At 37.4% G+C, this 57671-nt stretch carries 56 protein-coding genes, 1 pseudogene and 1 riboswitch (2 of these 58 only partly in view); of the genes and pseudogenes, 6 read left to right on the plus strand and 51 right to left on the minus strand.

Features of this window, described 5'->3' with window-relative positions:
• Positions 1–117, minus strand: a riboswitch (cobalamin riboswitch) (it extends 82 nt beyond the left edge of the window).
• A gap of 54 nt (positions 118–171) precedes the next feature.
• The 11 genes from MHH64_RS14335 to MHH64_RS14385 form a co-directional block, all read right to left on the minus strand.
• On the minus strand, positions 172–1938 hold the full coding sequence (locus MHH64_RS14335; RefSeq protein WP_340001946.1) for an ATP-binding protein: 1767 nt from the start codon (positions 1936–1938) through the stop codon (positions 172–174).
• Positions 1938–2654 (minus strand): response regulator transcription factor, encoded by a 717-nt coding sequence (locus tag MHH64_RS14340; protein ID WP_095308920.1) that lies wholly within the window; start codon positions 2652–2654, stop codon positions 1938–1940. Before MHH64_RS14340 ends, MHH64_RS14335 begins: the two co-directional genes overlap by 1 nt.
• 218 nt (positions 2655–2872) lie before the next feature.
• Positions 2873–4063 (minus strand): c-type cytochrome biogenesis protein CcsB, encoded by a 1191-nt coding sequence (ccsB, locus tag MHH64_RS14345; protein WP_095308919.1) that lies wholly within the window; start codon positions 4061–4063, stop codon positions 2873–2875.
• 225 nt (positions 4064–4288) lie between these two features.
• Entirely contained in the window at positions 4289–5926 is a 1638-nt protein-coding gene (locus MHH64_RS14350; RefSeq protein WP_303449155.1) for a cytochrome c biogenesis protein ResB, read from the minus strand.
• A gap of 36 nt (positions 5927–5962) precedes the next feature.
• Positions 5963–6532: a thiol-disulfide oxidoreductase ResA gene (gene resA, locus MHH64_RS14355; protein WP_095308917.1), complete on the minus strand. Its 570-nt coding sequence runs from the start codon at positions 6530–6532 to the stop codon at positions 5963–5965.
• Positions 6533–6584: 52 nt separating this feature from the next.
• Complete coding sequence (locus tag MHH64_RS14360) at positions 6585–7328, minus strand: pseudouridine synthase (RefSeq protein ID WP_118889601.1); 744 nt, start codon at positions 7326–7328, stop codon at positions 6585–6587.
• A 70-nt stretch (positions 7329–7398) separates the two neighbouring features.
• Positions 7399–7929: a spore maturation protein gene (locus MHH64_RS14365; RefSeq protein ID WP_095308914.1), complete on the minus strand. Its 531-nt coding sequence runs from the start codon at positions 7927–7929 to the stop codon at positions 7399–7401.
• A 2-nt stretch (positions 7930–7931) separates the two neighbouring features.
• The gene (locus tag MHH64_RS14370) at positions 7932–8516 is read right to left on the minus strand and encodes a nucleoside recognition domain-containing protein (protein ID WP_095308913.1); all 585 of its coding nucleotides are present in this window, start codon (positions 8514–8516) and stop codon (positions 7932–7934) included.
• A 1-nt stretch (position 8517) separates the two neighbouring features.
• Positions 8518–9618 carry a D-alanyl-D-alanine carboxypeptidase family protein gene (locus tag MHH64_RS14375; RefSeq protein ID WP_340001947.1) on the minus strand — a complete coding sequence of 367 codons (1101 nt, stop codon included), beginning with the start codon at positions 9616–9618 and terminating at the stop codon, positions 8518–8520.
• 245 nt (positions 9619–9863) lie between these two features.
• A complete protein-coding gene (scpB, locus tag MHH64_RS14380; protein WP_095308908.1) occupies positions 9864–10463 on the minus strand; it encodes an SMC-Scp complex subunit ScpB in 600 nt (199 codons plus the stop codon).
• Between the two features lie 85 nt (positions 10464–10548).
• Positions 10549–11298, minus strand: a complete 750-nt coding sequence (locus MHH64_RS14385; RefSeq protein WP_095308907.1) for a segregation/condensation protein A — start codon at positions 11296–11298, stop codon at positions 10549–10551.
• Between the two features lie 285 nt (positions 11299–11583).
• Here MHH64_RS14385 and MHH64_RS14390 point away from each other — a divergent pair, with 285 nt between their 5' ends.
• Positions 11584–11676 (plus strand): YjcZ family sporulation protein, encoded by a 93-nt coding sequence (locus MHH64_RS14390; RefSeq protein ID WP_095308906.1) that lies wholly within the window; start codon positions 11584–11586, stop codon positions 11674–11676.
• A 552-nt stretch (positions 11677–12228) separates the two neighbouring features.
• Here the strand turns inward: MHH64_RS14390 and MHH64_RS14395 are convergent.
• The 20 genes from MHH64_RS14395 to MHH64_RS14490 form a co-directional block, all read right to left on the minus strand.
• Positions 12229–12612: a GNAT family N-acetyltransferase gene (locus MHH64_RS14395; protein ID WP_095308905.1), complete on the minus strand. Its 384-nt coding sequence runs from the start codon at positions 12610–12612 to the stop codon at positions 12229–12231.
• A gap of 191 nt (positions 12613–12803) precedes the next feature.
• Positions 12804–13253 (minus strand): site-2 protease family protein, encoded by a 450-nt coding sequence (locus MHH64_RS14400; protein WP_303449695.1) that lies wholly within the window; start codon positions 13251–13253, stop codon positions 12804–12806.
• A gap of 25 nt (positions 13254–13278) precedes the next feature.
• Positions 13279–13716 (minus strand): peptidylprolyl isomerase, encoded by a 438-nt coding sequence (locus tag MHH64_RS14405; protein WP_095308902.1) that lies wholly within the window; start codon positions 13714–13716, stop codon positions 13279–13281.
• 83 nt (positions 13717–13799) lie between these two features.
• Positions 13800–15107: a diaminopimelate decarboxylase gene (gene lysA / locus MHH64_RS14410; RefSeq protein ID WP_340001948.1), complete on the minus strand. Its 1308-nt coding sequence runs from the start codon at positions 15105–15107 to the stop codon at positions 13800–13802.
• Between the two features lie 97 nt (positions 15108–15204).
• Entirely contained in the window at positions 15205–16668 is a 1464-nt protein-coding gene (locus tag MHH64_RS14415) for a spore germination protein (protein ID WP_340003278.1), read from the minus strand.
• 31 nt (positions 16669–16699) lie between these two features.
• Entirely contained in the window at positions 16700–17128 is a 429-nt protein-coding gene (locus tag MHH64_RS14420; protein WP_340001949.1) for a stage V sporulation protein AB, read from the minus strand.
• Positions 17106–17723, minus strand: a complete 618-nt coding sequence (locus MHH64_RS14425; RefSeq protein WP_340001950.1) for a stage V sporulation protein AA — start codon at positions 17721–17723, stop codon at positions 17106–17108. The genes MHH64_RS14420 and MHH64_RS14425 overlap by 23 nt, the downstream gene beginning before the upstream one ends.
• 616 nt (positions 17724–18339) lie before the next feature.
• A complete protein-coding gene (sigF, locus tag MHH64_RS14430; protein ID WP_095308897.1) occupies positions 18340–19098 on the minus strand; it encodes an RNA polymerase sporulation sigma factor SigF in 759 nt (252 codons plus the stop codon).
• Positions 19099–19108: 10 nt separating this feature from the next.
• Positions 19109–19549, minus strand: a complete 441-nt coding sequence (gene spoIIAB, locus MHH64_RS14435; RefSeq protein WP_095308896.1) for an anti-sigma F factor — start codon at positions 19547–19549, stop codon at positions 19109–19111.
• A complete protein-coding gene (spoIIAA, locus tag MHH64_RS14440) occupies positions 19546–19899 on the minus strand; it encodes an anti-sigma F factor antagonist (protein ID WP_340001951.1) in 354 nt (117 codons plus the stop codon). Before spoIIAA ends, spoIIAB begins: the two co-directional genes overlap by 4 nt.
• Positions 19900–20004: 105 nt before the next feature.
• Complete coding sequence (locus MHH64_RS14445; protein ID WP_095308909.1) at positions 20005–21189, minus strand: D-alanyl-D-alanine carboxypeptidase family protein; 1185 nt, start codon at positions 21187–21189, stop codon at positions 20005–20007.
• Between the two features lie 226 nt (positions 21190–21415).
• Positions 21416–22720 (minus strand): pyrimidine-nucleoside phosphorylase, encoded by a 1305-nt coding sequence (locus MHH64_RS14450; protein WP_095308894.1) that lies wholly within the window; start codon positions 22718–22720, stop codon positions 21416–21418.
• A 38-nt stretch (positions 22721–22758) separates the two neighbouring features.
• Positions 22759–23580, minus strand: coding sequence for a purine-nucleoside phosphorylase (locus MHH64_RS14455; RefSeq protein WP_095308892.1), 822 nt, complete (start codon positions 23578–23580; stop codon positions 22759–22761).
• Positions 23581–23595: 15 nt separating this feature from the next.
• The gene (gene deoB, locus MHH64_RS14460) at positions 23596–24774 is read right to left on the minus strand and encodes a phosphopentomutase (protein ID WP_095308891.1); all 1179 of its coding nucleotides are present in this window, start codon (positions 24772–24774) and stop codon (positions 23596–23598) included.
• Positions 24775–24868: 94 nt separating this feature from the next.
• Positions 24869–25759 (minus strand): site-specific tyrosine recombinase XerD, encoded by an 891-nt coding sequence (xerD, locus tag MHH64_RS14465; protein WP_095308890.1) that lies wholly within the window; start codon positions 25757–25759, stop codon positions 24869–24871.
• Between the two features lie 5 nt (positions 25760–25764).
• Entirely contained in the window at positions 25765–25962 is a 198-nt protein-coding gene (locus MHH64_RS14470) for a DUF4227 family protein (protein ID WP_095308889.1), read from the minus strand.
• A 671-nt stretch (positions 25963–26633) separates the two neighbouring features.
• Positions 26634–27089 (minus strand): Fur family transcriptional regulator, encoded by a 456-nt coding sequence (locus MHH64_RS14475; protein WP_095308886.1) that lies wholly within the window; start codon positions 27087–27089, stop codon positions 26634–26636.
• Between the two features lie 104 nt (positions 27090–27193).
• Entirely contained in the window at positions 27194–27832 is a 639-nt protein-coding gene (spoIIM, locus tag MHH64_RS14480) for a stage II sporulation protein M (RefSeq protein ID WP_340001952.1), read from the minus strand.
• A gap of 87 nt (positions 27833–27919) precedes the next feature.
• Positions 27920–29086, minus strand: a complete 1167-nt coding sequence (locus MHH64_RS14485) for an endonuclease Q family protein (protein WP_251658868.1) — start codon at positions 29084–29086, stop codon at positions 27920–27922.
• A 2-nt stretch (positions 29087–29088) separates the two neighbouring features.
• A complete protein-coding gene (locus MHH64_RS14490; protein ID WP_095308884.1) occupies positions 29089–29634 on the minus strand; it encodes an NUDIX hydrolase in 546 nt (181 codons plus the stop codon).
• A gap of 138 nt (positions 29635–29772) precedes the next feature.
• Here MHH64_RS14490 and MHH64_RS14495 point away from each other — a divergent pair, with 138 nt between their 5' ends.
• Positions 29773–30693: an aldo/keto reductase gene (locus MHH64_RS14495; protein ID WP_340001953.1), complete on the plus strand. Its 921-nt coding sequence runs from the start codon at positions 29773–29775 to the stop codon at positions 30691–30693.
• A 77-nt stretch (positions 30694–30770) separates the two neighbouring features.
• Here the strand turns inward: MHH64_RS14495 and MHH64_RS14500 are convergent, their stop codons facing one another.
• Positions 30771–31094: an iron-sulfur cluster biosynthesis family protein gene (locus tag MHH64_RS14500; RefSeq protein ID WP_095308881.1), complete on the minus strand. Its 324-nt coding sequence runs from the start codon at positions 31092–31094 to the stop codon at positions 30771–30773.
• Positions 31095–31132: 38 nt separating this feature from the next.
• Positions 31133–31930, minus strand: coding sequence for an SDR family oxidoreductase (locus MHH64_RS14505; protein WP_340001954.1), 798 nt, complete (start codon positions 31928–31930; stop codon positions 31133–31135).
• 192 nt (positions 31931–32122) lie between these two features.
• Here MHH64_RS14505 and MHH64_RS14510 point away from each other — a divergent pair, with 192 nt between their 5' ends.
• From MHH64_RS14510 to MHH64_RS14520, 3 genes are all read left to right on the plus strand, one after another.
• Positions 32123–32848 carry a glycerophosphodiester phosphodiesterase gene (locus MHH64_RS14510; RefSeq protein WP_340001956.1) on the plus strand — a complete coding sequence of 242 codons (726 nt, stop codon included), beginning with the start codon at positions 32123–32125 and terminating at the stop codon, positions 32846–32848.
• Positions 32849–33032: 184 nt separating this feature from the next.
• Complete coding sequence (gene rnz / locus MHH64_RS14515; RefSeq protein ID WP_340001957.1) at positions 33033–33959, plus strand: ribonuclease Z; 927 nt, start codon at positions 33033–33035, stop codon at positions 33957–33959.
• Between the two features lie 14 nt (positions 33960–33973).
• Complete coding sequence (locus tag MHH64_RS14520) at positions 33974–35344, plus strand: aldehyde dehydrogenase (protein WP_251658866.1); 1371 nt, start codon at positions 33974–33976, stop codon at positions 35342–35344.
• Between the two features lie 34 nt (positions 35345–35378).
• Here the strand turns inward: MHH64_RS14520 and MHH64_RS14525 are convergent, their stop codons facing one another.
• Together MHH64_RS14525 and MHH64_RS14530 are read right to left on the minus strand one after the other, a co-directional pair.
• Positions 35379–36632 (minus strand): DNA polymerase IV, encoded by a 1254-nt coding sequence (locus MHH64_RS14525; protein ID WP_095308875.1) that lies wholly within the window; start codon positions 36630–36632, stop codon positions 35379–35381.
• Between the two features lie 93 nt (positions 36633–36725).
• The gene (locus MHH64_RS14530) at positions 36726–37853 is read right to left on the minus strand and encodes a M20/M25/M40 family metallo-hydrolase (RefSeq protein ID WP_340001958.1); all 1128 of its coding nucleotides are present in this window, start codon (positions 37851–37853) and stop codon (positions 36726–36728) included.
• A gap of 173 nt (positions 37854–38026) precedes the next feature.
• On the opposite strand from MHH64_RS14530, the gene prli42 reads away from it, so the two are divergent.
• On the plus strand, positions 38027–38164 hold the full coding sequence (gene prli42 / locus MHH64_RS14535) for a stressosome-associated protein Prli42 (RefSeq protein ID WP_095308872.1): 138 nt from the start codon (positions 38027–38029) through the stop codon (positions 38162–38164).
• Between the two features lie 138 nt (positions 38165–38302).
• Here prli42 and MHH64_RS14540 read toward each other — a convergent pair whose 3' ends face one another.
• From MHH64_RS14540 to parC, 16 genes and pseudogenes are all read right to left on the minus strand, one after another.
• Positions 38303–39019 (minus strand): hypothetical protein, encoded by a 717-nt coding sequence (locus MHH64_RS14540; RefSeq protein WP_340001959.1) that lies wholly within the window; start codon positions 39017–39019, stop codon positions 38303–38305.
• Between the two features lie 169 nt (positions 39020–39188).
• Positions 39189–40307 carry a putative lipid II flippase FtsW gene (gene ftsW / locus MHH64_RS14545; RefSeq protein ID WP_095308870.1) on the minus strand — a complete coding sequence of 373 codons (1119 nt, stop codon included), beginning with the start codon at positions 40305–40307 and terminating at the stop codon, positions 39189–39191.
• A 26-nt stretch (positions 40308–40333) separates the two neighbouring features.
• A pseudogene (gene rodA / locus MHH64_RS14550) lies at positions 40334–41473 on the minus strand (rod shape-determining protein RodA); the annotation flags it as partial.
• 53 nt (positions 41474–41526) lie between these two features.
• Positions 41527–42168: a helix-turn-helix domain-containing protein gene (locus tag MHH64_RS14555; protein WP_340001960.1), complete on the minus strand. Its 642-nt coding sequence runs from the start codon at positions 42166–42168 to the stop codon at positions 41527–41529.
• Positions 42169–42352: 184 nt separating this feature from the next.
• Positions 42353–43276 (minus strand): cysteine synthase A, encoded by a 924-nt coding sequence (gene cysK / locus MHH64_RS14560; RefSeq protein WP_340001961.1) that lies wholly within the window; start codon positions 43274–43276, stop codon positions 42353–42355.
• A 26-nt stretch (positions 43277–43302) separates the two neighbouring features.
• A complete protein-coding gene (locus MHH64_RS14565) occupies positions 43303–43716 on the minus strand; it encodes a PH domain-containing protein (RefSeq protein WP_118890422.1) in 414 nt (137 codons plus the stop codon).
• 355 nt (positions 43717–44071) lie between these two features.
• The gene (locus tag MHH64_RS14570; protein ID WP_118890421.1) at positions 44072–44935 is read right to left on the minus strand and encodes a 5'-3' exonuclease H3TH domain-containing protein; all 864 of its coding nucleotides are present in this window, start codon (positions 44933–44935) and stop codon (positions 44072–44074) included.
• Between the two features lie 15 nt (positions 44936–44950).
• On the minus strand, positions 44951–48580 hold the full coding sequence (locus MHH64_RS14575; protein WP_340001962.1) for a dynamin family protein: 3630 nt from the start codon (positions 48578–48580) through the stop codon (positions 44951–44953).
• A 244-nt stretch (positions 48581–48824) separates the two neighbouring features.
• Positions 48825–50354, minus strand: coding sequence for an acyl-CoA carboxylase subunit beta (locus MHH64_RS14580; protein ID WP_095308861.1), 1530 nt, complete (start codon positions 50352–50354; stop codon positions 48825–48827).
• Positions 50355–50369: 15 nt separating this feature from the next.
• Entirely contained in the window at positions 50370–51152 is a 783-nt protein-coding gene (locus tag MHH64_RS14585; protein ID WP_095308860.1) for an enoyl-CoA hydratase, read from the minus strand.
• Positions 51153–51376: 224 nt separating this feature from the next.
• Positions 51377–51589, minus strand: coding sequence for an acetyl-CoA carboxylase biotin carboxyl carrier protein subunit (locus MHH64_RS14590; protein WP_095308858.1), 213 nt, complete (start codon positions 51587–51589; stop codon positions 51377–51379).
• A 23-nt stretch (positions 51590–51612) separates the two neighbouring features.
• Positions 51613–52953, minus strand: coding sequence for an acetyl-CoA carboxylase biotin carboxylase subunit (locus MHH64_RS14595; RefSeq protein ID WP_340001963.1), 1341 nt, complete (start codon positions 52951–52953; stop codon positions 51613–51615).
• A 10-nt stretch (positions 52954–52963) separates the two neighbouring features.
• Complete coding sequence (locus MHH64_RS14600; RefSeq protein WP_303449741.1) at positions 52964–54598, minus strand: AMP-binding protein; 1635 nt, start codon at positions 54596–54598, stop codon at positions 52964–52966.
• Positions 54599–54622: 24 nt separating this feature from the next.
• Positions 54623–55765, minus strand: a complete 1143-nt coding sequence (locus tag MHH64_RS14605; RefSeq protein WP_340001964.1) for an acyl-CoA dehydrogenase family protein — start codon at positions 55763–55765, stop codon at positions 54623–54625.
• 42 nt (positions 55766–55807) lie between these two features.
• The gene (locus MHH64_RS14610) at positions 55808–56434 is read right to left on the minus strand and encodes a TetR/AcrR family transcriptional regulator (RefSeq protein WP_095308851.1); all 627 of its coding nucleotides are present in this window, start codon (positions 56432–56434) and stop codon (positions 55808–55810) included.
• Positions 56435–57028: 594 nt separating this feature from the next.
• Positions 57029–57671, minus strand: the end of a protein-coding gene (parC, locus tag MHH64_RS14615) for a DNA topoisomerase IV subunit A (RefSeq protein WP_095308844.1). Its footprint extends 1808 nt past the window's final position; the window shows 643 of its 2451 coding nt (coding positions 1809–2451); its start codon lies off the right edge, out of view; the stop codon is at positions 57029–57031.

Raw genomic sequence — 57671 nt, forward strand, 5'->3', positions numbered from 1 at the left:
TTGCTTATTTCGTATCAATTACAGTTGCGAGGACAGTGCCAGATTTCCACTGGTTTCCCTAATCTAAGAAATAATACCCTGATGTTCTCTTAGAATACCAAAATTCAATGTATATAATTTTTCATTCCAGTTCAAAATTATCATAGCATATGACGTTAGAATAGAAAAGTTCTAGTGATTTTGTTTATTCTGCGGGAGTCTGAAGCTGAAAGCTGTGCCCTGATTCAACTTACTTTTAACAAGAATCACACCATGATGTGCATCAATAAGATGCTTTACAATCGATAGACCAAGACCGGTGCCTTTCTTCTCCTTATTACGAACTCTTGATTTGTCCGCTTTATAAAAACGTTCAAAAACAAATGGTAAATCTTCTTCTGGAATACCGCTACCACTATCTTCAATTTCTACATAAAGCTCATTTTCACGATTAGCTATTGTAACATGGACTTTACCGCCTTCTGAAGTATGGCGTAACGCATTATCAATTAGATTCGTAAAAACCTGTTCAATACGATCAGGATCAAATATGGCTTCCGGGAAATCGATATCCAATGATAAAGACAGCTCAATTCCGTTATCTATTGCTAAACTTTTAAATTTATTAACAACACGTTTTGCATAGGACTCAATTGCTGTTTTTTCTAAATTTAACTGTATTTGTCCAGCCTCCATTCTAGCTAGATCAAGAAGTTCATTTACTAGTCGCCCCATTCTTAAAGATTCCTCGTGAATAATTTGCGCAAGTTCATTTTTAGCTTCTTTTGTATCCGCAATATCATCTACAATTGCCTCACTATAACCTTGGAGCATAGAGATTGGTGTACGTAATTCATGTGAAACATTGGCAATAAAATCTTTACGCAGCTTATCTAAGCGTCTCTCTTCTGTCATGTCACGGATAACCGCTACAGCGCCCCTAATATAGGATTGGTCGTACAAAGGTGTCATTAACATAACATAAATTCTACCTTGCAGGCTGATTTCCCGAAGCACTGCCTGTTCGCTTTCAAAAACTTCTTGAAGCGCCTCATTAAGTTCACTTGGAAGTTTCCGGTTTTGCTCATCTTCAATGTCATTTTCAAAATACCAGTTTTCAATATATTTTTTGGCTGGCGGATTCATGACAAGAATGTCGCCATTTCGATTTAATGTTACCACACCATCTGCCATCGAACTAACAATACTTGAAAGCTGTTCTTTTTCCTGTCTTAGAGCATTAATATGAAATTTAAGCTGTCTTCCCATGCGATTGAACTCTGTTGCAAGTTCACCGATTTCATCATGTGTCAAAACAGGAACCTTCGTATTAAATTCTCCTCTAGTAAGGTTGTATGCCGCTTCTCGCATTTTTATTAGTGGAGAAGTAATCCTTGTTGATAAAAATACTGCAAAAAAAGTAGTCAACATAATCGCAATTCCTGCACTAAGGAGAATTAACTTTGAGGTTTGTGCTTTTGTTTGATAAATCACATCCAACGATTGATAAACAAAGACCGCTCCACCTGATTCAATTGGTGAACCAACAATCATAATTTCATTATTCTCATCGGGCTGAATAATTTGTTTCTGTATTTCCCGACGGTTATGAAGTACTTGTGAAAATTCTTCGCTTTCTTCAATCCAATGATCATCGGTTTCCAATAAATCACCATCATTACTTGTGGATGTCCAAAGTTCATCTTGATTATACGCAATCACAATTCGACTAGACGGATCTTTTAATAGTTCTGTCATTTCCTCGATAAATTCTCTATCTTCTCCCCTTTCAACGAGTGAGGAGATTTTTGTAGCTGTTTGCAACATATCATCTTCCGCTTCAAGTATATGGAAATTTTCAAAGAACTCCATCAGGAAGAATGACAAGATAAATAAAACAAATGCAACAAGTAATAGAATCGTTAATGATAGCTTACCAACTACACTACGCCAAAACATTATACATCATCAACTTCAAATTTATAACCAACACCCCAGACAGTTACAATCATTTTAGCGGCTGGTTTGGATACACTGCTTAGTTTTTCACGAAGTCTTTTCACATGCGTATCGACTGTTCTTAAATCACCGAAGAATTCATACTGCCATACTTCCTTCAATAAATGTTCTCGATTAAATACTTTATCTGGTGATTTTGCTAAGAAACATAGCAGTTCATATTCTTTTGGCGTTAGACTAACTTCTTCACCATCTGCTGAAACACGATGGGCATCATGATCAATTGTAATATGCGGAAATACTAATATATTTTTTGAAGCTGTATCAGCTTCATGAAAAGAGGCGGCAGTCACTCTTCGTAATAATGCCTTTACTCGTAAAACAGCTTCTCTAGGGCTAAATGGTTTTACAATATAATCGTCTGCCCCAACTTCAAATCCTTGCACACGATTTGCTTCTTCTCCTTTAGCGGTTAAGATAATAACAGGTGTGTCTTTTTCTTTTCTCAGCTCTTGACATGTTTCGATACCATCCATTTCAGGCATCATGATATCCAATAAGATGACATTATAATCATTATTTAATGCCTTATCTAAGGCTTCTTTTCCATTTTCTGCTTCTTCAACAATATAATCTTCACGTTCTAAATACATACGGATGAGTCTACGAATTCTTTCCTCATCATCAACAACTAATATCTTAATATTATCATCCATTTTAACTTCCCCCTATGCTTTACACTGTATCTAGTATAAACCAATCCTAAGTAAATGTATAAAAAAACGAGGTATCCTAATGATACCCCGTTTGTTAACAGACACGTCCAGCTTTACCGCCCAACTACTAGAGAGACTTCTTTCCTCCGTACGTCACTACGACGCACAGGACGTCGCATTTTCAGCCTGCAGGGCGCCCCGCGCTTTTGTTTTCACATCTAAGCATACGAATGTAGGCCTGCTAATACGAGATTAACAACAATTAGGTTAAACATAATAATTGCAAAACCACCTACTGCTAACCAAGCGGATTTCTCACCATGCCAGCCCCTTGATAAACGAAGGTGAAGAAAAGCTGCATAGAAGAACCATGTTACAAGTGCCCATACCTCTTTTGGATCCCATCCCCAGAATCTTCCCCAAGCAATTTGTGCCCAAATCGCTGCAAAGATAAGACCGCCAAGTGTGAATACTGGGAAACCAATGGCAACGGAACGATACATGATTTCATCTAATAAATCCGGTTTTACATTTTTTAGAAGCGGCTGAAGTTTTGCTCCAACTCGTTTACGAATAATTAATCGTACGAGTCCATATAAAATTGTACCAGTAATAAATGACCAAATGACCGAATTGAATTTTCTTCCGGCGTCTGCGCCTTGCATCCATGTTGGAGTTTCAAACCACGGTTCCATAACACCTTCTGTTAATAATGCTCCCTCATTTGGACCAGCAATAGCTGGCAAATGATAATCTGTTGTCGTCACATTACCAGCTTCTGTATATTCAAATTCAGCATGATAATCCATTATGTTAAAAGAAGTGGTGATCACGATAAAACCAATAAATAAGAACATAACGTACATCACGATTTCAAGCCATAAGCTACCTTTATTCAAACTAGACTGATCGACTTGCCTAATTAGATACATGATTCCTGCTGCAAAACTAATGAATAAAATTCCTTGTCCTAAAGCTACAGTCGTTACATGAATATATAACCAATGACTTTGTAACGATGGTACCAATGGTGAAATATCAGTTGGAAACATGCTCGCATATGCAATAATGATCATTGCAATTGGGAGTGCAAACAACCCAAGAAAGCTTAACTTGTAATAAAAATAAAGAATAATAAAAGCTAAAACCATGGACATACCTAGAAATGTCATAAATTCGAACATATTACTAACCGGGGCATGTCCACTTGCAATCCATCTTGTTATCAGATAGACAAGCTGCGCAGTAAAACCGATAATCGTTATGGTAATACCAATGGTTCCGGATTTTCTCTTCTTTCTTCTTTCCGACTTATCCTGTCTAATTGTTGCCCCAAAGAAAAGTGTAGCAACCAAATATAAAATAAATGCTGTATAAAGCATTGTGCTACTTAGATTAAGTAAATCCATTAAAATTCCTCCTCATCCTAAAACAGTAGAGACTTGGTGCAAATACCCGCTTCGGAAGACATACATGGTGCCCCCGGTGTGGACTGGTGAGCTCAAATGCTCGCGCAATTTGGTGTCTCACCTAATGCCTTTCCTCCTACAGGATTCAACGTATATCTCCTTCGCTAAGTTTGTGCATTGTTCGTCTTAAAAAGTTACCCATCTTCGGTATATCCCAATAGCATGCTATTCGTCTAATTCCTGCTGGTCTCGGGCCATCGTAATTGGTGTATTTTCAATTGATTTCTCAATATCTTTTTTAATACCAAACCAGTTTTTATTTGTATGAGCTGCAAGTAAGATGCCATTTTCTTTTGGATGAATCCAAATTCTACGATGTTGCCAGTACATCCCTTGGATAACTCCGATCATGAATATTGCGGCCCCTAATATAAAGAACGGCAACGTGAAATCAACACGTAGTGTCAAACCACTAACATCATGTAATTCAAAATCTTCAATACCTACCTTGTATTCGTTTTCTCCAGTAGCGTCAATATTTTTCCCGATTCCGATAAAGCTGATTTCAGGTGTGTCACTTTCCGGAGGGTATACGGATAAGACGAAAGCTGGATTTCTAGGAAAATTTGTTTCCGAAGTTGGAATTCCATTATCTAATATGTAATCTGGATAATACTGATCAACTTGAACGCGGAACCCGCTATCCAATTCATATATAGAGTCAGGATTTGTTAAGTCTATCGTAAAAGAACCTAATGAAGATTCTTCTGGATCATCTGTTTCATGAACTTTAAAGGTCATATTTGTAAATTCATTTACCTGGTATCCAGATTGATACAGTGTATATCGATCAAATTTAGCTGGTTTATTCATTTGAATTGATTCTTCCAATATTGGCTCAAGTTCAGGTTCAGCACCTGGTACCGAAGCGTTAGTTTCTTGATAAATTACAATATCTGTCTGGAAATTACTTGGTACTACACCTTCCTGCTGAATAGCTTGTGCAAATCGTTCATCATTTTCGTCATGAACTTCCATGATAAATTCTTTGTTTTCGATATAGTATTCTCCATTCGTTCCAGGAAGAACGATCTGCTGTCCTTCTCGAACCCAAACATATTCTTCTGTATGCATTAACGGAGTAGTCCGTAGTATAGCTGCAATTAAAATTATGATTAACCCAATATGATTAACATATGGACCCCATCTCGAAAACCTGCCTTTTTCGGCAAGGATATGCCCATTCTCGTCTGTAATTTTATAACGCTGTTTTTTTAAGTTCTCTTTAACTGTCTCAATATCATCTGGAATGACTTGTTCTGACTCACTGTATAAGCGCTGTCTATTTAAAAATGTTTCATGGCGCTTTGCCTTCTGCCTTTTTAACGCTTTATACAACGGTACAAAGCGATCCAGACTACAAATAACAAGCGAAATACCAATGAGTGCAATTAATACCATATACCACCATGAACTGTATAAATTATGAAAGCCCAACTGATAGTAAATTAATCCTAAAATGCCATATCGATCTTCATAGAAAATAGCAGGATCTCGAGACACTGCATCTGCTGGTATGTAAATTTCCTGTGGAAAGATGGTTCCGACCATTGACGCCACTAGTGCGATGACAATTAGCCAAACCCCCACTTTAACGGAAGAAAAGAAACTCCATATTTTATCAATAATGGATTTGTTGTAGGTTTGTGAGCGACGGGCAGTTCCATCGTAGCGCATATTCAGTAATTTATTTCCTTCATTTCCATCTATGTGCTGGTTGCCTTCAATAGGCTTGCCACAGGCTTCACATAAAACCGTTCCTTCGGGGTTAACATGCCCACACTCACATTTAACTTTATTCATTTAAATCCCTCACAATAGCTTTCATGCTCAATTTGTTTACGGCTGTATTTCCTGTAAATACCCTTCAAGACTTTCTAAGCTAAGTGCTCCATTAACGACTTCTTGGATTTCTCCATCAGGGTTGATAAAGAAAGTGCTTGGTAATGGTACGACTTTATATAGATCCCTCACTTCACTTGTTTTATCATGAAGGATTGGGAATGTTAAGCCATAATCATCTATAAATCGATCAACTACAAGCTCTGTTCCATCCAAACTTACCGCTACGATTTCAATTCCTTTATCTTTATATTCAGGATAAAGCTCTTGCATATAGGGCATTTCCTCTTTACACGGCTTACACCATGTTGCCCAGAAATTAAGCATGACACCTTTCCCTTCCAGATCACTAAGTTGAATTGCCTCTGCATCATGATTCTGACTAATTTGCTGCAACTTAAAGTCTGGTGCTTTATCTCCAACCTTATATCCCCCGTTATCTTCTTTTAAGTGGGATACGAGTGCAAAAACTACCGCCGCTACTAAAACGGCAAGAATCGCTGTTCTAAAAATGAACCGGTTTCTTTTTTTCTTTTGTTTATTACTCTTCATTTGATCCAAACTCAAAATTATCACTCCCACACCGTATTATATCATCGAAATATAGTATGAAATTTGACTATTCTTTAACAATTTTGGAAGCTTGGTTCCTGATTTGTTTTATTTCTTTCGGTGTCAGAGGGCGATAATCTCCTGGTTTCAATCCATCCAACGTAAGCATACCATATTTTTCTCTTTTTAATTTCATGACAGGGTAGCCTAACTGCTCCATCATTCTTCTAATATGACGATTTTTCCCTTCATGCAAGGTTAATTCAAGCACCATTGTGTTTTTTTTCTTATCCGTAGATAAAATCGTATAGTTCACTGCTTTTAAAATATCTTTATCTGCTTTAATCCCTTTTCTTAGCTTACCGAGCTCTTTTTTATCAGGAACCCCTTTAATTTTAGCGACGTAGACCTTGTCTATTTCATGCTTCGGATGCATTAAAAGATTAGCAAATTCCCCATCATTTGTTAATAGCAGGATGCCTGACGTATCGTAGTCCAATCTGCCAATTGGAAAAACTCTTTCTGTCACTTCCTCCATTAAATCAATTACAACTTTCCTATTTTTGTCATCCTTCAAGCTGGAAATAACTCCTCTTGGTTTGTATAGCATGTAGTATACATGTGATTCTTTTTCCAGTGGGACACCGTTCACCTCAACTTCATCATCACTTGTTACTTTTGTGCCAAGCTCTGTTACAGTCTGTCCATTTACACGGACTTTCCCATCTATAATAAGCTGTTCTGCTTTTCTTCTAGAGGTTATGCCGCTTTGTGCAATTACTTTTTGTAGTCGTTCACTTTGATTTGCCATTCTATCACCATACTTCTACTTTATTTTCTACACAATAATAGCGTTAATATGGCATTAACGCTAGTTTTAGTTACCCGAATACTATTTTAACAATAATGATGGTTGAAAGTATAGCAATTAGGTCCGCCAGCAGCCCAACTTTTAAAGCATAGCGCATTTTCCTTATTCCAACTGCTCCAAAATAGACTGTTAATATATAGAGCGTAGTATCTGTACTTCCTTGCATTGTTGAGGCTAACCGGCCAATAAACGAATCAGGTCCATGTGTAGCGATCAATTCGGTTGTCATGCCCAATGCAGCTGTGCCAGAAATTGGCCTCACTAATGCAAGTGGCATGATATCAGCTGGTATACCAACCATCTGCAGCAATGGGGTAATGCTGTTAATAAAAGCTTCCAATGCTCCCGAACTACGAAGTATCGCAATAGATACAATCATACCTACTAAAAAAGGAAGCAAAGAAAATGCCATTTTGACACCTTCCTTACCTCCTTCTACAAATAATTCGTATGCGGGAACTCTTTTGATTACTGCAACGGACAATACGACGAGTAAAAAGGTTGGGATAAGCCAGGTGCTTACAAGCGTGATGATCTCCATAACTATTTCCTCCATGTACTTTTATAATGATAAAAACGATCAATTAAAATAGCACTGGTAACCGCAACTCCACTCGCAATAATCGTAGTACCAACAATTTCAGTCGGGGATACAGAATTATATTGCATACGGATTGCAATTACAGTTGTTGGAACTAATGTCAAACCAGATGTGTTTAATGCGAGAAAAGTAATCATTGAACGTGATGCAGTTTCTGATCCACTTAATTTTTTCATTTCCTCCATCGCTTTAATTCCAAGTGGTGTTGCAGCATTGCCTAAACCAAAGAGATTAGCTGTAATATTCGATACGATATAGCCGATTGCCGGGTGATCTTTTGGTATCTCAGGAAACAGCTTTACGATAACCGGCCGAAATACCTTTGCAATTCCTTTTAGAATCCCAGCATTTTCTGCAATTTTCATAATACCTAGCCAAAAAACAAGAATGCTTATTAGACTAATGGCTAATGTTACTGCCTCGCTTGCGCTCTCAAAAATTGCTTTGTTAACTTCATCCATTGTTCCATTAAACATTGCGAAAACAATACCTACAATTGCCATACACGCCCAAATTATATTGATCATTTTACTTCAATCCAATTATTTGTATTAAAATTGACGTAAAAGTCTGTTTGAAGTCATGATCGTTAGGCTCCAATCGATTTTGGAAAATATGTGTTTCCATCAATTGTTCATCATCCAAGTAAAAAACAGTTTTCCCAATAATCTCCTCATCTGTCGTCAAATAATTTGAAAGCAGAAACGTACTCGAAGTCAATACTTCTATCTCTTCAACAGATAACGGATAGGATACTTCGTCCTCTACAAAACCGTTTACCGTTAAATTTGTTTCATTCAACCTGTATTTTATTGGTCCTTCGTCTGAAAGTGGTTCCATCTGATAATTTTCATATCCCCACTCAAACATCGAGATATGGTCATTCCAATCATCTGGTGCATCGAGTGTCACTGCAATTAACTTCATACCGTCTTTTTCAGCAGTGGTTACTAAGGTTCTACCTGTTTGCTTCGTGTATCCAGTTTTCCCTCCTGTACAATATTTATAAAACTGTGTAAGCAGACGATTTTTATTTTTCCAGCTATATGATCTATTTTCAGAGATATAATTTTCCGAACCGCTTATTTCTTGAAATGTATTGTTTTCCATCGCATAGCGCGTAAGTATTGCCATATCGTATGCCGTTGAATAATGGGTTTCTGAATCAAGACCATGAGGGTTATCGAAATGTGTATTTGTCATCCCTAGCCATTTAGCTTTTTCATTCATCATATAGACAAACCCTTCCTCACTTCCCCCTACATGTTCAGCTATCGCTATTGCCGCGTCATTACCAGACCTAAGCATCAAACCATAAACAAGGTCTTCTAATTTCATTTCTTCACCTTGCTCCAAATAAATGGATGATCCTTCTGTATAAATTGCGCTTCTCGAGGCGGTAGCCATCTCATCCATTTTCCCGGATTCAATTGCTATAATTGCGGTCATTATTTTTGTAATACTTGCTATAGACGCTTCTTCATGTGCCTTCTTTTCATAAAGCACCCTGCCTGTGGATTGTTCGATTAAGATGGCGTTGTTGGCAGAAACAACAGGGGTTGCTTGTCCTGTAATTGGAAAACCAAGTTGCACAACTAAGAGAATAAGGATGAGTATGAGAAATCGCATCGTTTAATGCCTCCTTAGAAATCTTTAGCATTCGTTAAAGGATCATTCTTTGTTTTTTAATAACATGTATACTTTGGATTGCAAGCTTTTAGGTGAAAGTATTCGCTGCACTTTTACATCAAAAAGTTTTATTTCTATTTATCAAAAAAGATGTCCTTACATTTTATGCACGGGACACGCTGTTATGCTAGATGATTTAAGAACAATAAAAAAACCTTACATGCCAGTATGTAAGGCTCAAATTTTTATTCATTAAAATTATTCTCAATTTCATCACTGAATCGCTCAAAAAATAAATCAGCTTCGTTACTGTCTGTATTATCCTCTTCGGAAGGTTCAGGCAGCGGTGGAAGTTCGCCAAGAGAAGTTAAACCAAAATAGGTTAAAAAATCTTTGCTTGTTCCAAAAAGTATTGGCCGTCCAACACTATCTTTACGACCTACTTCCTCAATTAACGATCTCGCCGTCAGTGTTTGAACTGGCCGATCACTTTTAACACCCCTGATTTCGTCAATTTCTGTTCTTGTTATTGGCTGTTGATAGGCGATAATTGCCAATGTTTCTAAAGCAGCTTGTGACATTCTGCTGGTCTGTGGTAGTTCAAGTAATTTTTTGAAATAATTACTATGCTCTGGCTTTGTTGTTAAATGAAGTACTTCATGCGACTTCATAATCATTAAGCCACGGTCTTTACGTTCATAATCATATGTCAGTTCTTCAAGAATGTGTTCAACTGCTGATTCTGACACTTCTAGTACCTTACACACTTGCTTTATCGTAATGCCTTCATCTCCACTAGCAAAAAGTAATCCTTCGACAACGGCTTTTAATTCTTCTATTTCCACAATCTATTCCTCCAAATATTAGAAAAATCGGCATGGGCTTATCCTTAAGCGATGCCTTCTATGTAATGAAGCAGAAAAGAAAGCTTTATGCTTTATTTTCTGCAAATATATACAATGTATCGAAATGCTTCGTTTGTTTGCAATAGATTTCCTTACCTTTCATAAGCTCTAAAATTGCAATAAACGTGACGACTACATGAGTTCTTGATGGATAGGGAAATAACTGATCGAATTCAATCCCCTTACCTTGTGTTGACTTTACTTTGGTCAACACATCTTGCATCCGCTGCTCAATCGGTATGTCCATCCGTTGTACAGTAGTATCTAGTGGTTTATTCCACTTTTTACGTTCAAACATTTTCCCCAGAGCACCGAGCATATCATAAATGGAGACATCTCCCTGTACTACCGGTTGTTTTTCGAATGTTAATTCATCGAAAACAGTTGGTGGTCTTGTAAATATTTGATTTGCTTCTACCTCCTTTTCCTTCAACCGTTCAGCAGCTTCTTTATATTTCCGATATTCGATCAGTCGTTGCATCAGTTCTTCTCTCGGATCCTCTGCGTATTCTTCCATCTCATTATCTTCAATAATTTCTTGTTTAGGCAGTAGCATCTGACTTTTAATCGCTACTAACGTGGAGGCCATAACTAGGTATTCACTTGCAATATTTAATTCAAGCTGTTGCATGGTATGTATATACTCCATGTATTGTTTCGTTATCTGTGCCATCGGAATGTCGTATATATCAATTTCATACTGATTGATTAAATGCAGCAATAAATCAAGCGGACCTTCAAATGCGTCTAATTTTACCTCGTATGCTTGATTCACAGTAGTTCCTTCCTTTCATTTGTACAATTTGAGTCTTTTTACTAATAATTCCCAGGTGAAGCGTTGCAATATTTCTGTATCAATTAAAATATAGAAAGTTTAAGTTTACCATGATCTACCCTGAAGGCAAGCGCAGCAAGTGTTTTGACTTTCTTTTGTTACAAATTTATTTATAGTTTGGCATATGCGCCCATACAACACACTTTTTTTTAACATAAGCTATTAGCGTAAGATAAATGTTACCACAAAACATTTCTGGAAAGAAGAAAAAGGAGGAAGTTCGTTATGAGTCAAGGTTATGGTGGTTATGGTGGAGGCTTTGCGTTAATTGTAGTTTTGTTCATTCTCTTGATTATTGTCGGTTGTGCTTGGTTCTAATTAGATAGCCGAAAAATTATATAGCATATAAAGCACTGGAATTATGAAGGCTACTAATGCACTACGGTTATCATAAATTAGAACAAAACCGAAACTCTGCTAAGTGTTCATGTAAGATAAAAATTTGTAGCTTCAAAGAAAAACCAGCCCTTATGAAAAGGGGGCTGGTTTTTCTTATTGGTTAGGAAATATAAAATCGACTGATTTCTTATACGAGAGCAGCCACGTTCAGCTATAGCACCCAGCGAGACTTTCCTCATGACGCGATAAAGAAGACTTGCATACTGTCAAAGACATATGAGGCTTAGTCGCACTTATGCCCTTGTGGTCAAATCAGTTCACCGACTCCAGGTAAAGGATGGCCGACTAAATCAGGCTCAAGCCTAACGTCAGCATCCCCCTTACTGAGGCATGTTTTCTTTTAGATGAACTTGACTTTTCTCCCATAAGGTGAAAGTTATCGTTCATCTTATACTTTGGAGTAAATCTCCTACGTAGGAATGTTCGAGGCGCAGTCCATACGTCCCTAACTGGGCACTTCCGCTTTTGTGCTTAGCTATCAGAAGCATCTGCGCTGTCTTCTGCTAGTGTACATTTATTATAAAAATCCTGTATTTCATCCGTCGTACTAACAGCATATTTGTTCTGATAGATACGAATGACTTCATTGACCATCTTTTGACCGATTCCAGCATTTCGGTGAGAAGGATTGACTGAAACATGCTGCACGATTGCGTCTATACCATTTTCAATCCTAATTCCAATCGCACCTAATACATCATCTTCCTCTTTCCATAAATGAAGATGCCAGTCATCATTGGATTCATACTCTTTAATGGTCTGTTGCAATTTCTTAACGTCTTTCTTTTCTTCAGGCATAAAAGACAATAGACCCATTGCAATCTTTTCATGATTTTTTTTATAACGAATTAACATATTTACCCCTCATTAATAAAACCTTTTGATCTTTAAGAAATGATCTGTGAACATGGAAAACTGTTTTATAAACATACTTATATTATATTTATGGCACTATTAAATGTGTTTGTCAAATATACATACTGGAAAAAGGTTTCCAGTTTCAAGCATTGACAATTTTCACATAAATCATACGATTGTATAATAGATTATTTTCTGCTGATCAATCTAAAGATTGTAAATCCATCTGTTTGCTTCCCTTTGAATTTAAAAGGAATTAGATTCACAACAGCCATCCATACATTAAACCAAAAGAATAACTGTAAAAGACCATTTGTATTTACTTCCAGTATAATATAGATAAACGTCGCAGCCACTCCATTAAACATAGGGCCAAAAAATGTAATCCAAATAATTTCTGAATTATTATAAGGTCTTTCCCTCTCGGTTTTGGTTACTCCACCTATGAAGTAAACAGAACGCCATGTCAGCTCAAGGTTATTCATTGCGCTTGTCCATTGTCTTTTACCTATTCCTAAATTTATTTTAATACGATCTGCTTTTACCAACTTTGCACCGCATGCATGACCAAGCTCATGAATGAAAGTACAAATTGGTGCAATGATCAAAACAAGGCACACAAATAAATAAAGACTCATGGAAGTTGCCTAGATAATAATGTATTTATTCGCTGATTACTCGAACTTCTTTCATCACATCGCCATTTTGCATGGATTTGGCATGCTCGATTCCAGATGTTACTTGTCCGAACACAGTATGTACGCCATTCAAATGCGGTTGTGGCTCATGAACAATAAAAAATTGACTGCTTCCTGTATCTTTGCCTGCATGTGCCATTGATAGAGAACCTTCTACATGTGTATGTGGATTTCCTTCTGTTTCACATTTAATAGTATACCCTGCTGACCCAGTGCCATTCCCAATAGGGCATCCGCCTTGACTTACAAATCCTGGAATGACACGGTGAAACGTTAAACCATCATAGAAATTTTCATTTGCAAGTTTCTCAAAGTTAGCAACCGTATTTGGTGCTTCGTTTGGGTAAAGTTCAAATTCAATTTTATTTCCATTTTCTAATAGAAAATATCCTTTTTTAGACATATAACAACATCTCCTCATTGATTTAGTAAAATCCAAAACTATTTTATCATTAATTATTTAGATTGGAAAGAATCGCCGCTTCTTTATTCATAGGACAAGTCATTTTTGACTACATCCTCATACGTTTCCCGTTTTACGACTAATTTATCGATTCCATCTTCAATAAACACAACTGCAGCATTCGGGAATCGGTTGTAATGACTTGCCATTGAATAACTATATGCTCCAGTAGAAAATACAGCTAGTATATCACCTGGTTCTACATCTGGAACTGGTAGATCCCAAATTAACATATCACCTGATTCACAGGCTTTACCCGCGATTGATACTTCCCTCGTTATTTTTTCCAACGGTTTATTAGCAATAACAGCTTCATATTTCGCTTGATATAGTGCAGGTCTGATATTATCTGTCATACCGCCATCTACGGAAACGTATTCCCTTACTCCAGGAATATCTTTCATCGCGCCAATGGTATAAAGCGTTATTCCAGCATTACCAACAATGGATCTACCTGGTTCAATCCAAATTTCGGGCATCGGGATATCTAACTCTTCCGAATTCTTTTGGACAGCTTGTACCGTTGCTTCTACATACTCGTGATGCCCTAACGGTTGGTCAGCCTTGGTATAACGAATTCCAAAACCGCCTCCTAGATTAAGCACTTCTGGTACATAATCATATTCTGCTTTCCATTTAGCAAGTTCATTAAACAAGATATCTACAGCTACCCGAAAACCTTCTGTTTCAAAAATTTGTGAACCGATGTGACAATGGAGCCCTTTCAGTCGAATGGTTTTATGATTATAGAGTTGTTTTATAGCCTGAACTGCTTGACCGTTTTGAAGGTTAAATCCAAATTTCGAGTCTTCATTACCAGTCATAATATACTCATGTGTTTTCAGCTCTACCCCTGGTGTGACACGCATAAGAACGTCCATTGTCTTATTATGGGCACGTAGCTGCTTGTCCAAGAGCTTAATATCATGGAAGTTATCAATAACAATACAACCGATGTCATGTTCAATTGCCATTGCGATTTCTTCAGCACTTTTATTGTTTCCGTGCATATGGATTCGTTCTGTTGGGAATCCAGCTTGTAAGGCTGTATATAATTCTCCCTCCGAGATAACATCTAGACATAAACCTTCTTGCTTCGCTACTTGCAGCATTGCAATGGAAGAAAAGGCCTTACTAGCATATGCAACTTTTGCCTGTACGTTCAGTTCCTTAAATGTATTGACAAAGCTTCTTGCATTTTCGCGAATCATGGAAACATCGTAAACATAAAGTGGTGTACCATATTTTTCAGCAAGTGTTATCGTATCTACTCCACCAATCTCAAGATGTCCGTTTTCGTTCGTTTGAAACGGATGATGATTAATTATCATAATATGTATTCCTCCACTTTTAATGTATGAAATAATAGGAATACTTTATCATATTGAAACATAAAAGCGCAAGTAACAAAAAGAACTAAATACATTGTTAGTTCTTTTTGTTAGACCGCCTATAATTATTCTTTGGATGCACAATACTTGGTCGAGTATACATATCTGGAACGGGCTTCCTTAAAAGAATATGGGACATTGCTTTTGCATTAAATGGCAATAATGGCCATAGATATGGTGTTCGAAGTGATTTGATATTTGCTAAAAACAGAACATTTACTACGATCCCAATCACAAATCCTGGCAGTGCGAACAAACCAACAAGCAGGACGAGGAATAGATTCATTATTTTATTGGCAACGCTTAGCTCATAGCTCGGAGTAACATAAGCACCGATTGCACTAACAGACACGTAAAGAATCACTTCTGGACTAAATAAACCAACGTCAATAGCAATTTGGCCAATTAATACTGCAGCAATTAATCCCATAGCAGTTGATAATGGTGTCGGTGTATGAATTGCTGCCATTCGGAGAAATTCTATCCCAACATACGCAAGAATAATTTGTATCATAACTGGTATGTTTCCTTCTTCATTTGGACCAATAAATGATAATTCCTTTGGCAGAAGGCTAGGATCGAGCGTAAATAACAGCCAAACTGGCAATAGGTACATGGATGCAAATACTGCTAAAAATCGGATGAATCGTATAAAGGTACCTATTGCCGGTGCTTGCCTATACTCTTCCGCATGCTGTAAATGATGGAAAAAAGTAGTAGGCAGGATAATGGCACTTGGAGACGTATCAACGAAGATTATAATATGTCCTTCCAGCAAATGACTCGCAGCTACATCAGGTCTTTCCGTATAGCGGACAAGTGGAAATACATTCCAGTTTTGTCCAATAATAAATTCTTCGATTGTTTTTTCAGCCATCGTTATTCCATCAATATCAATTGCATCCATCTTCTCTTTCACTAATGCAATCAAGTCATCATCAGCAATGTCTTGTAAGTAAGTAATACACACATCTGTTTTAGAGCGCTCTCCAACTTTTAACATTTTATTGCGAATTCGTTCATCACGTAATCTTCTTCGTGTTAGCGCAGTATTTTCAATTATGTTTTCAGTAAATCCGTCTCTTGATCCTCGAATTACCTTCTCTGTATCAGGTTCCTCTGGACTTCTTCCTGGATAATTCCTAACATCAACCACAAATGCAAATTGTTCTCCATCGATAAAAACAGTAATTAAACCTGAAAGAACCTGATCTGCAGCTTCATCCATTGTTTTTACCTTTTCAACCTGCTGGTGGAGTAATCGATTTTCAATAATCTCCGGTAGCTTTTTGTAATTCGTTTCATTATCATTTATATAAATTAGCATTTCCATGATTTCCTGGGTAACAGACGTATCACATAATCCAGTCACATAATAAATATGGACTTTCCTCTTCAAAATAATTAATTCCCTATACCCTACATCAAAGGAAAGACCCATTCCTAGTCTATCTTCCATATAGGCTTTATTTTCTTCAATTTTTGGTGATATTTTTTTCATAGAAGTTTTATTTCCCAAATTTTTTCACCTCTTATTTAACAAAATAGGTCCACTGGAATAAGGATCCGAATATCTTTCCGAATACAATAGCCATCAACAGAATTAATAAATAATGGTCCAATCGTACCCTGCGGGATAAAATTGGAAAAACATTCAATACTTCCGTTAGAGCTGCCGCAAGCATTCCATTAAAAATTCCATGAAACAGTCCCCAAATCAGTAGTACTACAATCGGCTGATGCAAATTTACTGCCGCAAATGAAAAGTAAGTTCCCATCAAAAGTCCCAATATGACGCTTGCACTATATACCTTTATTAGTTTTTCTGTTTTACTTAATTGAACAAGCCTTGGGATAATACCAAGCACCGTTATAAACGCGACAAAACCAGCCCCCACAGCAAGACCCCCACTAAAACCAATGAGTATTTGCAGGAAATTAACGAAAAGGTTCTGTATCATTTAACTTGTTTTCATGATGATTTAAGTAATTATTAAGGTCTTGTTGATAATTATATATCTCTACTTCAAGCGGGCTAGGCTCTTCATTAAACCTCCGATTAAACCAATGATTAAAAAATAACAATGTTCCAATTCCTAAACCAAAAGAGTACGGAATCTGGATCCATAATGGGAATTCATTTTCTTCGCCAGTTAGCAGGAAATGAAGATGCTGTTGTACCTCCTGCATACTAACATCATAGTGGAAGTTCATAATTGTCATCGCTGTACCAATGAATAGCAAAATCCATACAAATGATGCAACCAATATGTTTAAGGGTTTTTTTTGCGTGTTTATTCGTACAATGGTTTGTTCCGGCCCAGAGATTTGGATTTCTAACCCTTCATATTCGTTTATTAAATGATCTATGATTAGGAAGCTGTCGATAATAACAATGTTCTTATCCTTTTTGGTAAGTCTGTATACAGGCGTGTTTTCCAGCTTATACTTCCGGATATTTGCAGCAGATATATGTGCAATATCCTTCAGCAGAAGCTGTTTAAGCGTATTTAATTCCACTGTTTTTTTCATTCGAAGATAGATAATCTCTGCCAATGGAATAACTTCCTTTCCATTTAAGCTATTACTGTTTCGTTTAGTATTTGTCAGTTGTGATAAATTTATCATACAAATGTGGTAAAACCTTTTTCAAAATGACTTTTCGCTTTCATATCATGATTTTTATTAAATTTTCTTTTGAAAGAAACTGGCGAACTAACTTCTCGGCTGTTTTCTTCAAGTATGTGCAATAATCGCCGTCCGGGCACCTAAGGGAACGGCTTTAACCCCTCCAGCCTACGAGCCATCAGACACGTGCTGTTCCAGCAGGACAAGCTTTTACATCGCACGAAGAAAATTGTTTTGTATTTTTGAGGAGTCACCGCCATACGCTCACCCGAACTGGTTTGAGCAAAAAATTTGTTTCGGTAAATTATGTTAGAAATAGCTAATGAGCCAATTCTAGCGGAGGAAACACACGTAGACTTCTTCGGGATACGCGGCCAGAGTGAGACACTGTAGAACGGAGTACGAAGAGCGTCGGGTCACCCGCGAAGAGCGTAGTGTGTTTCCAGAGCGGTTAGTCGCACAATCTCTCAATGCACATTAATTAGAAGTCATATTAAATCGAACAAAAAAACACCACAGATGTGATGTTTTAAAGAAAGATCTATTAGGAAGAATCCATATTTTTCTTCATATCCTCCAGAATCTTTTTTTCCAGCCTTGAGACTTGAACTTGGGAAATTCCGAGCCTTTCTGCTACTTCTGTTTGTGTCTGGTCTTTGTAATAGCGTAAGTAGACAATCAACCGTTCACGTTCAGTTAGATTCTGGATTGCTTCCTGTAATGTAAGTTTATCGAACCATTTTGTATCCTGGTCGGCAATTTGATCCAAAAGCGTTATCGGATCGCCATCATTTTCAAAAACGGTTTCATGAATGGAATGAGGTGATTTCGCAGCTTCCTGCGCATGGACAACCTCTTCCGATGAGATCTCTAATGCATCAGCAATTTCTTTCACTGTCGGTGACCTTCCCAATTGTTTTGTTAGCTCGTCTTTTTTTCGACGAATTTTATTTCCTGTCTCCTTCAGTGAGCGACTTACCTTCACGCTTCCATCATCTCTAATAAACCGTTGAATTTCACCGATAATCATTGGAACTGCATACGTTGAAAACCGTACATCATAAGACAAATCAAATTTATCAATCGCCTTAATCAGCCCAATGCTGCCAATCTGGAACAAATCATCTGGATCATAGCCCCTATTAATAAATCGTTGAACAACCGACCACACAAGGCGAATATTTCTTTCTACAAGAAGGTCTCTTGCCTCTTTATCGCCTTGTTGACTTTTTAATATATATTCTTTCACTTTCTCATCTGACAGCTGTTCCTTTTGGCGGGTGTTTTTAACATTTACATTCATGGCAGCCCCCTCAGTTATAGACTGTTTTGGTCTTTGATAGCTGCTTTGTCATATATACTGCAGTTCCCTCGTTAGGGTTCGAAATGACCTCAACAGAATCCATAAAGTTTTCCATGATTGTAAATCCCATTCCTGATCTTTCCATTTCTGGTTTTGATGTATACAGCGGCTCTAATGCCTCTGTTACATTTGGAATTCCAATTCCATTATCCTTAATTGTTAATTCAATTTCCTCATCATTCAATGTACATGTAATATAAACTTTATGATGTGCTTCCCCATTATAGCCGTGGATAATCGCATTCGTTACCGCTTCTGAAACGACAGTCTTAATTTCTGTCAGTTCATCCATTGTCGGATCCAGCTGTGCTATAAAAGCCGCGACAGTCACTCTAGCAAAAGCTTCATTCTCACTCACACTTGAGAATTCCAAATTCATTTCGTTTTTCATGAAGCCACCCCCAGTGTTGCTAATGCAAATTCTTCATTCTCCTCAAGTCTGACAATTTTAAACAGGCCTGACATTTCAAATAAGCGCTTTACAGGTGGTGAAATGGAACATACTACCATTTCACCACCTAATTGAATAACCTCTTTATATCGGCCGAGTACAACACCAAGTCCGGAACTATCCATAAACGTTACTTCTTCAAGGTTGAGTATGATATGCTTAACTGGATTTACATACAACATATCTTTCCACTTATCACGTAACAATTCTGCTTCATGATGATCCAATTCACCTGATAGTCTTACTACTAAGACGTCACCCTTCACATCAAATATTGAATGAAGCCCCATATTTATTCCTCCTTATAAGAACTGTATTGAATCTATTTCTTTATTGGGAGGTCTAATTCCTGCTACTTGACAAAAGAAGTGTCTATTCACTTAAATTAGATGAAATTAGCGTGATTTCACCATTTCTTGCACCGTGCGCTTTAATAGTGAAAAATAGGTTGTTTTCTCAATATCTTCTTCAACTGTTAAAGGTATTTCATATAGTACCTGCTCCCCATCCTTCACATATAATTTACCAACTTCATCTCCTCTTTTAACTGGTAAATTCCAGGTGTCTTGAAGCTTCACCTCTGTCTGGATATCCTTTTCCTCTTCGCCTTTCTTATGAAGGGTACTAATCGATTGTTTTGTTACAATATCAACATTCTTTTGCTTTGATTTCAAGAGATGGATATCGGTAATCTTTTCGTCCCTATCAAAAAGCTTATTTGTCTCAAACTGATTGAATGCATAATCAAGTAAACCGGATACCATCGTATTTCTTTCCTTAGGAGATTCTGCACCCATTACAACAGCAATAACGCGCATATCGTCTCGCTTAGCTGTAGCAGTTAAACAATATTTCGCCTCGCTTGTATACCCTGTTTTTAATCCATCTACATCAGGATAGAACCGAACAAGCTTATTTGTATTTACTAACCAGAACTCATTGTCCTGTCCTTTTCTTAAATAATCTTCATAGACCGACGTATAATCTGTTATGGCTTCATACTTTAATAGTTCATTTGCAATCATCGCCATATCATAGGATGTGCTGTAGTGATTATCTGCAGGTAAGCCCGTGGAATTTTGGAAATGCGTGTTCTCAAGCTTTAATTCCTTTGCGCGTTCATTCATTTTTTTCACAAATGCTTCTTCACTTCCAGCAAGGCGCTCTGCTAAAGCAACACTAGCGTCATTACCAGATGCGATGGCTACCCCTTTTAATAGATCATTAACAGACATTTCCTCTCCTGCTTCCAAGAAGATTTGCGACCCTCCCATGGAAGCAGCTCGTTCACTTACACGTATCATTTCATCTTTTTGTAAGTTCCCTTTATCCAACGCTTCCATAATGAGCAGTAACGTCATTATTTTAGTCATACTTGCTGGCGGTAACTTTTCATGAGCATTTTTATCGAAAAGTATTTCGCCGGTATCCTGTTCCAGTAAAATAGCTGATTTTGCATCTGGAGCAAGAGCTAGTCCATTATTCTCTTCCTCCGAGTTATTTTCTTCTGCAAAAGCAGAAACAGGCACTGCAAAAGCTATTACCATCATAATTGTAATGAGTCTTAAAAACTTATTCATCATCTTTTACCTCCAGCAATCAATATAAAAGCGTGTTCAAAAAAGAGAAGGCAAATTGGCTAGTAACCATACTTTTTTATCTTCCAATTTGATAACGCCAAAATGTCGTTTTTGTCCAGACTTTTTGAACATCCTCTATAATGAAAGGATTGCCGAATATTGGCATTTTCATACACCGAAAATAATAAAAAAGAAAAAGCACACAACCGTGCGCTTTTTCCTTTTGTTAATCCGTTATTGTCTGATAAATTAATGTTGGAGCTTCAATATGCTCAGTCGTTATCGTTATACTTTCATACAACTTTTCAATGACTTGATCTACATTTTCCTGATTAGAATGAATCGTAAGTAAGGATTCTCCTTCTGTAACAGAATCACCAATCTTCTTATGGAGCACAATTCCGACACTTAAATCAATTTCAGACTCTTTTGTTGCTCTGCCAGCACCAAGCATCATTGCAGCAGTACCTAGTTCATCAGCAATAATTGCTGCTACCTTACCAGCAGATTTAGCTGGTAGATCGATTTTAAATTTCGCCTGTGGCAGTAACTCCGGATTATCAGCTACTTCTGCATTTCCGCCTTGTGACTCTAAAAATTGTTTGAATTTATCGAACGCTTTTCCATTTGTTAAAGCTTCCTGTAATAGCTGTCGTGCTTCATCAATATTTTTCGCCTTTTTAGCAAGTACAACCATTTGGCTTCCTAATGTAAGACATAATTCGGTTAGATCCTCAGGACCTTTTCCTTGAAGTGTATCAATTGCTTCTTTTACTTCAAGCGCATTCCCTATTGCATACCCTAGCGGCTGGCTCATATCAGATATAACAGCCATTGTATTTCTTGATACCTTATTCCCGATAGAAACCATTGCATGTGCGAGCTCTTTAGCATCCTCAAGATCTTTCATAAAAGCTCCAGCACCGGTTTTAACGTCTAGGACAATGCCATCAGCACCAGAAGCGATTTTTTTACTCATAATTGAACTGGCAATTAGTGGAATTGAATTTACGGTTGCTGTGACATCTCTTAAACTATATAATTTTTTGTCAGCCGGGGTTAAATTTCCAGACTGACCAATTACCGCAACTTTATTTTTATTCACTAAGTCGATGAACGCCTCATTTGTTATTTCTACATGAAATCCTGGAACAGCCTCTAATTTATCAATCGTTCCCCCTGTATGCCCAAGGCCTCTTCCACTCATTTTAGCTAAAGGTACACCAAGTGATGCAACTAAAGGTGCAAGTATTAAAGTTGTTGTATCACCAACTCCACCAGTAGAATGCTTATCTACTTTGATCCCTTCAATCGCCGATAAATCAATTTGATCGCCCGATTCAACCATAGCCATCGTTAAGCTTGCACGTTCCACTTCTGTCATGTCCTGAAAATAAATTGCCATTAATAAAGCACTAATTTGATAATCTGGAATTTCACCGTTTGTATAGCCATCAATAAAAAATGTTATCTCTTCCTTGGTTAATTCCCCACCGTTTCGCTTTTTCTCAATGATGTCATACATTCTCATTTATAATCACCTTTTTTATTATTTTAGTTCGTACATATTTACGCTGGCAATGTACTTACAATTTTCTTAACAAATTGCAGGAAATTTGTTTTTACTTTTTCAGTTGTTTCTATTACTTCATCGTGTGTTAACGGCTGATCTAATATACCTGCAGCCATATTTGAAATACAAGAAATACCAAGCACTCGAATGCCAGCGTGTCTGCTTACCACAACTTCTGGTACGGTAGACATTCCTACAGCATCTCCACCAAGCGTTCTCAGCATTCTAACCTCTGCAGGCGTTTCATATGCTGGTCCAGTGTTGCCGACATACACTCCTTTTTGAACGAAAATACCAAGTGAAGCTGCACAGCTTTCTGCATGCTTTATGAATTCTCGATCATAACTTTGGGACATATCAGGAAAACGAACACCTAAGTCTTCATCGTTTTTTCCGATTAAAGGATTATCACCCATATTATTAATGTGATCTGTAATGAGCATGAGGTCTCCGGGGTTGAATTCCTCATTTATTCCCCCAGCGGCATTCGTTACGATAATGGACTCGATTCCTAAATCCTTCATGACGCGTACTGGAAATGTTACTTGGTTCATGGAATAGCCTTCATAGTAATGAAAACGTCCTTGCATCGCGATAACCTGCTTACCTTCTAACGTTCCAATTACAAGTTGCCCCTTATGTCCAGATACTGTTGATTCTGGAAAGTGTGGAATGTCCTTATAAGCAATGGTTATCGGATTTTCAATTTCTTCACCAAGAACTCCTAGACCAGAACCAAGAATTAAGCCAATTTCTGGTGTCTCTTTTAGTTTACTTTTCACATAATTGCTCGCTTCTTTAATTGCTATATGATTCATTTTGCTGATTCCCCTCTATTTAATTTCATTTAAAAAGCTTTTTCCGTGATTAGGCATCGGTATGTTAAAATTATCTGCGATTGTAGCACCGATATCTGCGAAAGTTTCTTTAATTGGCAATGCTCTTCCTTCTGAAATCGCTTTATGATGTACGAGCAACGGTACATATTCTCTCGTGTGGTCTGTACCATGATGTGTCGGGTCATTCCCGTGATCTGCAGTAATAATTAACAAGTCATCCTTCTGCAATTTTTCTAAAACCTCAGGCAATCTTGCATCAAATTCTTCCAATGCTTTTCCATAACCCTCTGGATCTCTTCGGTGTCCATATTTTGCATCAAAATCAACTAAATTCAAAAAGCTAATACCGGTAAAATCCTGATCCATTGACGCTACTAGCTTTGTCATGCCATCATCATTATCCTTTGTTCGAACTGCTTCGGTTACTCCTTCTCCATCATAAATGTCGGAAATCTTCCCTAGAGCAATCACGTCCAGTTTATTATCTTTCAGTTCATTCATTACAGTCCTGCCAAATGGCTTCAATGCATAATCATGGCGGTTTGATGTTCGTTCAAATGCACCAGGTTTACCAATAAACGGTCGTGCAATAATACGGCCAACCATATATTTTTCGTCCAATGTTAGCGCGCGAGCAATTTCACAAATACGATACTGCTCTTCAATCGGTACAATTTCTTCATGTGCAGCGATTTGCAGTACTGAATCTGCAGACGTATAAACAATCAGCGCACCAGTTTTCATATGCTCTTCACCAAGCTCATCCAATATTTCAGTACCTGATGCGGGCTTATTCCCAATAATTTTTCTTCCGGATTTTTCTTCCAATTCATTTAATAACTCATCTGGAAATCCGTCCGGGAACGTTCGAAATGGGTTGCTTATATGAAGGCCCATAATTTCCCAATGGCCAGTCATGGTATCTTTACCATTTGAAGCTTCCTGCATTTTTGTATAGTGTGCTTTCGGATGAATAGCCTTGCCAATTCCTTTTATTTCCTTAATATTACTTAATCCTAATTCACCCATATGAGGCATATTCAATCCACTCATATGTTCTGCAATATGCCCTAGCGTATCAGCACCAACATCATTAAATTGTGCTGCATCTGGTGCCTCGCCAATTCCTACTGAATCTAAAACAACTAAAAATACACGTTTAAATTGATTCATCTCTATCAAACCTCCTGTAACTATATTCCCGCATCACTATGAATATATGTTTCATTTTTATGATGTAGGATGTCAGACCACTGTTAAATCAAGTTCAAGCTCTTGGATGGTATGCCTTATACATGTCTTTTAATCGCGCTTTCGTGACATGCGTATAAATTTGGGTTGTCGAAATATCAGCATGTCCTAGCATTTCCTGAACCGCACGTAGGTCGGCGCCATTTTCTAATAAATGAGTTGCAAAGGAATGTCTTAGCGTATGTGGTGTTAACGTTTTATTTATGCCTACATCTCTTGCTAACCCCTTTAGGATCTTCCAAAATCCTTGTCGCGATAAGGCTCTGCCATGCTGATTAACAAACAATGCTGATTCAGATTTGTTATTAACAAGCTTCCCTCTTGCAAGATCTAAATATTGCTCTAAAGCATTTCTTGCTGCATCTCCTAATGGAACAATTCTTTCCTTTGAGCCCTTTCCAAAACATTGAACGAATCCCATTGTTAAATGTAAATCACCAACCTTCAATGAAATTAGTTCTGATACACGAAGTCCTGTTGCATAAAGCAACTCGAGCATTGCTTTATTACGTATGGAAAGTGAAGAGTTCGTTTGAATATCGAGTAATTTTTCCACATCTGCCTGAGACAGAATATCAGGAAGCTTTCTTTCTTTTTTCGGTGTTTCAATATGTAAACTAGGATCATGCGTCACAATCTGTTCGCGAATTAGAAATTGATGAAAGCTGCGAATAGATGAAACATGTCTTGTAATGGTTGCTGTCGACTTCCCACTATCTTTAAGCACATATAAGAAGCTTATGATATCATTTCTAGTTACCTGATCCCATGATTGTTTCTTTGCTTCCTTTTCGATATGTTCGATATAATGTTTAAGATCACGTCCGTAGGAGCCAAGTGTGTTTTCTGATAAACCGCGCTCGATTTGCAGAAAGTGAATAAAATCCTCCAATGCGTATTTCAACATACATACTACTCCCCTGCTTTAAAAAATAATTGAAATCGTTCCAATAGCTTCGTTTGTGAATGAAACACCTTAACAGCTGGGCCTTCGGGAGGATCATAACGATGAATTTCTTCATACTCCCGATGCATAATTTGTAAGCCTACATAAAATATGACGGTACACATTGTAAAAATCACAAACACTTTTATCGTATCTCGTATCATTCTATTCACCTAGCACTACTCCCTAAAATAGTTGTTTATTTAAAGATATGCTAGGTTAGAATCACAATATACTATTCAAATGTAACCTTTTTCAAGCAATTTGTAAATTATAACAAAAATAAAGTCCAACCCAACTTCAAACCAAAATATGAGAAAGTATTTAATAAATCAGGAGTTGAAAGAAACTCCAAACTAACTTCCCGGCTGTTTTCTTCAAGTATGTGCAATAATCGCCGTCCGGGATCGCTTCGGGCGGATGCTTTCCGTGGGCACGGCTTCAGCCTCTCCGGAAGAAACCCACTTCCGGTGAGTCTTCAGACACGTGCTATTCCCACTGGAGTCACCGCCCTGCGCTCACCCGGACTGGTAGCGCATCGATATCGTTTTTATTAATTCCACAAGTAATAATTGGTGAGCATATACTAGCGGAGGAAATATACGTAGACTCCTGTGGGAAGAAGAGCATCGGTGAGACTACGCAGTGCGACAGCACAAGGAGGCTCACCAGCTCCCCTTTGGATGCGCGAATTATATTTCCGGAGCGGGGAGACGCACAATCCATTTAAATACACTAATCCACAGTTTATATTTATGTAGGTATAAACTGAACTCATGCTAAGTTCATACTGCAAAAAATAAAAACCTTTCTCCATTTGGAAAAAGGTCTCTACTTATGTTGCTTTAACTGCTGCTTCTTGACATTGCTTACATATTCCATGAAAGGTTAACCGATGATCTTTTACTTGGAATCCCCAATCATTTAATACAATTTTTTCAACATCTTCTAGTAAATCATTTTCAATTTCTTCAACGGATCCACATTCAATACATACAAGATGGTGATGGGAGTGCTTCGCGCCCTCTTTTCGTAAATCGTAGCGTGACACACCATCTCCAAAATTAATTTTATCAACAATTTTCAATTCAGAGAGTAGCTCCAATGTCCGGTACACTGTTGCCAGACCAATTTCCGGAGATTTTTCCTTTACTAGCAGATATACATCTTCTGCACTAAGATGGTCCTCTTCTCGCTCCAATAAGACACGAACCGTTGCCTCTCTTTGTGGAGTCAGCTTGTAGCTCTGTGCATGCAGCTGCTTTTTTATTTGTTCTATTCGATGTTCCACGGCAGTTCGCCTCCTCATTTCCCATCTTTATTATATGCACCTTTGATTTCTATGTCAAAGTATATTCTCACCTTTTAATAATAATAATTATAATATAACATTGATTATAGGTAAAGCGATTTAATTAATTCTTGCATTGCTTGATTGGATACATAGGCCTCAACTAGAGCTGCGGCAAACGAAACGACCAGCAATATTACGAAGATAATACTATACTTTGCTAGTGGCTGCAGTAATAATTGATGATTTTTGCGAGAAAATAATTTATTTATCAAAGTTAATGAGAATATCATTGAAATGGAACCAGCTGTAATATAAATTGGTATTACCAATATGTTCTGGGGCGCGATTGATAATGAAGCTAATAAAAGTCCTTGTAATCCAAGTTGGTTCACAATAAAGCCGACTGAAAAGCCAATAACCAATCCTTTTACGAAAATTAGCACCCATACAAGTGGTAATCCTATTACTGATAATCCTAATATACACAGTAGTAAAAGATACTTGGCATGGTATGTGAAACTTTGCCAGAGGATATCAACTTTATCGATAGATACACCTTCCGTTATTTGTCCAAAAAAACGTTCCAGATAAAAAAACAGATCCTGTTTCTGTATGAAACCCATACTGTTGACAATTACTGCTCCAAAAATAATTCCTGTTAAAAATAAAATAATCATAAATAGATAGATAGTAGCATGATTTTTAATATGTTCCCATACAAGAAAACTGTTTTTATACATCGGAATCCTCCTGCTAAGATAGTCTTTAGTTAAAAACTATGAGGATTCCGAGATAAAAATACCAATTATCCTAGATTTCCAAATGAATTAGGAAGGACCTATGCTTCCATACTTCCCTCCACCACCTGCTTTTATAGGCAATTTTCCCTCACGCATTTGTATAATAGAATTCGCTAGCTTCTCTGGTACAACTTCTATTAAATTCTGATATGGTGTATGATGAATAACTTCCATTTCCGTTCCAAATGCATTTAAAAGCTTCTGAAATGTTTTTGGTCCGAGTGTTGGCAAATATTCAAGTGGAACTTGATACAAATAGTCAGGTCGTTCCACCTCCTGTTTATCCGTATTTTTTAATTCTTCAATACGGTCAGAAACACCTTTAATAATCTTTGTAGAACCACATTTTGGACATTTTGTAATATCTGTTGTTACCTGTTCAAAACAGTTGCTGCACACTGTCGTATGGTATTTTCCTAACAGTGGATTCATCCCAAAGTTACGTTTAATTTGCCTGCCGTCAACACGATGTAAAGCCCAGTTAAATTCTTTAAAAGTCGGATTCTGCATGACGACTTCCTGGTATTCTCTAGCAATTTTCGGAAGTGAATGCGCATCTGAATTCGTCACAAATGTGTATCGGTGAAGCTCGGATAATTGGTCTGCCATTTGAGTATCTGAGCTTAGTCCTAATTCAATTCCATCAATTAAATCAGGATCTAATACTTCTCCTAAGGAGCAGCGTACGCCTTTTCCGTATAAACTTTTAAACGGCGTAAACACATGGGCAGGAATAAACAATCCACCTAATTCCTTTACTTTATATTGGAGCTGCTTTGCTGATCCGTAATACCTCTGTGAACTTAACGTTATATTTTTCATTCGAGTTGACAACCACTTAGAAAAGGCCTCCATACTGGAAAGTGTCGGTAAATACACAAGTACATGAATCGGGCCGAGACAATTTTCATCGTAAATTTCAATTTCCGAACCGAGTATAAGCGTTACTCGTTCAAAGCGAATACCACCTTCTGGTAATTCGCTCGCCTCCCCATTATCAATCAGTGATTTTATCTCCTCCTGGACAGCAGGAGCGTGACAATCAATCACCCCTATCATATCTATTCCTTTATTTCTACTTGACTCCATTAAAATATTCGTTAATGTTAGGCTTTTTGCGCCTGTTATTTTTACTGGCTTTCCGTATTTATCACGGCCAATATGAATATGCATATCAGCAAAGTAGACGTTCAATCCTAAAGCCTCCCTAAGGCATGCAAATAGAGTATCGCATAATTTGTTTTGGCATCATGGATGCGTTCTTCAACGACATATTCTTTCGCTTCGTCTAGTGTTAATTCTAGCACTTCAACGAACTCGTCATCATCCCCTTTTGGTGGATTCTCCATTTTGACTAACTGATCTGTAACATAAATATGAACTAATTCGTCAGCAAACCCTGGTGATGTATAGAAGGAAGTTACAAATGAAAGATCATTTGTCGTATACCCAGTCTCTTCTTCTAGTTCACGTACTGCTGCAGCCAGTGGATTTTCATTTAGATCAAGTTTACCGGCAGGAATCTCAATTAGCGATTTTTCCAATGGCTTACGATATTGTTCAACAAAAATTATTTTATTATCCTTCGTGATTGGAATAACCGCTACAGCACCTGGATGCTTGACGAGTTCTCTTTTTGCTGTTTTACCATTCGGTAACGTTACATCATCCACTTGCAAACTGATTATTTTTCCGTTAAATATTTCTTCGCTTTTAATTGTTTTCTCTTCAAACTTCTTCATTATTTACCACCCTTATTAACATTCTTCCCCTATTGTAGCATACGAAATCTCAGGTAGCCGGTATAAAAAGTTTGTCTTCTATCACAGCTCTCCTTACAATTAAAATAAATACTGCAATGTAGAAACGGAGTGGAGATAATGAAGAAAAACAGATTAGGAAAATCCGATATTATGATTTCAGAGCTAACTTTAGGCTGTATGTCACTTGGCACCGATGTAAATAAAGCGAAGGAAATTATCGATGTTGCGCTTGATTATGGGATTAATCATTTAGATACTGCGGATTTATATGATTTCGGTAAAAATGAAGAACTTATTGGTGAAGCAGTTAAAAATAAAAGAGATCAAATTGTACTGACGACAAAAGTCGGCAATCATTTTGATAAAGAAAAGAAAACTTGGTTTTGGGATCCGTCGAAAAAATATATCGAACAAGCAGTTAAGGATAGTTTAAAACGGCTGCAGACAGATTATATCGACTTTTATATGTTGCATGGTGGAACAATTGATGACCCGATCCATGAAACAATTGACGCTTTCGAAGAATTAAAAAAGGCAGGCCATATTCGTGCCTATGGAATTTCTTCAATACGTCCAAATGTTATCCATGAATATATTGAGCATTCGTCTATTGATGGTGTAATGACACAATATAGTTTGCTCGATCGCAGGCCAGAAGAAACGACATTAGATCTCCTTCATTCAAACGAGGTTAGCGTACTGGCGCGTGGACCACTAGCCAAAGGAATGCTAAGCAACGATGCCGGGAAGGTTATTGAAAGAAAAGGAAATGAAGGGTTTCTTGATTATTCCTATACAGAGTTACTGGAGGTACAGCAAGGTATTTCACACTTAATGCAGCATAAATTATCTCAGAATACACTTGCATTAAAGTATGTTCAAAAACACCCTGCAATAGCAACAGCTGTCTTCGGGGCTAGCCGGGTGGAACAGATAAAAGAAAATGTCGAACACCAAGACACAGAGCAATTAACAACAGCGGAATATAACAAGTTAAAACAACTGACAAAAGCCAATGTGTATACGAGTCATCGATAAATCTTAAAACCACTTATAAAAAGAGCGAAAAACAATCATCCGTGATTGCTTTTCGCTCTTTCATTATTCAATATAATTCAATTGTGTATTGCTTGTTGAATAGAAATAAACGGATTTAGAATACCTTCCGGACTTGAAAGTCGGAAAACACCATTTCGAATATCTAGTTTCATGTCTTCCGAGAAGAAAACAGCTTGTCTGCTATCAATGAATGTTGGAATTATTGTATTACTCGCAAGCTCTTGATAATAATCCTGTTTTTCGGAAACCAATTGAATTGTAGGAAGTCCATTCACACCACATCCACATCCCTCTGTATCGTACCATAAAACTAGGCTACTATCATTTGTTCTTATATCCATTAGTTTCTGTTCAGCTTCAAGTGTAATTGTTAACTTCATGGTTAAGTTCCCCTTTTCATATTATAATCATCCCGTTTTTACTTTTTATTAAAAGAGCTACGCAAGAGTTTCTCCATAAGGCCAGGAAATAATCGATAAAAAACACTTCCTGCTTCCATCCAGAAAGGCATATTAATTTCCCGCTTCTTTGTAAATAAATAACGAACAATGGTATTAGCAACTTGCTGAGGATCAAGCATATAACGATCCACACTCTGCCTGTAGCTTCCGCTCGGATCAGCCACTTTAAAAAAATTAGTGCGGACAGGACCGAGGTTAACAGCTGTTACATAAATCCCTTTGCTATCCATTTCTTGACGCAATGTATTGGTAAAACCAATTACAGCGTGTTTGGATGCGCCATAGGCAGCTGATTTTGGTGTGGAAATTTTCCCTGCTTGCGAAGCGACATTTATAATATGCCCTAGCTTATATTGATTGAAGTGAGGAATTAACAACTGCGTGATTCGCATTAACGAAAAAACATTTAACTGGAACATCTCATGCAAATCTAGCCATTTCATATCTTCCACAGCATCAAAGACACCAATCCCTGCATTATTAATCAAGCCATGTATTTGTTCATGCTCAGCTAAAATGGTTTGGATAGTGAAGTCTATGTCATCATTATCTTGTAAATCAACTTTATAGATATAACTTTCTGTTTGCAATTCCAATTTTAGGTCCATTTGAATTGCTAATAGTTTATCTTCAGAACGTGCTAGCATAATTGGTATACCACCATTTTCTGCTATCTTCTTGCACAACTGTTCACCAATACCGCTTGATGCTCCTGTAACAATAATCTTTTTAGAGTTAAGTGCCGTATGAATCATATCAAATCGTTCCAATCTTTTAATTGAAATTCAATACCATATAGTTAAATAGAGTCATAACTTTTTATTATTACTAATTCTACCGTCCTTCATTACATACTTCAATTTTAACGATTTTTAGTAAGGCAGTCTTTGCTTGTCTAAATTGACTTTTAGCGTAAAATCTAACACAATTATAAAGAGGTGAAATGTATGACAATGATCATCGCGCATCGCGGCGCTAGCAAACTTGCTCCAGAAAATACGATGCCAGCATTCGAGCTAGCGCTTCGTATGAAGGCTGAGGCAATTGAAACGGACGTACAGTTAACAAAAGATAATATCCCGGTTCTAATTCATGATGAGCATGTAAAACGAACAACAAACAGTTATGGTTACATAAAAGATTATCACCTTGCAGAATTAAAACAATTAGATGCGGGCTCGTGGTTTTCGAAAAAGTTTGCAGGCGCAACAATTCTAACACTGGAAGAATTTCTGCAATGGATGAGTGATACGCCTCTGCACTTACATCTTGAACTGAAAAATAATAAAATAGACTATATGTATTTGGAACCAATCGTGTTTGAACTGCTTAATCAATACAATGTTGTAGATCGGACAACTATTTCAACTTTCAACCCAAAAAGTGTACAACGTTTTAGCCAATTAAGCTCAACGATTGAAATTGGATTGCTGACATCGCGTAAAATCAATAATTTAGCACGTTATGCAAAAGAGTTAGGTGCAAAAGCAATTCATGTTAAATATCGATTATTAAATAAAGCATTAATTCAAAAATGCCAGCAGGAGGACATGCGAGTTCGTGCCTATACTGTTAATCATTTTTCACCAATGATGCGATGCTTCCGGCTAGGCTGTGATGGGATATTTACAGATGTACCAAATAAAGCACTACTATATCGAAATAAATTTTAAAGGGTTGTTCAATAAGTCCGGTAAAAATGACACAAATCGAGATCAGTAGACCTTCGCACAGAACGTGCCAGTGTCGGCGTCGCAAAAGGACATTTCGATCTTTGACGACCTCGGTTCTTTTTATCCTTCTTTTTGAACACGCACTTAAAATAGCACGAAACGGAATGTTAGATGGAGGTTTATTATGGAAGTAATATTTCTTGGTACAGGCGCAGGGGTTCCTTCTAAAGAGCGCAATGTATCAGCAATAGCATTATCGCTATTACAGGAGTTAAACAGCATTTGGCTGTTTGACTGCGGAGAAGCTACACAGCATCAGATTTTACGGACTAGCATTAAACCTAGAAAAATAAATAAAATTTTCATTACCCACTTACATGGAGACCACATTTATGGTCTGCCTGGTCTTTTAAGCAGTCGCTCCTTTCAAGCTGGAGAAGGATTATTAACCGTATACGGCCCTAAAGGAATCTCAGAATATATTCATACATGCTTAGACATCAGTGGTACACATCTCAACTATCCACTAAAATCAGTAGAAATTAATGAAGGCATTATTTTAGAAGATGAAAAGTTCACTGTCCATGCTAAACTGCTGGATCACGGTATTCCAAGTTATGGATTCCGCATAACAGAAAAAGATAAAACCGGAGAGCTACTCGTTAACAAACTAATGGATACCGGGATTGAACCAGGGCCAATTTATAGTCAAATTAAAAACAATAAAATGGTACAATTAGAAGACGGCCAAACTTTATATCAAAAAGACTTTATCGGTCCTAAAAAAGAAGGACGGGTTATTTGTATACTTGGCGACACACGAAGTCAAAAGGACTATGGTGAGTTCGTTGAAGGCGCCGATTTACTAATCCACGAAGCTACTTTTACGAGTGATAAAGCAGAGTTAGCACAAAGCTACTTTCACTCCACGAATACAGAGGCTGCAACACTTGCTGCTAGAAGTGGTGTAAAACAGCTACTATTAACACATATTTCTTCGCGTTATCAAACAGAAGATGATCAACAAATAATTGAGGAAGCTCGGGAAATTTTTTCCGAGACCTATCTAGCAAAAGATTTTTCCCGGTTTCTTATAGCAACCAAAAACTAGAGGAGCGTTTTTTTATGGAATACATCGAAACAATTGTAAATAATCAACGAGCTTTTTTTCAAAACGGAAATACCGTAGATTATACTTTTCGCAAAGATAGATTAGAAAAGCTAAGAGAAATGCTAAAAAAGCATGAAAGCAAAATCTATATGGCATTGAAAAAGGATTTAAATAAATCAAAACATGAAACATTAACAACGGAACTTGGGTTTCTTTACTCTGAAATTGATGTAGCTATTAAAAATCTCAGGTACTGGATGGCTGCCGAGAAAGTGCCTTCCCCAATTACACATAAGGGCTCCAAAAGTTATATTATGAAAGAGCCTTATGGAGTAGTGTTAGTGATTTCACCTTGGAATTACCCGTTACAGCTAGCTTTAGCCCCTGTTATCGGAGCAATCGCTGCCGGAAACTGTGTTATTATAAAACCGTCAGAGCATGCAAAAGCAACTTCCATGCTTCTGGCAGATATGATAGAGGGCGCATTCGATAGTTCGTACGTAACCGTTATTGAAGGTGGACAGGAAGTAAGTACTGCATTATTGAAACAACGTTTTGATTCAATTTTCTTTACTGGTAGTTCAGAAGTTGGAAAAATCGTCATGCGTGCGGCAAGTGAGCATTTAACACCAGTTACACTTGAGCTTGGTGGTAAGAGCCCAGCTATTGTTGATGAGGATGCAAATATTAACCTTGCAGCGAAAAGGATTATTTGGGGGAAATTTACGAACGCTGGGCAAACCTGCGTTGCCCCAGATTATGTATATGTCCATGAGTCCGTTAAGTTTAAGCTGCTTAAGGCAATGAAAAAGTATATCAAATCATTTTACGGGAAAGATCCACTTCGGAACAGTGATTATACGAAAATCATCAATGAAAAGCATTTTAATCGTCTTGAAGCATTCCTGACAGATGGCACGGTATTACATGGCGGTAATTCAGACCGGGAATCACTCATGATTGAACCGACGATATTGGACAAAATCACCTGGGAAGACTCTGTTATGAAATCAGAAATTTTCGGACCGATTCTGCCTGTGCTCACATTCACAAATATTGAAGATACACTTTATAAAATTAAAAAAATGGAAAAACCACTTGCACTATACTATTTTGGTGATAATGAAAAAATGCAGCAGCAAGTTATGGAGTATGTTTCCTTCGGTGGTGGATCCATAAATGATACATTATATCACTTAGCAAATCCTCACCTTCCATTTGGGGGAGTTGGTAATAGCGGAATAGGGGCTTATCATGGGAAACACAGCTTTGATACCTTCTCCCACAAGAAAGGTATCTTAAAACAAACAACAAAATTCGATTTACCTTTCCGTTACCCTGGAAGCAAACTAGCAGAAACAGTAGTGAAAAATATGATAAAATAGCATGCAAAATCCCGCACCTTTAAGGTTGCGGGATTTACTTTTTATAGTCATCGAGAAAGTCTTTTTGAAAACTTGTTCTCGGCTGTGCATTATCTTTTTTTTCGTTACCTTCCAATTGCTTGAAAGGATTTTTCCCATATTTTTCTGCCAAATCATCAATAACAGCGTAAAGTTTCTCTTTTTTTGCTTCATTCTCATAAGTAAATAGGTCAAGCTGCTGGCCAAGCTGCTGTTTTTCCTCTACATCTTGAACCGTAATCCCTAATAGACGTATTGGCTCCCCATTCCAATGCTGTTCGAATAATTCATTCGCTATAAAAAGAATATCCGCCTTCTGATCAATGTACGTTTGCAGCTTCCTGCTTCTTGTAATGGTTTTACGATCATGATAGCGAATTGTAATTTGCACACTTCTTCCGGCTGCGTTTTTACGTTTCATTCTCCTTTCCACATTATCTGCCAGCAGACGCATTAAGCTGTTAATCTCATTCCAGTCTATCGTGTCATCTGGTAAGGTTTGTGAACTTCCAATACTTTTAAATTCATAAATTGCATCAGGATCAACAGGTCTTAAATCGATACCATTCGCTCTGTTTTTCAATCGCTCTCCATTAATCCCAAGCAACTGCTTCAGCTCATAGACATCCTTTTTAGCTAAATCTCCAATTGTTTCAACATGAATCGTATTTAATTTATTCGCTGTTTTTTCTCCAATACCGTACATTTCTCCAACTGGTAAAGGCCATAATGTTTGGTCTAGCTCTCGCTTTCGCAAGACCGTTATTCCCAGTGGTTTTTTCATATCCGATGCCATTTTAGCTAAAAATTTATTGGGCCCGATTCCAATACTGCAAGGTATATCCAATTCATTTAAAATGCTTTGCTGGAGATTTTGTGCAATTTCCAGCGGCGTTCCTAGTGCATCTGTATCTGTAACATCCATATACCCTTCATCAATCGAAACAGGCTGAACATAAGGAGTAATTTCAGCAAGCATTTTAAAAATTTCTTTAGAAGCAAGCCGATAACGATCAAAATTAGGCTTCATAATAATAAGCTCTGGACAAAGCTTTCTTGCTTGCCAAATCGTCATCGTTGTTTTTACACCTTTTGCTCTTGCTTCGTAGCTGCTTGTCACGATAATTCCTTTGCGCTCCTCAGGGTTTCCAGCGATAGCTAGTGGCTTTCCTTTTAAATTCGGGTTATAAGCCATTTCAACTGATGCATAAAAGCAATTCATATCAATATGAAAAATGACTCTTCCTTTTTTCTGTTCAGAAATTGCCATTATTTTTTCCATCCTTTGTTAGCATTGTTACTCTAGTATATCATAAATAGAAAGACCTCCTATGTGTTGACGACACATAGGAGGTTGACTATTCTAGCTATTGGCTGCCTCTTTTATTATTGCGGTAACGAGTTCGGCTACTTTGACTAGATCAGCCACAGCAATGCGCTCGTTTGTTGTGTGTATCCCTTCATAACCTACTGCTAAGTTTACGGTTGGGATACCAAAACCCGCGATTACATTCGCGTCACTTCCCCCACCGCTTTTTAGCAGTTTACTTTCTCGACCAATTGATTCAGCAGCTTGACGAGCTACTTCTACTACTTGGTCACCAGCCCGTTGATTGAAACCCGGATACATTACTTTCACATTAACCTCAGCAGATCCGCCATATTCTGCTGCAGTGTTTTCAAAAGCCTCTTTCATTTTAGCTACTTGGGCTTCCATTTTTTCAGGTACGAGTGATCTTGCTTCTGCGAGGATTTCAACATGGTCCACAACGATATTCGTTTGTTTCCCACCTTCAAATCGACCGATATTAGCCGTCGTTTCCTCATCAATTCTTCCGAGCGGCATCTTCGAAATAGCTTTTGCAGCAAGTGTAATCGCTGATATACCTTTTTCAGGCTCTAATCCTGCATGTGCTGTTTTCCCTTTAATAACAGCAAACACCTTTGCTTGTGTCGGTGCAGCTACAACGATATCACCAACTTCACCATCACTGTCAAGCGCATAACCATATTTAGCTTTAATGCGAGAGCGGTCTAACTCTTTCGCTCCGACTAAACCAGATTCTTCTCCAACCGTTATGACAAATTGGATATCCCCATGCTGAATATTATTTTCTTTTATAACACGTATTGACTCCAACATAGCTGCAAGGCCTGCTTTATCATCCGCTCCTAAAATAGTCGTGCCATCTGAAGTAATGTAGCCGTCCTTAATTGATGGTTGTATTCCTCTTCCAGGTACAACGGTATCCATGTGGGATGTGAAGTAGATGGTATCAGCGCCCTCCACATTTCCTTTTATTGTGCAAATTAGATTCCCTGCACCATGGCCGGTCATGTCTTTGCTTCCATCTTCGTACACTTCTACACCTAGGTTTGTAAATTTATCTTTTAATACTTCAGCAATTTCCGTTTCAAATTTCGTCTCGGAATCAATTTTTACAAGCTCGATAAATTCTTCTACTAATCTTTCTTGATTTACAGTTATCATATAAAATCCTCCTATCCTAATATATAGGCTACTATAAGTCGAGCATTTTTTACAGCGAGATATTCCAATCCATTTCTAATGAAAAACAGGTAGGCTCTTTTTATGACTTGTCCATAATAGGTTTTCAAGTTAAAATATTCAATAGGAATGTGTTTTTAGAAGGAGGTTCTCTAATGGCTGCAAATTCAAATTATAAATCGGCTCCAAGAAAAAAATCAAAACGTGAACGAAGAAATAAAATTATTGTTTATATCATGATTATTTTAATGCTCGTGTCGACCTTGACTGCTGGATTGGCATTTATCATCTAATTTGATAAAGGCATTTTTTAGGAAAGTGTTTTGCTTCCTTGGAAAGCAAGTTTTCTTCCTCTGCTATACTGATGCAGATATCAAAAGTGTCATACCTTCCTATCTGCCAAACAGGCTGGATTTTTCCAGCCTGTTTTTTTATGATGAAGCTTTAAATGGGTAGATTTGAAGTTCCTTTGCTTGTTCAAAGTGCTCCGAAATAATTTCATCTAAAAGCTGCTCCGCATCTTTATTCGCTATATCAATGTCTAGCTTTTCAGCTGATTGAATAATCTTTGCCTCATATATCTCATTTTTAATTTCATGTACTTCTTTTCCTTTTGTCATAATTCCTAATTTTGCCGCTTTCTTTGTTAGCGCAGCTTTCCTAATTTCAGTTTTTAATGCGTTAGAATCCTTTCCTTGCACAGAAACTCCTAGCTCAATTGCTTTTTGCTTCATTAGAATTTCATGCACTTCCCGAGCCAATGCATCCGGCTCTTTCCCCTTCATCTCAACATCAAGTTCTTTAGCTTTTTCCATTACTTTAGCATGATAAATTTCCTCTTTTAATTCTTCCGTTGATTTCCCCTCTGATTCAATATCTAACTTCTTAGCAGCTTGAAGAACCATTGCCTCATATATTTCCTTGGCAAGTGTTTCATCGTCCTTCCCCGCCATATCAATCCCTAATTCTTTAGCGTGCAGCTTTAACAATGCTTTACTTTTGAAAAAACGCTTATCCGTTTCCTGTTTTTCATTGTGATTGCCAAACGATTTCCAAACCACATCCTCATGGAAGGAAGCTGAAATACTTGGCATCTGCCAAATCATACCAGTCATAAATACGGCTGTTAACAAGATTTTTTTCATCATTCTTTATAAACACCCTTTCATTATTTTTGCCATTCTATAGGTTGCCCAGTTGAGGTTGAAAAATAAATGAGATTTTATAAAGTTGTGAGACGCATGAGTAACAAAATAAAAAAGCTTTATCGGTTAAGAGAATTACCCAAAACCAATAAAGCAAAATCGTATCCCTATATTAGCCAGCACCTTTAGTTAAAGTAGATATGTTAACCAAAATACCGGCAGAAATTAGTGTAAATAATAAAGAAGATCCTCCGTAGCTTACGAGTGGCAACGTGATACCTGTAATTGGAAGCATTCCAGAAACCGCACCTAAATTAAAAATGGCTTGGATCATAATTTGAAATGTAATCCCTATCGCCAATAGCTTTGCAAACATATCTTTACAATCCTTCGCAATCCTTATTCCTCGAAGCATGATGAACAAATAAGAACCCAAAACAATAATCAGGCCAAATACTCCTATTTCCTCCAAAATAATAGCCATAATGAAATCCGTATGAGCCTCTGGTAAATAACCTAATTTCTGAACACTGTTACCAAGACCTGCTCCCCATATTCCACCTGTTCCAATAGCAATATAAGAGTTCACAAGTTGGTAGCCTGAACCTAAATGGTTTTCAAACGGATTTAAAAAGGAGGTAATGCGTTCAAAACGGTAAGCTGATGTAAAAGCGAAATAAATAACTCCAATTAATCCAACACTGCCTAAAATAAATAAATGAATTTTTCTTACGCCGGAACAAACGACAATTATTCCGCATACGAATAAAATTAATGCAGCGGATCCTAAATCAGGTTGTTTCAATATTAATAAAAACATAACCCCCAAAATTAATAGCGGGGGTAAAACACCTTTTTTAAACTGATTGATATAGGCTTGCTTCTGTGAATAAAAATAAGCAAAATAAATGATCATGAATAACTTGATCGGCTCAGTAGGCTGAAAAACAAACCCTCCAAGCTGTATCCATCTCTGTGAATTATTACGTTCAACACCAATTCCAGGCATTAAGATAATGATTAGCAATAAAATGGACATGAATATGAAAGCTGGGCTTAACTTACCATAAAGCCGGTAAGGCAAAATTGCTGCAATAGAAAAAAAGAACAGGCCGATCAGCAACCATTGAATCTGTCTTGAAAAAAAATAATTGGCATCTCCATAATGGACATATGAGATTGGGTAACTAGCGCTATATACCATGATTACACCAAACCCAGCCAATAATAAAATGCTGATTAGCAATGAATAATCTATTTTTCTAAATTTGTTTCTAATAAAAGTTGCCATGATTACCACCATATCTTTCAGATGAATTAAACACCATCACTAAATATATATTTTTTAGACCGCATACGAACACTGCAAACTAAGCCTAATGCAATCATGTTCGTTATTAGAGCGCTTCCCCCATAACTAATCAATGGTAAAGCAAGCCCTGTTATTGGCATTAGACCGATTGTCATAGCTATATTTTGAAATACTTGAAATGCAATTAAACCAATAGCCCCTACACATATATAAACACCAAGCAAAGTGTTCGATTTGTGAGCAATTTTTAAAATCCGATAAAACAATAAGAAATATGTAAAGAGAAGTAAACTTGCACCTACAAATCCGAAATCCTCACCAATTACAGCAAAAATAAAGTCGGTATGCGCTTCAGGTATTTTCCCCATATTTACCTGTACACCTTGATTAAACCCAGTACCAGTTAATTGCCCCGATCCAATACCTAGCATTGATTGCTTTAGTTGATATCCGTATCCCGAAGAATATTTATCTGGACTTATCCAAGCATAAATCCTCCCAAGCTGATGCGGCTTAAAAATATGTGTAAATAGATCATTTTTGTACGTGTAAAGATACATAAGAAATCCAATAGCACTTGTCATAACCGTAACACTTAACATAATCATCTTAAGCGAGAGACTGGAAATAAAAAATAAAGTTAAAGCAATGGAGATTATTATTAGAGAAGAGCCCAAATCAGGCTGTGTATAAATGAATAAGATAGGAATAATGGTTATGATGCCGATTCTTATTACTACCGGAATACTCTTTTTGAAGGAAATTCTATCTTCACCTATTTTTTTCAAATATACAGCTAGATACACGAGTAAGAATATTTTCATAAATTCTGATGGCTGCAATTCAATGAAACCTAGGCTAATCCATCGTTGTGATCCGTTCTTTTCTACACCAAATAAATGAACCAGCAGTAAAGAAAAGACCCCGATCCAATATAGTGGTTTTGCCAATTTCTCCAACAGCTCATAATCAAAAGCTGCTACTCCAAACATGATGGCTATCCCGATGCAGTACCAGATAATTTGCCGAAGCACATAGTATCCTGATTCCCCATATTGTCCAGACCCACTGTACACAGCGAAACAACTAAAAATTAAAAGAACTAAAATAATGAATAATAACTGATAGTCTAATGGACTATTTTTTTCTGCATGTTCTAACCTTTTACCTTTTCAAAAATTTAAAACAAAAAAGCATCTTAAAATTTCAATAGAAACATTGTATATTTAACAATTAGTACATCATCAAGAAAACCGATAGCAAACATATAATCAGGAATCATATCAATCGTCAAAATAAAATAAATCAAAGCTCCACCCAAAAGTGTAACCTCTGTTTTTGTACCCTTTTGCAGACGAAATCGATGGTACATGTCTTCCAATTGCTGAACAAACGAATTTGCAGAGCCAGCTTTTTTAAGCTTTTCTTTAAAGCTTGTAATAATCATTCTTCGCCCCTCATCAGTTTGACTATATTCCTGATGCACTTTTAATTCTTGCTCGATATTTTCCATTGTCAGTCTTTCCTCTTCAATCTGATATGCGGCAAGTAATTTTTTGGTATATTTAAGCTCCTTCTCAACACCAGTACGATTTTCTTCTTCGATATCTTTTGAACGATAACCAGCAGCTTCAATTAAATCGACTACTGGAACTTCAAGGCTTTTGGCAAAGTTTTCTAAATGATTTAAATTGGCTTTTCTTTTCCCATTAATAATTCGTGATATTGTCGCTGTGTCAATATCCGTCAACTTACTTAAATGACGCATTGACATTGATTTATCCTGTAACAATTCTCTTATTCGTTTACCTAATTTATTATTTGCACTTTTTATGTCCATTCTCTCATCCTCTCTATCAATCAATAATCATATTAAATTCTGTGTTTGAGGATACACATTATGTTGTACTATACCTTCACGTTGACAAAATGTCAACACAAGGGTCAACGGTTTTTAAGGCATAATTAAGAGACCCTTGAACTTTTCAAGGGTCTCTATCACGATAAGATATTAACAATGATTATTAAACGCCATCGAAAAGATTCATACTTAAATAGCGTTCACCTGTATCAGGCGCAATACAAACTACTCTTTTTCCTTCACCTAGCTTTTTAGCCACTTCTATTGCAGCATAAACTGCTGCCGCACCAGAAGGCCCAATAAAAATACCTTCTTCCTGTGCCAATCTCCGTAATAAACCAATCGCTTCTTCATCGCTGATTTGAATAATTTCGTCATACACACTTGTATTCAATATATCTGGTATAAAACCAGGACTGGTTCCGACTAATTTATGCTTGCCCGGCTTTCCTCCTGACAGGACTGGTGATCCTTTTGGCTCTACAACTGCTATATGAATTCCAGGAATTTTCTGCTTCAATGTTTCGCCAGTTCCGGTTACTGTCCCTCCAGTTCCAGCTGTACAGACGAATGCATCCAGTTCCCCATTGGTCTGCTCCATAATTTCCAGCGCAGTTGTCGTTCGATGAATATCCGAATTGGCAGTGTTTTCAAATTGCTGCGGGATAAAGCTTCCAGGGATTTCCGCTTGTATCTCCAGTGCCTTTTTAATGGAACCTGGCATCTTCTCTTCACTTGGAGTTAATACAACCTCTGCACCATAAGCTTTTAAAATATTCCTTCTTTCCATTGTACTATTATCGGGCATGACGAGTATTGCTTTATACCCTTTAGCAGCTGCAGTCATCGCAAGGCCAATTCCTGTATTTCCGCTCGTCGGCTCAATAATCGTGTCTCCAGGCTTAATAAGTCCCTTCTCTTCTGCAACTTTAATCATATTAGCTGCTGCACGATCTTTCACACTCTTACTTGGATTAAACATTTCCAGCTTAATATAAATATCTGCTGCGCCCTGTGGAACTAGCTTATTGAGCTTTACTAATGGCGTATTACCGATTAATTCTGTTACATTATGTACTACTTGCATAATTAACCTCTACTTTCCATTCTGAATTATTTATTTAGTAACCTAGTATCAAGTGAAATATCTGGATTCATATCCGTAATAACCTCTAAAAATCGATCTTGATTTTGTGGAGAAATCGAAAATATATCATACCTTCCACATCTAATTTGAATACGATCCATCGATAGTGCTGGCGCTGTTAAAGGTGACTTCGATTTCATGATAACTTCAATCTCATTTATTTTTATTGTTTGGCGGATTGGACCATAATGAATTTTAATTTTTCCACCCTCTATTTTATAACCAGTTTTAAACCAAAACCATAAAAGAAATAGCCCTAAAAGCAGCATGATAAAAGCGGAAATCAGCTGTGCTTTTATTAGTGGTGTGATAAATCCGAGCAAAGCAATTCCCCAGATTACAATCGTTAACCATTTATCCTTTTTCGAAGGGAAATACATTCCATTTCCTCCTCCACTACGTAGTACTTAAATAATTATTGTTTTGTAATCTTTATTATAGACATTTCTTGCAGCCATTACCATTATTTATATCTAATGAAAATCTTTGATCTTACTTCATTACAAATAATTTCTTTATAACGAACTATCCAGAAAAATAGTTTGTTTCTTAATAAAGAACGAATTTGGTTTAAAACATTCCAACCCCGCTTAACTACAACAGAAACCATTTTCTTCAGAGAAATAAATACCCCAGCTTTTTTGTTATATACCCCACTGCCGTATACTGGAAATGTAAAAGGTCAAAAAAATCCCCTGTATATTTGCATACAGAGGATTGATTCGAAATAAAGCTTTATATTAATTTTGCTAAATTTTTAAATTCTAATTCCTCAAATTTCATTGAAACTCTATCTTTATCATATTTCCATAATGCCGTGTCTAATGAACAGCTGATTGGAACATCACATTTAATCCGAGCTAATGACCTTGATAAGTGAAGCATGTCCAAATTGTTGTTAATTTTTGTTTGAACACCTTTTGGAAGCTTATCTATATTATCTAGCAAATTATCAATTGTTTCATATTCCTGCAAGAGCTTTAATGCCGTTTTTTCGCCAATGCCTTTAACACCTGGATAGTTATCAGCGGTATCACCCATTAGTCCTTTTAAATCAATAATTTGCTCTGGAGAAATTCCCTTTTTCTCATAAAAATTATGACGATCAAACACTTCGTAGTTTCCTTGTCCTTTTTTCATGATCGCAACACGGATGCCCTCATCAACAAGCTGCAGTATGTCCTGATCACCAGTAAGAATTATTACTTCATCTGTTTTGCTATAGATGCGCGCGAGAGTTCCAATACAATCATCTGCTTCAAAGTTTACTAAACCAATGTTTGGCATATCAAATGCTTCCACTACTTCTTTAACCAAATCGAATTGTGGAATAAGTTCTTCTGGCGGCGCATCTCGGTTTGCTTTATAGCCTTCATACAACTCTGTACGAAAAGTCTTGCTGCCCATGTCCCAGCAGCATATTACATGTGATGGTTTAAATGTATCGACTGCATCTAAAAAGTAACGCATAAATTGATAAATACCATTTGTGGGAATTCCTTTACTCGTTCGCATGAAGTTCCCTCTAAAAGATGTTGCAAAAAAGCCACGAAACAAAAGGGCCATTCCATCAACGAGCAATACATTTTTTTTATCCATATTTTAACACTTCCTCTAATGCTTTATAATCGACTTTAACTGTTTCTGCTTTTCTAGCAGAACTGGTATATCCACTGTAGATTGCAGCATTTTTAAATAATTATCTACTTGCAAGTGGGCATTTCGTTCCGCTTGCGCACGAATATTTTCAACAAGGCTATCCAATTGATTTTGGTAAGAGCTTTGCATGAAAGAATGATTTGTATCTAAATATTGCTGTGCACAAGGTTTTATTATAGCATACATCTGTTCCTTCATAAATTCTTTTTCATTTTTTTCAAAGAAAGCTTTCGTGCCTTTGTACTTAGAAAATACAGCATTAAATTGATTGGAATCAATGTCAGATAAACCTTTTTGAAAGGCTGGTGTATCAATTTCCAGCTGTTTCATATCTGGCAGTTCAAATAATGAATCGCTCTCTACACTTTTACCGGCCAAAGCCTGGAAGAATTCATTTAATTGCTCGTGCATATAGGACTCTATTCGAAGCGACACAGCTTGCAGCTCTTGATGAAGCTCAAAAGCAATGTATTCGAGCAAATTATCCAAGCTTTCTCTTAGCTGATTTTGTGCTTTCTTCCCTGATTCGGTAATGGTTGTCGGATTATACATTTCTTTGAACATATCATGAAAACGAATTGATAGTCTTTCTAAAACATAAAACAATTGCTTTTCTATTTTTTGAGCAATTTGATCCTGATAAACTGAAGCATCATAGGCATTAATTTCTGATACCAGTTTATTTGCCTTCGTTTTTATATCATTTGCCCTAGTTTCTTTCTCCTGATGGTCCATGTTTATGGATTGGATATAATTATCTAGTGTGTGGCTCGTTCTTCCCATATCACGAATTGCTGATTCAATTGTGAGAGACGAAAGGTCATGATATATAAACTGGTAAAAATCAGCTTCCAGTTGCTGCATTTGTTTGTTAAGCGATTGTTTTGCTATTTTTTGTTCCAATGATGTTTTGCTTGAAACCGGGTAGAGCCTTGGAAGTCGGATACCTAATTGTAATAATTGTCCTTGCACATAATCCGTTACGAGCTTTAATTCTGCTTCGTCAGCGGCTAAATCCGACGCATTGACAATAAAAAACATTTTATCTAACTGAAATGCTTCTTTTACACGTCCTAATTGCATCAAAAAGTCTTTATCTGCGCGTGATAAAGCGTGGTTATAATAGGTTACATAAAGAATTGCATCTGCATGCTTAATATACTCGAAGGCAACGTTCGTGTGCCGTGCATTAATGGAATCTGCTCCTGGTGTATCAACAAGTGTAATCCCTTCTCTTGTAAGTGCACAATCATAATATAGGCTAATGGATTCGATATAACAAGCTTTCGTCTCGTCTGTTACATAGCTTGCAAACTGTTCAAGGTTAATCGTAATATCTTTCCCGATAAAGTTTCGATGGACCTCGTAACCTTTTAACATAGCATGTAAATAAGCTTGATACATCTTGTTTAATTGCTCACTCTTCTCAAGTTCATTTGCTTTAACCCATTCAATTAGTTCGTCAAACTCTGAACCCTTTGGTGATAACTTCTTTGTAATCATTTGTAAGTCTCGGGCTAACATTGCTTGATCTTTTAAGGTAACGACAACAGTACCGTGCGGGTGTTTATCATTAACAGGGCAAATTCTGTTCACTGTTGCAGTTGTTGGGTTTGGTGAGACAGGCAATACTTTCTCACCCATCAACGCATTTGCAAACGATGATTTACCAGCACTAAATGCCCCGAATAGAGCTATCGTATAGGAGCGGTTTCTCAGTCGATTTGCTTTCTCCGATAAGTCTGTCTTTAAAGACTCAAATCCTGGCAACTCACGAATCAGTTTTATCGTCGATTCAATGCTCTCAACGACATCCTCCATTTTCATTTCCTTCGTAAAACCATTATTCTTGAAATCCTTTTCGCTAGGTTTATTGTATTCTCTAGTCGAGACTGTCCTTTTGTCTGCCACTACCCTAATTGGTTTGGGCTTCCTTTCTAATGCTTGCTTAACTAATTCCCATCCGGACGCATCAACTTTTGGTTCACTATATTGTCTCTCTAACTTCGCATATGCTGCTTGCCATTCTGATTGCAGCTGCTTTATTGTTTCACTTATATTCTGTTGTTTTTTGAAATGAGTAAAATTATGCTCATGGACTCTCTTTGCATCCTCATTCTTTTTAACAATTAATGATTGCATAACATGCAATTGTTTTCTTGCAAGCTGTTTATATATGCTTTTAATATTTGCCGATACATCATTCGTATAATTTAATACATAATCTCCATTCACTTTCGCACCAGGCTTCATTAATTGCAGTAGATGGTCAAGCTCGTATGTAACCACCATCCCATTAATTTCATTTTGAAGGGAAGTATCATGTATAGCATATTTTTTCAACAATACTAGTAGCTTATCGCGAAACTTCCATTCAATAGACTTGTGCATGTTTTCTTTTAATAGAGCGAGAAATTGTTCTGCTCGTGTATTTTTTTCCTCTTTCGTTTTCTTTTTCGATGCAAATAGCCCGACCTTAAAATCGGATTGCTGTGATTCTAAAAATAATTGTGCTTTATCCCTAAGATTTGCTGGCATCAAATAGGCATTATTTAATGTTTGTTGCAGCTCTTCCAAAAATTCCTGCTCAAATTTTATCGGTTCATTCTCTAGGTATAATAATTTTTCTTCTGTTGCTTCAAGTTCATCTAAATACGAATCATCGGATCTCGTCGCTTCACCGGCTGTTAGATCATCAATCAGGGATTCATATTTTGTTGCAAGAAATGACCGGTGCTCATCCATTACTTGTCGTACGGATTGTTGAATATGAAGATATTTTGGACGGTCTGGCCCCATCATAATAAATATTTTTTCTTTGATTTGCTCAAATGCGTTATGCGCTATATTCGGTTCTTTTAGTGAAGTATAATAGATATTATTTGGCTTTAAGTTCCATTGATCAAACGTTTGTTTAATACTTTTGTCGAACGATACAAAACGTAGTTCCTGTTCATCATGCTTGTCAATTTGGTTAATAACAACAAAATAAGGCAATTTTTTCTCTTGAATTGACTTCAAGAATTGTAAATTAACCTCTGATTGTACATGATTATAATCCATCACATAAAATAAAACGTCAGCTAAATGTAAGGATGCCTCTGTCATAATTCGATCTGCATCATCTGCAGCATCAATACCAGGTGTATCAATAAGTGCAGATCCAACAGGTACGATTTGTTTACCAGTGCTTATTTCTATTTTTTTAATTGCCTCTTTATCCTTTGAATATTCCTTAATCATTTCAATATCATATGGTTCTTTGTATTCAACAGGCAGCTCTGTCGTAAAAAACACCCTTGCAACAGCATCACCTGAAGTAATTTTAACAACGTTTGCACTGGTAGGTATTGGACTCTTCGGTAAAATTTCTTCTTCTAACAATGCATTAATCATCGAAGATTTCCCGGCTGAAAAGTGTCCAGCAAAACTAATTATCAGCTCCTGTTTTTGGTGCTTTTCATAAATGTCAAGGATTTTAGATGCATTTAAATGATCCCCGTTTTGTTTCATCTGGGCATACAAAGCAACTAGCTGTTCTGCATTTAACGACTCTTTTCTATCTTTTACGATCACGGTATTCATGTCCCCTTCTTCCACATCCCAATTTAAAGTCTATTATACGAAATTAGTCATTGGATTGCCACAAATTATAAAAGCGATTTCACAAATAAGGTTATTATTGATTCGCAAAGATAAGTTTGTTAACTAGTTTACATAATATTATTATGGTAATCTAAATGATTAGGAATTCATAGTTAAAAACCTAGAAACATGATTATCTTAGTTTCTAGGTTTTATTTGTCATCTCAATTTTATAATCACCTGTTTATACAGGATATACACCATGCTTTCTTTCGGTGAATGTTACATTTTTAGCTGCATAAACGGAAAAACGGTTCACTAGCTCCTGTCTTAATGTATTTGGATCGATTACGGCATCGATTACCATTTCAGATGCAAGTCGGTAAACATCAATATTTTCTTTATATTCATCTTGCTTTTGTTTAATAAATGCGGCACGATCCTCTTCCGGTAATTGGGCAATTTTATTAGCTTCCACAGCATTTACTGCTGCTTCTGGTCCCATTACCGCAATTTGTGCATTTGGGAAAGCTAAACAGCAATCTGGATCAAACGCTGGTCCTGACATCGCATAAAGACCTGCACCATATGCCTTCCGAACAATGACCGATATTTTTGGTACCGTTACTTCGCTCATCGCTGAAAGCATTTTAGCACCGTGTCGAATAATACCTTGTCTCTCTACCTTTGTTCCTATCATAAATCCTGGTACATCTGTTAAGAATAATAGCGGAATATTAAAGGCATCACAGAGCTGGATAAACTTTGCTGCTTTATCAGCAGAATCCGTAAATAAAACGCCGCCTTTTACGCGTGGCTGGTTTGCGATAATGCCGACAGAGCTGCCCTCAATCCGTGCAAGCCCGGTAATTAATTCAGCTGCAAACTTCTTCTTGATTTCGCAGAAACTGCCTTCATCAATAATTCGGTCAATTAAATCATACATATTAAATGGAGCATTTTGGTTTTCTGGTACGATATCAGTGATCGACTTTTCAAATGCTGGAACAGGTTTCGCTTCAACATTATTCGGCTTCGACCTGAAATTAGCCGGAAAATAGCTTAAATAGTTCTGTGCATAGTGTATTGCCTCTTCTTCCGTCTTCACTAACACATCACCAACACCAGAAACTGAACAATGCATGACTGCACCACCCATTTCCTCCAATGATACCTTTTCTCCGATTACTTTTTCTGCCATTCTTGGTGAACCTAAATACATGGAGGCATTCCCATCAACCATGATCACAATATCACAAAACGCTGGTATATATGCTCCTCCAGCCGCAGATGGTCCAAACAGCAAACATACTTGTGGTACTCTTCCCGATAATTTAATTTGATTATGGAAAATTCGTCCTGCACCACGTCTGCCTGGAAACATTTCGATTTGGTCGGTAATTCTGGCACCTGCAGAGTCTACCAAATAAATCATTGGCAGCTCAAGCTTCATTGCTGTTTCTTGAATCCGCAATATCTTTTCAACCGTTCGCTTCCCCCACGAGCCGGCCTTTACTGTTGAATCATTGGCCATCACACAAACGTCCTGATTGTTGACTTTTCCAATTCCTGTAACAACCCCATCAGATGGTAAATCGTCGTCCAGGCAATTCGCAAAAAATGCATCTTCAATGTTCATCCCGCTATCAAATAAAATCTCTAATCGTTTTCGGACAAAAAGCTTCCCTTTTTCTTCATTGCTTTTATGGTACTTGTCTTTTCCGCCTTTTTCTATTTTACGCATTCTCTCCTGCAATTCTTCTAAATAAGACATGTTGCATCCTCCTCACTAAATACCTTTATATAATGGCTTCCTTTTTTCCTTGAATGCTTGAAGCCCTTCCACTCTATCTACTGTCGGAATGGTTTCCGCATAGCATGCACGTTCAATGTCTAATCCCTCTTTTATATCTGTTTGCGTACCATTATTAATAGCTATTTTCGCCTGTTTTAAAGCAATCGGCCCGTTGGAAGCAATGGTTTTCGCTAACACCAATGCATCTGTTAACAGGTCTGCTTGTTCAGCTGTTTGTTCAACCAGGCCAATAGAGATGGCTTCTGAAGCATCGATTGGTTTCGCAGTAAATATCAAACGCTTAGCATGCCCTGTTCCAATAAGACGAGGCAACCGCTGTGTGCCGCCTGCGCCTGGAATGATGGCTAGAGATGTTTCCGTCAAGCCTAGTTTAATATTTTGTGCAGCAATTCGGATATCACATGAAAGGGCTAATTCTAAACCACCACCATAAGCAGCACCATTAATTGCCGCAATTACGGGCATATTCATCCCTTCAATTGCGGTTACGGTTTCCCCTATGTAACGAACCGCCTTCATTACCTCATCTTCTGACATTCCCTTTCGTTCTTTTAAATCTGCACCAGCGCAAAAAGCTTTCTCGCCTGCCCCCGTAATAACCGTACAATAAATCGATTTGTTTTGGTTAATTTCTTTTATTGCTTCGTTTAATGCAACTAATAATGCATGCGATAGCGCATTCGCAGCTTCTGGTCGGTTCAGCGTTAGGACAGCTACATGCTCCTCATGTATGTTGATCGTAATTAAATCCGACATTTATCCTCATCCTTTAGAAGGTTTATTTTAGGCTTATTTTTATTCTAATCGCAATCATCTGCAGTTCCTTCACAACCTGTCCGTGCCATTTTTATCATGCATTAATGGTCTGTTATACTCCCACCTCTAAACAAGAGGGAAATAATATGTGTGAAGGTGGGAGAGTAAAGACCCCCCACTGAATGAAGTTTCACTTCTATGAAGCAGCCTAGTTATTTTCTAACCTATTCAATAACGGCAAGAACATCTTCATCATTTACAAAATCACCCTCTGCAACTTTTAATTCTTTTACTACCCCAGATGCTTCCGCTGCAATTGGTATCTCCATTTTCATGGACTCAAGTATTACAATATCCTGACCTTCTTCCACTTGTTCTCCTACAGCCACTACAATTTTCCATACATTCCCTGCCATACTCGCTTTCACTTCTTGCATATCCGTATCCTCCTCAGTTTCCTTTATTTATGATAGAATTTTTCAATAAAAGCTGTCGTTGTGTTTCCTTTTATAAATTGTTCATGCTGTACAATCTCTTGCAACATAGGAATATTTGTTTTAATTCCATCGATTTTATAACTGGATAAAGCTTCCTTTAATATAGCGATTGCTTCTTTGCGATTAGACCCTTTTACAATTAATTTTCCAATCATTGGGTCATAAAACGGTGTTACATCATAATCGGCAGTCACACCTACTTCATTCCGTATATTCGGTCCCTCAGGTAATTCAATATGAGAAATATGACCTGGTGAAGGGAAGAACGTAACTGGATTTTCTGCATAAATTCTCGCTTCAATCGCATGACCATCTATTTGCAAATCTGTTTGTTTAATTGTTAATGCCTTACCGGAAGCAATGTGTAGTTGCTCTTCCACAATATCAATTCCTGTAATTTCTTCAGTTATGGGATGTTCAACTTGAATTCTTGTATTCATTTCCAAAAAGTAAAAATTTTCTAATTCATCAACTAGAAATTCAATCGTCCCTGCATTGGTGTACTCAAGTGCCTTGACAGCTTTAACTGCAGCTTCGCCCATACGCTGTCTTGTGGATTCTGAAATAAACTGTGACGGAGCCTCTTCAATAACTTTCTGATTTCGACGCTGTATCGAACATTCACGTTCATATAAATGAATTGCATTTCCGTGATGATCTGCTAAAATTTGTATTTCAATATGGCGGGCATTTTCAATTTTCTTTTCCATAAACATGGATCCATCACCGAAAAATGTCTGTGCACGCTTTGAATTCCCTTCAAATGCTTTGGCCAGCTCTTCTTCTGAGTAAACAACCTGCATACCGATTCCGCCACCCCCAGCCGAGGCCTTGAGCATAATTGGATAACCAATTTTCTCTGCCATTTTTACTGCGTCCTCTATCGCCGCAATCGCTTCATCCGTTCCGGGCACAACAGGAATGCCAATTTTATTCATTGCATTTCTTGCCGCTATTTTACTTCCCATCTGCTTTATGACGCTCCCTGTTGGTCCAATGAATATCAATCCTTCTTCCAAACAGCGATTAACAAATGCTTCATTCTCACTAAGAAAACCATATCCAGGATGAATCGCGCAGGCTTTCGCTTCTTTTGCGACAGCAATTATCCGTTCAACATTTAAATAGCTCTCATTTACACGTGGAGCTCCAACCAAAAAGCTCTGATCCGCCATCGATACATATGGAGCCTCTTGATCTGCTTCTGAATAAATAGCTACTGTTTGAATTCCTAATTTCTTACATGTGCGAATAATTCGTGCTGCAATTTCTCCTCGATTTGCAATAAGCACCTTTTTTATCATATGCTCCCCCCTAGGATTGAAGTTGCTGCATCGCAATCTCTCTTAATTTAAACTTCTGTATCTTCCCGCTAGCTGTCATTGGATATACATCGACAAATTCGATATACTTGGGTATCTTGTGCCTCGATATTTTTCCATTACAATAATCTTTAATTTCTTCGCTTGTTATCTGTTTATTATCCTTTAAAATAATCCAAGCCATGACTTGCTCTCCATATTTTTCATCAGGTACTCCGATTACTTGTACATCTAGAATGTCTGGATGCTGATATAAAAACTCCTCAATCTCTCGTGGGTAAATATTCTCTCCGCCGCGTATAATCATATCTTTCATTCGTCCAGTTATTTCAATATAGCCATTTTTATGCAACACCGCTAAATCACCGGTATGAAGCCAACCTTGCTTATCAATGGCTTCCTTCGTTGCCTCGGGATTATTGTAATAGCCTTTCATCACAAGATACCCTCGAGTTAGCAGCTCACCTGGAACACCGATTTCTTGTTCTGTATCCGTTCCAGGTATAACGATTTTTACTTCCACATTAGGGTGTGGTTTTCCAACCGTATTTACTTTCAATTCAATTGGATCGTCTGTTCTTGTTTGTGATATCACCGGTGACGATTCTGTTTGACCATAAGCAATTGTAATTTCTTTTGCGCCCATTTTATTCATCACATTGGACATTACTTCTACTGGACAAGTTGATCCCGCCATAATACCTGTTCGCAAATGAGACAGATCAAACTCATGAAAACGAGGATGATTTAATTCTGCAATGAACATTGTAGGAACGCCATGAAGTCCCGTGCATTTTTCTTCTGAAACAGCTTGCAATACCTTCTCTGCGTGAAATTGCTCCAGTATAACCATCGTTGTACCTTTGGATACCGCAGCAAGTATGCCTAATACACAGCCAAAACAATGGAAAAATGGTACTGGTATGCATAATCGATCGTTAGGAGTAAGCTTCATGCAATCAGCAATCTGATTGCCATTGTTGACAATGTTTCGATGTGTTAGCATAACCCCTTTTGGAAATCCAGTAGTTCCTGATGTATATTGCATGTTAATGACATCATCTTCGTTCAGCGATTGTTTCCGTTGCTCTAAATGAACATTATTGATACCATTACCTTTTGCAATGACTTCCTTCCACGTATAGGCATAATGATATTCCGCATTACTAATTACAATGATATTTTTTAAGTTTGGTAATGTTTCTAACCGTAATTTTCCTTTTTCCTGAACTCCTAACTCGGGGCATAGCTGTTTTAAAATATCAACATAGGATGTTCCTTTATAGCTTTCGGCCATTATTAAGGTTGTTGCTTCAGACTGCTTTAGTAAATATGTTAATTCATTCGCTTGATAATTTGTATTTACCGTTACAAGGACAGCTCCCATTTTGCCGGTTGCAAATTGCGATGTAATCCATTCTGGTTTATTATCAGCCCATATTGCTACATTTTCCCCTTTTTGAATACCTAGGGCCATCAATCCTTTTGCGGCTTGGTTGACCATTTCATTAAATTCCGAATATGTTTTCCGTAATTTTAATTCTGGATAGACGATTGCTTCATGATTTGGATATAAATCCACCTGTTTTTCAAGCAGCTCACCAACAGTTAAGCCTAATAATGACATGAATTCTCCCCTTCCTAATCTGGACTAGCAGCCTAGTTCTCTAGCAATAACCAATCGTTGAACCTCAGACGTTCCTTCCCCAATTTCTAGTAGCTTTGCATCACGTAAATAGCGTTCCACCTCATATTCACGCATATAACCATAGCCCCCATGAATTTGGATCGCTTGATTTGCCGAGCGGAATGCTGTTTCACTCGCAAACAGTTTGGCATATGCGGCTTCTTTTCCAAAAGGCTTTCCTTGATCCTTTAACCATGCAGCTTTATGCACCATATTTCTTGCAAGCTCAACTTCCATTGCCATATCAGCAAGCTTGAATTGGATCGCTTGGAATTTAGAAATTGAATTACCGAACTGCTTCCGGTCTTTTGCATATGCTAGTGCTTTATCAAGTGATGCTTGCGCTATTCCAAGTCCAAGTGCTGCAATTGAAATTCTCCCTCCATCTAAGGTATAGAGAAATTGATTGAAACCTTTATGTTCTTCTCCCAATACATTTGTTCTTGGCACACGAACATTTTCAAGTACAATTTCAGCCGTATCCGACCCGCGAACCCCCATCTTATCGTAATTGCTCGTTATCGTAACCCCTTTCGTATCTGCAGGAACAATAATTGAAGAGATCATGCTTTTTCCTTGTTCATTTTTACCAGTGACAGCGGTTACAATAATGATTTTGGCAAAGCTTGCATTCGTAATAAAGCATTTTTCACCATTAATGATATAATCTTCTCCATCAATTATCGCGGTCGTTTTCGTTCCTCCTGCATCTGATCCAGCATTTGGTTCGGTTAATCCAAATGATCCAAGCGCTTTCCCTGAAGCAAGGGGCTTTAAATAGGTTTCTTTTTGCTCGTCAGTTCCGAAATAATAGAGTGGACTTGCACCAAGAGAAACTGCCGCAGCATAACTTAATCCAGTACTTCCACATACACGCCCAATCTCTTCCACTGCTAACGCATAAGAAACTGTATCTCCCCCAGATCCACCATACTCATCTGGAAACGGAATTCCTAGTAAGCCAAGCTCCCCCATTTGATCAAAAATATCGCTTGGAAATTCTGCTTTCGTGTCAATTTCAACTGCTCTTGGTCGGATGACTTCTTCAGCAAAGTCTCGAACCATCTTCTTAATTATCGCTTGTTCTTTCGTTAATTCGAAATTCATGCTATTCCCCCTCATAAGTTAAGACCGACTAGTTGGTCTGTTTTAGCCATTTCGATTCCCTTTTGCAAAGAATGGCAAGTCTAACAGTATTTCTTTATAATTATCTTTAGAAATCGTTTCTGTTTGGAGAACTGCATGTAAAATTAAATCAACAAAGATATCTCCAATTTCATCCATCGTGTTTGCACCTGATTGCCGGTACCACTTATAAATCCAGTTCACCATTCCTAAGATTGCCATTGTTGTAATTTCAACGGACAGTTCTTCTCGAAACTCACCAGACTTCTTTCCCTCTTCAATTGTTCGCATGACAATTTGTTTGAATTGATCCCTTTTGTCTTTCACTGACCTTTGATACTGTTGCTTTAAATACGTACTCTCCTGATAAAAGACAGAAATATGTGCTTTATACAGGCCGAAAACGTTTACAAATTCTTTCACAATTGCTTTTAATTTTTGGGTTGGTGAATGATGCGTTTCATATGCGTAAATCCCTTTTTCTAATACATGCGTTATAAATGTATCGTGAATTTCAAATAATAATTCATCTTTAGAGGTGAAATGATGATAAAATCCACCTTTAGAAGTACCTACATTTTCAACAATCTGATTCACACTAACTCCATGAAACCCGTATTGTTCAAATAAAATTAAAGACGACTGGATGATTTTATTTCGTAATTCCGTTTATAAGCCCTCCTTCAATAAATTTACTCTTACTTTACCATACTAATCTGAATTTAGAAAGTGTTTTCATAGTTATAAATAAAGTTGGTTCATTGAATTAGATTTGAAAGAAACTCCAAACTAACTTCCCGGCTGTTTGCTTCAAGTATGTGCAATAATCGCCTTCCGGGACCGCTTCGGGCGGATGCTTTCCGTGGGCACGGCTCCGGAAGAAACCCGCTTCCGGTGAGTCTTCAGACACGTGCTGTTCCCACTGGAGTCACCGCCCTCCGCTCACCCGGACTGGTAGCGCATCGATATTGTTTTTAATTCCACAAGTAATAATTGGTGAGCATATACTAGCGGAGGAAATATACGTAGACTCCTGTGGGAAGAAGAGCATCGGTGAGACTACGCAGTCCGGCAGCACAAGGAGGCTCACCAGCTCCCCTTTGGATGCGCGAATTATATTTCCGGAGCGGGTAGACGCACAATCCATTTAAATACACTAATCCACAGTTTATATATTTTCAGTACTAGAAATAATAATGTTAAACAACATTAAATAGGGGCAGCTTAAAAGCTACCCCTGAAATTTTATTCTATTTCATCAAATGGTTTTTGATAAACCGCTTCTTTCCACACTTCAGTTACTTCACCTTCGTTATCCGAATCGATAACAAAGGATCCATTACTAGATCGATCGCTTGCAGATAACTCAAGCGGGAATAAGTTGTGCAGACTGCCATTACTTGTTTCAAAACATATTGTATCATTTTCATTTATTGCGAAAAACCCTTTGATTCGATGTGGCTTACTTTTTAATTCTCTTAACATGGTTAACCCACGCTTAGCACGAGTTGATTTTTCAAATTCCCTCATTCTCATTCGTTTGCAAGCTCCGCGCTGTGTAATAATAACAATTGAAGGGTTAGTTAGTTCATTAAATACCTGTCCATTAACAATGAATTCCTCATCTTTGAGCATCATTGCTTTTACGCCAGCAGCTCTCTGTCCAACTACTGAGATTTCCGATTCATGGTACCATAATCCATACCCTTTATTCGAAACAAGGAACACATCCATATTTCCGTCTGTTTGACAAACATTAACTACCTCATCACCATTTTTCAGATTTAATGCGATAAGTGCTTTCGATTTCCGCTGCGCATCATAAAGACTGAATTCGCTTCGTTTTACCATACCGTTTTTTGTAAAGAACAGCAGGTAATTCATTGAC

This window comes from Oceanobacillus sp. FSL K6-0127 (assembly GCF_037983385.1).
Classification (GTDB): domain Bacteria; phylum Bacillota; class Bacilli; order Bacillales; family Amphibacillaceae; genus Oceanobacillus; species Oceanobacillus profundus.

What these genes read in the sequence shown, in the direction of transcription:
- MHH64_RS14335 (WP_340001946.1), bottom strand. Translation starts at nt 1,938, where the DNA reads ATGTTTTGGCGTAGTGTAGTTGGTAAGCTATCATTAACGATTCTATTA.
- MHH64_RS14340 (WP_095308920.1), bottom strand. Translation starts at nt 2,654, where the DNA reads ATGGATGATAATATTAAGATATTAGTTGTTGATGATGAGGAAAGAATT.
- ccsB (WP_095308919.1), bottom strand. Translation starts at nt 4,063, where the DNA reads ATGGATTTACTTAATCTAAGTAGCACAATGCTTTATACAGCATTTATT.
- MHH64_RS14350 (WP_303449155.1), bottom strand. Translation starts at nt 5,926, where the DNA reads ATGAATAAAGTTAAATGTGAGTGTGGGCATGTTAACCCCGAAGGAACG.
- MHH64_RS14360 (WP_118889601.1), bottom strand. Translation starts at nt 7,328, where the DNA reads ATGGCAAATCAAAGTGAACGACTACAAAAAGTAATTGCACAAAGCGGC.
- MHH64_RS14365 (WP_095308914.1), bottom strand. Translation starts at nt 7,929, where the DNA reads ATGGAGATCATCACGCTTGTAAGCACCTGGCTTATCCCAACCTTTTTA.
- MHH64_RS14370 (WP_095308913.1), bottom strand. Translation starts at nt 8,516, where the DNA reads ATGATCAATATAATTTGGGCGTGTATGGCAATTGTAGGTATTGTTTTC.
- MHH64_RS14375 (WP_340001947.1), bottom strand. Translation starts at nt 9,618, where the DNA reads ATGCGATTTCTCATACTCATCCTTATTCTCTTAGTTGTGCAACTTGGT.
- MHH64_RS14390 (WP_095308906.1), top strand. Translation starts at nt 11,584, where the DNA reads ATGAGTCAAGGTTATGGTGGTTATGGTGGAGGCTTTGCGTTAATTGTA.
- MHH64_RS14395 (WP_095308905.1), bottom strand. Translation starts at nt 12,612, where the DNA reads ATGTTAATTCGTTATAAAAAAAATCATGAAAAGATTGCAATGGGTCTA.
- MHH64_RS14400 (WP_303449695.1), bottom strand. Translation starts at nt 13,253, where the DNA reads ATGAGTCTTTATTTATTTGTGTGCCTTGTTTTGATCATTGCACCAATT.
- MHH64_RS14405 (WP_095308902.1), bottom strand. Translation starts at nt 13,716, where the DNA reads ATGTCTAAAAAAGGATATTTTCTATTAGAAAATGGAAATAAAATTGAA.
- lysA (WP_340001948.1), bottom strand. Translation starts at nt 15,107, where the DNA reads ATGATAATTAATCATCATCCGTTTCAAACGAACGAAAACGGACATCTT.
- MHH64_RS14415 (WP_340003278.1), bottom strand. Translation starts at nt 16,668, where the DNA reads ATGAAAAAAATATCACCAAAAATTGAAGAAAATAAAGCCTATATGGAA.
- MHH64_RS14420 (WP_340001949.1), bottom strand. Translation starts at nt 17,128, where the DNA reads ATGATACAGAACCTTTTCGTTAATTTCCTGCAAATACTCATTGGTTTT.
- sigF (WP_095308897.1), bottom strand. Translation starts at nt 19,098, where the DNA reads ATGAATGTAAATGTTAAAAACACCCGCCAAAAGGAACAGCTGTCAGAT.
- spoIIAB (WP_095308896.1), bottom strand. Translation starts at nt 19,549, where the DNA reads ATGAAAAACGAAATGAATTTGGAATTCTCAAGTGTGAGTGAGAATGAA.
- spoIIAA (WP_340001951.1), bottom strand. Translation starts at nt 19,899, where the DNA reads ATGGGGCTTCATTCAATATTTGATGTGAAGGGTGACGTCTTAGTAGTA.
- MHH64_RS14445 (WP_095308909.1), bottom strand. Translation starts at nt 21,189, where the DNA reads ATGAATAAGTTTTTAAGACTCATTACAATTATGATGGTAATAGCTTTT.
- MHH64_RS14450 (WP_095308894.1), bottom strand. Translation starts at nt 22,720, where the DNA reads ATGAGAATGTATGACATCATTGAGAAAAAGCGAAACGGTGGGGAATTA.
- MHH64_RS14455 (WP_095308892.1), bottom strand. Translation starts at nt 23,580, where the DNA reads ATGAATCATATAGCAATTAAAGAAGCGAGCAATTATGTGAAAAGTAAA.
- deoB (WP_095308891.1), bottom strand. Translation starts at nt 24,774, where the DNA reads ATGAATCAATTTAAACGTGTATTTTTAGTTGTTTTAGATTCAGTAGGA.
- xerD (WP_095308890.1), bottom strand. Translation starts at nt 25,759, where the DNA reads ATGTTGAAATACGCATTGGAGGATTTTATTCACTTTCTGCAAATCGAG.
- MHH64_RS14470 (WP_095308889.1), bottom strand. Translation starts at nt 25,962, where the DNA reads ATGATACGAGATACGATAAAAGTGTTTGTGATTTTTACAATGTGTACC.
- spoIIM (WP_340001952.1), bottom strand. Translation starts at nt 27,832, where the DNA reads ATGTATAAAAACAGTTTTCTTGTATGGGAACATATTAAAAATCATGCT.
- MHH64_RS14490 (WP_095308884.1), bottom strand. Translation starts at nt 29,634, where the DNA reads ATGAAGAAGTTTGAAGAGAAAACAATTAAAAGCGAAGAAATATTTAAC.
- MHH64_RS14495 (WP_340001953.1), top strand. Translation starts at nt 29,773, where the DNA reads ATGAAGAAAAACAGATTAGGAAAATCCGATATTATGATTTCAGAGCTA.
- MHH64_RS14500 (WP_095308881.1), bottom strand. Translation starts at nt 31,094, where the DNA reads ATGAAGTTAACAATTACACTTGAAGCTGAACAGAAACTAATGGATATA.
- MHH64_RS14505 (WP_340001954.1), bottom strand. Translation starts at nt 31,930, where the DNA reads ATGATTCATACGGCACTTAACTCTAAAAAGATTATTGTTACAGGAGCA.
- MHH64_RS14510 (WP_340001956.1), top strand. Translation starts at nt 32,123, where the DNA reads ATGACAATGATCATCGCGCATCGCGGCGCTAGCAAACTTGCTCCAGAA.
- rnz (WP_340001957.1), top strand. Translation starts at nt 33,033, where the DNA reads ATGGAAGTAATATTTCTTGGTACAGGCGCAGGGGTTCCTTCTAAAGAG.
- MHH64_RS14520 (WP_251658866.1), top strand. Translation starts at nt 33,974, where the DNA reads ATGGAATACATCGAAACAATTGTAAATAATCAACGAGCTTTTTTTCAA.
- MHH64_RS14525 (WP_095308875.1), bottom strand. Translation starts at nt 36,632, where the DNA reads ATGGCAATTTCTGAACAGAAAAAAGGAAGAGTCATTTTTCATATTGAT.
- MHH64_RS14530 (WP_340001958.1), bottom strand. Translation starts at nt 37,853, where the DNA reads ATGATAACTGTAAATCAAGAAAGATTAGTAGAAGAATTTATCGAGCTT.
- prli42 (WP_095308872.1), top strand. Translation starts at nt 38,027, where the DNA reads ATGGCTGCAAATTCAAATTATAAATCGGCTCCAAGAAAAAAATCAAAA.
- MHH64_RS14540 (WP_340001959.1), bottom strand. Translation starts at nt 39,019, where the DNA reads ATGATGAAAAAAATCTTGTTAACAGCCGTATTTATGACTGGTATGATT.
- ftsW (WP_095308870.1), bottom strand. Translation starts at nt 40,307, where the DNA reads ATGGCAACTTTTATTAGAAACAAATTTAGAAAAATAGATTATTCATTG.
- MHH64_RS14555 (WP_340001960.1), bottom strand. Translation starts at nt 42,168, where the DNA reads ATGGACATAAAAAGTGCAAATAATAAATTAGGTAAACGAATAAGAGAA.
- cysK (WP_340001961.1), bottom strand. Translation starts at nt 43,276, where the DNA reads ATGCAAGTAGTACATAATGTAACAGAATTAATCGGTAATACGCCATTA.
- MHH64_RS14565 (WP_118890422.1), bottom strand. Translation starts at nt 43,716, where the DNA reads ATGTATTTCCCTTCGAAAAAGGATAAATGGTTAACGATTGTAATCTGG.
- MHH64_RS14570 (WP_118890421.1), bottom strand. Translation starts at nt 44,935, where the DNA reads ATGGATAAAAAAAATGTATTGCTCGTTGATGGAATGGCCCTTTTGTTT.
- MHH64_RS14575 (WP_340001962.1), bottom strand. Translation starts at nt 48,580, where the DNA reads ATGAATACCGTGATCGTAAAAGATAGAAAAGAGTCGTTAAATGCAGAA.
- MHH64_RS14580 (WP_095308861.1), bottom strand. Translation starts at nt 50,354, where the DNA reads ATGTCTTATTTAGAAGAATTGCAGGAGAGAATGCGTAAAATAGAAAAA.
- MHH64_RS14585 (WP_095308860.1), bottom strand. Translation starts at nt 51,152, where the DNA reads ATGTCGGATTTAATTACGATCAACATACATGAGGAGCATGTAGCTGTC.
- MHH64_RS14590 (WP_095308858.1), bottom strand. Translation starts at nt 51,589, where the DNA reads ATGCAAGAAGTGAAAGCGAGTATGGCAGGGAATGTATGGAAAATTGTA.
- MHH64_RS14595 (WP_340001963.1), bottom strand. Translation starts at nt 52,953, where the DNA reads ATGATAAAAAAGGTGCTTATTGCAAATCGAGGAGAAATTGCAGCACGA.
- MHH64_RS14600 (WP_303449741.1), bottom strand. Translation starts at nt 54,598, where the DNA reads ATGTCATTATTAGGCTTAACTGTTGGTGAGCTGCTTGAAAAACAGGTG.
- MHH64_RS14605 (WP_340001964.1), bottom strand. Translation starts at nt 55,765, where the DNA reads ATGAATTTCGAATTAACGAAAGAACAAGCGATAATTAAGAAGATGGTT.